Origin of the sequence: uncultured Fibrobacter sp. (assembly GCF_947166265.1) — a bacterium.
Taxonomy (GTDB): domain Bacteria; phylum Fibrobacterota; class Fibrobacteria; order Fibrobacterales; family Fibrobacteraceae; genus Fibrobacter.
Map to the genome: position 1 here is coordinate 57,672 of NZ_CAMVDO010000010.1, position 49,882 is coordinate 107,553.

Here is a 49,882-nt window from a genome sequence, read left to right on the forward strand (position 1 = left end):
CCACCGCCAATCACCAGGACCTTGCGGCCCTTGGCGCTGAACTTTTCAGGATTCGTTTCGCCGGGTTTGTTTGCGCCATGCAAGAAATCGAGTGCGAGGAAGATACCTTCGGCTTCGCGGCCCGGGATTTTCAGGTCACGAGCATTCGGCGTACCGATGGCGAGGAAGACTTCGTCAAAATTCTTGTGGATGTATTCGGCCGAGATATCCTTACCGATTTCGGTGCTGCAAACGAACTTGATGCCCGCTTCTTCGAGGAGCTTGACGCGGCGATCGATGACCGACTTGTCGAGTTTCCAGTTCGGAATACCGTAACGCAGGAGGCCGCCCACCTTTTCACGTTTTTCGTAAACGGTAACGGCGTAGCCCTTGCGGCGGAGCGCTTCGGCAGCAAAGAGACCTGCAGGACCCGAGCCGATGACCGCGGCAGTCTTGCCGTTCCATTCGGCAGCGGGGAGCGTTACGCGGCCCTCTTCGAAGGCGGTTTCGATGATATACTTTTCAATCTGACGAACCATGACGGGGTCGTTATGCACATTGCCCGTACAAGCGGATTCACAAAGGGCGGGGCAAACGCGGCCCGTAAATTCGGGGAAGAACGCCGTCTTGCTGATAACGTTGTAGGCGCGTTCCGCATTCCCTGCAGCGACAGCCGCATTGAATTCGGGCACCAGGTTACCGAGCGGACAACCCGCACCGTGACAGAACGGGATTCCACAACTATGGCAGCGTGACCCCTGCTGTACGATTTCTAGTGAAGTCAAGCGACGTTCGACTTCATTATTGTCCTTAATTCGCTCTTCGACAGGGCGGTAAACATCTGCGATTCTTTTAATTTCTTGCATATAAACCTCAGCCCTTCTTTGCCAATGCGTTCCTGTAGTCGACCGGGAAGATCTTCACGAACTTCGGACGTTCGCTGTTCCAATTTTCAAGGATGCGCTTACCCTTTTCGCTACCCGTTGCCTGAACGTGCTGTTCAATAAAGTCAATGAGTTCGCGTTCGCTGTCGGTACCGGCAAGCACGCTTTCAAGGTCCACAGAGCCTACGTTGCAACTCAGGTCGAAGTGACCCGTTTCGTCGTACACGTAAGCAAAGCCACCTGTCATACCTGCGGCGAAGTTCACGCCCACGCGACCGAGCACGACCACGCGGCCACCCGTCATGTATTCGCAACCGTGGTCACCCACGCCTTCGCTGACAAGGAGCATACCGGAGTTACGGATACCGAAGCGTTCGCCGGCAAGACCGTTAATGAACACCTTACCGCTGGTACCACCGTAACCGATCACGTTACCGGCAATGACGTTGTCTTCGGCCTTGAAAGTGGCGTTGTGCGGCGGGCGCACGATAATCTTACCACCCGAGAGACCCTTGCCCATAAAGTCGTTGGCTTCGCCTTCCAAATCGAGCGTGACGCCCGGAGCAAGGAAAGCACCGAAGCTCTGGCCCGCAACACCCTGAAGGTGAATGCGGATGGTATCTTCGGGAAGGCCCTTCACGCCAAAGTGTTCGTCCACTTCGCCGGAAAGTTCCGTACCCACCGTACGGTCGGTGTTGTGCACCACCGTGCAGAGTTCCACGGCAGTACCCTTTTCGAGGGTTTCCTTGACAAACGGCAAGAGTTCGCGGCGGTCGAAGTTGACCAGTTCTTCCTTGACATAGTTCTTGTCGTAAGACTTGACGCCGCCCTTGACGGTTTCGAAAATCTTGGAGAAGTCGAGGTTCTTCGCCTTGTAGAAGGCGATGGCGGAATCCTTTTCGAGGAGGTCGCTACGGCCGCAGGCTTCTTCGAGAGAGCGGAGGCCGAGGCTTGCGAGGATTTCGCGGACTTCGTCGGCGATGAAGAACAAGAAGTTTTCGACGTATTCCGGCTTGCCTGCAAAGCGCTTGCGGAAGTCGGCATCCTGCGTTGCAATACCCATGGGGCACTGGTTCGTATGGCACTTGCGGTCCATCACGCAGCCAAGGCTAACGAGCAGGTTCGTAGCAAAGCCGAATTCTTCGGCACCGAGGAGCGCTGCCACCACAATGTCGCGGCCCGTCTTGAGCTGGCCATCGACCTGGAGCTTGATACGACCGCGCAAGTCGTTGAGCACAAGGGTCTGCTCCGCTTCGGCAATACCGAGTTCCCACGGAAGGCCGGCATGCTTGATAGAAGTCAGCGGAGATGCACCCGTACCGCCATCGTGGCCAGAAATGAGCACCACGTCGGCATGAGCCTTGGCAACACCGGCAGCAACCGTACCCACACCCACTTCGGACACGAGCTTCACAGAAACACGAGCCTTCGGGTTGGAGTTACGTAGGTCGTAAATGAGCTGTGCCAAGTCTTCGATAGAGTAAATATCGTGGTGCGGCGGAGGAGAAATCAGCGACACATTCGGCGTACTGTGACGGATGCGAGCCACAAAGTCGTTCACCTTGTGAGCCGGCAGCTGGCCACCTTCACCGGGCTTTGCACCCTGAGCCATCTTGATCTGCAAATCCTTTGCGTGGCGCAGGTAATCAATCGTGACACCAAAACGGCCAGAAGCAATCTGACGAATAGCAGAGCTACGGATATCACCATTAGGAGCCGGAGTATCACGATCCGGGTCTTCACCACCTTCACCACAGTTGCTCATGGCACCGATGCGGTTCATGGCGATAGCAATGGTTTCGTGAGCTTCGGGACTCAAAGAACCAAGGCTCATAGCGCCTGCCACAAAGTGCTTGACAATGGATTCGCGACTTTCGACTTCGGAAATATCGATCGGAGTTGCATCCTTGAACTTGAAGAGGCCGCGGAGCGTTGCCTGACGTTCAGACTGATCGTTAATGAGCTTGCTGTAAACCTTGAACTTTTCGTAGTCGCCGCCCTGCACAGCCTGACGGAATGCGGCCAAGGACTGCGGAGTCCACAAGTGCTTTTCGCCTTCTTTGCGGTAAGCGTACTGACCACCAGACTGAAGCACCTTGCTTGCGTCGGCAAAGGCAATCTTCTGGCGTTCCCCCACTTCTGCGGCGATTTCTTCGAGGCCGATACCTTCGATGCGACTTGCAGTACCCGGCAGGAACTTTTCAATCAGTTCCTTGTTCAGGCCGACAGCTTCGAAAATCTGTGCGCTGCGGTAGCTACGGAGGGTAGAAATACCCATCTTCGACATAATCTTGAGGAGGCCCTTATCGACAGCCTTCACATAGTTGGCGGCAGCCGTCACCGGGTCCACATCGAGGTCACCGTTGTGGCACATGTTGGTAATGCTCTGGAAGGCAAGATACGGGTTGATGACCGTAGCACCGAAACCGAGCAACAATGCAAAGTGCATGACTTCGCGGACTTCGCCGGACTGCACCACCAAACCGATTTCAGGACGCACACCGGCTTCCACAAGGGCACGGTTCACGCTGGCCGTGGCAAGCAAGCTCGGAATAGGCACGTAACCCCAATCGATGTTCTTGTCGGTCAGAACGATGATGTCGAAACCGTCATTCACGGCACGCACGGCATCGCCAGCGAGGTTCTGCAAGGCAGCTTCGAGGACTTCCCCGTTGCCACCGAGCGGGAACTGCATCTTGAGTTCCTTGGCCTTGAAGGCCTTGTCGCCGATGTTTTCAAAGCGGCGAATTTCATCTTCGGTCACGATCGGGCGCGGAATCTTAATGAGGTGCGCCTGTTCTGGAGTTTCTTCGAGGATGTTACCGTGGTTACCGATGTAAGTCGTAAGGCTCATCACCAATTCTTCACGAATCGGGTCAATCGGCGGGTTCGTCACCTGGGCAAAGAGCTGCTTGAAGTAGTTGAACAGCGGCTGCGGCTTGTCAGAAAGCACGGCGAGAGCGGCGTCGTTACCCATAGAACCGATAGGTTCTGCACCGTTCTTGGCCATGGGCTGCAAAATGATGGAGAGGTCTTCGGCAGAGTAACCGAAACGCTTCTGCTGCACCAGAATATCGTCAGGAACGTCGGCCGGGTTAATTTCGCTAAAGAGTCCACGAACGCTCATCTTGTTTTCGGCAACCCAGCGGCGATACGGCTTGCTACGGGCCACGTAAGCCTTCATTTCGGCGTTCTTCAAGATGTGGTGATTTTCGAGATCGAGGTAGATGATTTCACCGGGCTTGAGGCGGCCCTTTTCTTCGACTTCGTCGTCCTGCAAATCAAGCACACCCGTTTCAGAAGCCATCACGAAAAGACCGTCTTTACACAAAGTGTAACGTGCCGGACGAAGGCCGTTACGGTCAAGGATTGCACCGGCGTTCACACCATCAGAGAAAGCGACGGCGGCAGGGCCATCCCACGGTTCCATGAGCATGGATTCGTATTCAAAGAAACCACGCACGTCGCGGCCCAGGTAATGCTTCTGGCCCCAAGCCTGCGGCAGGAGCATCATCATCGCATGCGGGAGGCTACGGCCCGCTGCGACGAGGAGCTCAAACATATTATCAAGGCTAGCAGAGTCGCTCTGGCCCGGCATAATGAGCGGCAAGAGCTTCGGCAAATCGTCACCGATGACTTCGCTCTTCAGGAGCGGTTCACGGGCACGCAGGCTGTTCAGGTTACCGCGCAGGGTGTTGATTTCACCGTTGTGAGCGAGGTAGCGGAACGGGTGAGCGAGCGGCCAAGTCGGGAACGTGTTGGTAGAATAACGCTGGTGAACGAGAGCGAGCGGGCTTTCGAAATCGAGGTCGTTTAGGTCCTTGTAGAAACCTTCGATTTGGCTTGCAAGCAACAGGCCCTTGTAAACGATGCTCTTGCGGCTGCAGCTGCAAACATACACACCCTTGCAGGTCTTTTCGACCAGGCGGCGCACCACATAAAGCTTGATATCGAATTCTTCGTTGGTCTTGAACTTGGAGCCGTCAAAGAACACCTGACGAATGTGCGGCAAGGTTTCGCGAGCCGTGTGACCGATCGTAGCGGGGTTCACCGGAACTTCGCGGAACTGGATAACATCGACACCTTCAGATTCAGCAACACGCTTGATTTCGGCATCCAGGGCATCGGCGGCAAGCGTATTTTCGACAAAGTACATCGCCACGCCGTAACGGGCCGGAAGCGTCGGGTAAAGCTTGCGGAAAAACTTATGCGGCATAGAAAGCAAAAGGCCAGCGCCGTCACCCGTTTCCGGGTCGCCACCAGCCGCACCGCGATGCATGAGCCTTTTCAAGACCGTAATACCCTGCAGCACTATCTGGTGCGAGGCAACATTATTAATATTGGCAACCAGACCGACACCGCAGGCGTCGTGTTCGTTGGCCGGATCATAAAGTGCTTGAGCGTTCATAAAAAATCCTTGTTATTACTTTTTGCGCTCCGTATTTGCAAAATCCGTGCCAAATGGACAAAACCACCCGTCAATTATTGAAAAAGCGGTCAAAAATGTAAAACAAAAGCTGAATTGCAAAATTCAGCCAAATTTCAAATTTCAAAAAATGTAAAGAATTACGTTTGATTTACAAATTTCGTAAACGATGAAAGGGAGAAGACTCTCCCTCACTCCAGCCACGGCTCAGCCTGCTCCGCACGCAAACATGGCCTCAGCCTTCGGCTGATGAATGTTCGCTTAGCGGCCAGGCAATCGCCGCGTCTGCCGTTACCCTCTCGCCTAGGGGGCCCACCCCCTAAGACCCCGTAAACGAGAGTCACAACCACGCTCGCATGGCAATGAGCGAGCGTCATGGATTTCTGCAAAACTCACAAAGGTCCCTGAGTGGTAACAAACACACCAACCGATAAGGTCCCTGAGCCTGCCGAAGGGCCTTATTCGAACACTTTCTTTTTGCGTTGGTCGCGGCCGATGGCGATAAGCGCGACGACCACTCCGGCGAGGAGTACCACCGAGGTCAAAATCAACGCGACGGAATGTCCGCAGGTCACCTGAAAGAACAACACCGATAAACTCCAGCCGATGACCGTCTGGAGCACCATCATGAGCGTTCCGTAAAAACGCCCAAGTTCGCGAAAGGCGGTTCCCATGGCGGCAAGGCACGGCACATAGAGCAATATAAACAGCAGGTAGGCCAGCACCTGGAAACGCCCCAGGTTGAAATGCGCCTGCATCGTCTTGTACGCGCCTTCGTTTCCGGCACCTTCAGATTCTTCAATCGCAGCTTTGACGCCCAGCGGGTTCGCGATCGAGGTAAAGACTTCTACAAGATTCGTGGGAACACTCACGAGAGCGTCTTTTACCGTCGATTTCAGGCTAAACGACGATTCAGGTCCCTGAGCTTGTCGAAGGGCCGCGTTCTCTTCAGTAACAGCACCGTCCGTCCCCTCAATGGCATACAGCGAATTGAGCGTTCCGACAATAGCCTCCTTCGCAAAGAGTCCCGTAAAGAGCGCCACAGAAGCGGGCCAGTTATCGCGTTCGACGCCAAAGGGTTCGAACACCGGCGTAATCACCGTCCCCACGGCACTCAGCACCGACTTTTCGTTGTTGTCATTGCCGAAACTTCCGTCTGTGCCGACGGAGCCCATAAAGCCAAGGACAGTCACCATGATGAGCACAACCTTGCCCGCACGGAAAACGAATTCCTTGAGGCGGAGCCATGCATGGCGGAAAAGGTTGCGCACCTTGGGCAAATGGTAAGGCGGCAGTTCCATGATAAACGTCGATTCCTTGCCCATGAAAATCGTATGGCGCAAGAGCAGGCCGTAAATCAGGGCAATCACGATGCCCGTCAGGTAAATTCCGAACACGAGCGTCCCCGCGCTTTCGCCGAAGAACGCCGCACCGAAAAGCGCATACACCGGGAGGCGTGCGCCGCAGCTCATGAACGGCACCAGGAACAACGTCAAGAATCTTTCGCGTTTGTTTTCGAGCGTACGCGTACCCATGAGCGCCGGCACCGAGCAACCGAAGCCCACAATCATCGGCACAAACGCCTTGCCCGGGAGCCCGAGGAACCGCATGAAGCGATCCGCCACGAACGCCGCGCGCGACATGTAGCCGGAATCCTCGAGGAACGAAAGGCAAAGGAACATGAAGAAGATGACCGGAATGAACGTTGACACCGTCTGGATACCCGTACCAATGCCGTTCGCCAACAGCGCCACGACAACGCCCGGCGCACCGATTTTTGTCAGGAGTTCCGTCATGCCGTCCACGAAAATTCCGCCAAACAAAATGTCGAAGAAATCGATGAACGCACTGCCGACCTTCACCGCAAACCAGAACACCAGATACATCGCAATAAGGAAAAGCGGAATTCCCAGGATGCGGTTCAGGAAGAGCTTGTCGAGCTTGTCGGTTCGCGTACGCTTGGTAGTGTTGTCGCGGATGACCGTCTTCGCGATGTCGCGGGCGTAGGAATAGCGGGAATCAGCCAGCGCAAATTCCACCTCTTCGCCCAAGTCCTCTTCAATCTTGTCGTGCGGAATTTCGATACCAAGTTCATCGGCAAGTTCCAACACACGCCCGCTATGCTCCAAGTACTGCACCGCCGTCCAGCGCGGGCTTGCGCCGAGTTTTTCGGCTACGGGCTTGAGCGACACCGCAATTTCTTCAATCAGCTTTTCAAGGACTTCGGAATGCTTGACCGCCTTTGGGAGCGGAAGCTCGCGGCTGTTGTGCAGCAACTTATGCAAATCGTTCACGAAGCCTTCGCAACTCTTGGGCGAGACCGCCGTGAGGCCAATCGCCGTCACGCCGAGGATTTCTTCGAGCTTGTGCAGGTCCACATGAATGCCGCGACTCGCCGCGATGTCCATCATGTTCACCGCCAAGACCATCGGCACGCCCTTTTCCATCAGCTGGCTCGTGAGGAACAGGTTGCGTTCCAGGTTCGTCGCATCTAGAATGTTCACGACCAGGTCCGCTTCGCCCTTGAGCAGGTAATCGAGAGCAGCGCGTTCGTCTTCGGAGTTTGCAAACAGCGCGTAGATGCCCGGCAAGTCCACCACGCGAATCGTGTGGTTGTCGAGCTTGAACTGACCTTCTTTCTTTTCGACGGTCACGCCCGGCCAGTTGCCCACAATCTGGTTCGAGCCGGTCAGCGAGTTAAAGAGCGCAGTCTTTCCGCAGTTCGGGTTACCCGCAATCGCAATCGTAAAAATCTCTTTCTCGATAGGCATCAGACTCTCCTCAACTTAAGCACATTGGCTTCTTGTTTGCGGAGCGAAAGCCTATACGAAAGCACGCTGACCTCAACCGGGTCGCCGAGCGGGGCCACCTGCAAAACTTCAAGCACCACACCACGCACAAGCCCCATCGACAAAAGTTTGGACTTGTATTGAGAATCACCCGTGTTGTATCCAATAATTTCGGCCTTGTCGCCTTTCTTGAGTTCCGAAAACTTCGGTTCGTTATTCATACACCAACGATTTACTTTTTCGTAGATTTAGCGGCAGTCTTTGACTTTTTCGCCGATTCATTGGGCGTGTTCACAAATTCCTCGATTTTCTCGAGAGTCTCCGCCGAAAGAATGTGTTCCATGCAGCAGGCATCCTTGTCGGCAATCGCCTCGGACACGCCGAGCTTGATCAAGAAACTCTTCAGCAGAATGTGACGGTTCAGAATCTGAGACGCCACAAGCGCACCTTCCGAAGTGAGCTCAATGCCGCTATACGGTTCCTGCGTCACCAGGCCCAGCTTCTTGAGTTCAATCACCGCCTTCGCCACCGACGGCATCTTGACCTTGAGCGCCGCCGCAATGTCGCGGACACGGGCAATCCCGTTCGCAAGGCGCAGCATGTGCACCATTTCCAAGTAGTCTTCAAGGCTCTGACTTAACTTTACTTGTTCCATAGGACAGCTCCGATTAGACAAAAAACACACCTTATATATTAGTCATAGCTAAATTTAGAAAGCCTTGGCTAATTAGTAAAGGCTAAACTGCGAAAAATGGGGGCCCAAAGGGGCGTTCCCCGGCTCGTCAGCTCGTAGGGGCAACTATCTCAAACGCATTTGTCAATTCATCCCACCTCAAATCCGTCCAAAATCTTGTACAGCAACTTATACAGCGTTTTGGCTTCGGTTTCGGAGAGGTTGACGCAGCTGGCCATGGACTTGGGAACACTTGCGGCTTTGCGCTTGAGCACTTCGCCTTCGGGGGTAAGGCTTACGGAAAGGCAACGTTCGTCGGTTTCTTCACGGGTGCGCTGGATGTAGCCCTTGGCTTCGAGCTTTTTCAGGAGCGGGGTGAGCGTGCCCGAATCAAGGAACAGCTTTTTTCCGAGTTCAGAGACGTTGCACTTCTTCTCTTCCCAGAGCACGAGCATCACAATGTACTGCGTGTACGTGAGGTCGAGCGGTTCCAGGTACGGGGCGTAGCGGCGCGTAATTTCCTTGGACGCGGCATACAGCGGAAAGCACAGCTGGTTTTCGAGTTTTAGCTGGGGGCAATTCATGGGAACTCCTAGAGCAACTTTTCCACACAGGCACGCACATCGTCCATGTCGGCGGTAGGTTCAAATCGCGCGACTACGTTGCCTTCGCGATCGACCACGAACTTAGTGAAGTTCCACTTGATGTCGGGATTTTTCTTGTAATCCTTGTCGATACTCTTGAGCAGGAGCGCCATGGCGGCGGCCTTTACGCCAAAACCGAATCCTTCAAAACCCTTCTGCGATTTCAGATAGGTGTAGAGCGGGAGTTCATCGGGGCCGTTCACGTCGGACTTTTTCATTTGCGGGAATTCGGTGCCGTAGTTGAGCGTGCAGAATTCGTGGATCTCGTCGTCGGTGCCGGGGGTCTGCCCCTTGAACTGGTTGCAGGGAATATCGATGACTTCAAAGCCCCTGTCGTGAAAGTCGGAATACATCTGTTCGATGGGCTTGTAATGCGGGGTAAAGCCGCAACCGGTCGCCGTGTTCACGATAAGCATCACCTTGCCTTTGAAGTTTGCGAGCGGGACTTCGTTCCCTTTTCCGTCGGTGAGCGTGTAATCGTAGATGGTTGCCATAATGAGCCTCCGTTTTTTGTAGGTGTCGGCGCTTAGTCGCACCTTATTTAATTGTACACAATTCAATTTTATAAAATTAAATTAGAAAAAGCAATAGCAGAAAGCAAAAAATAAGCTTATGGTCGATTCTACAAGTCGAATTCGGTCAATTTATCGAATTTTTTAGCCGTACCAGTCGGTTCCGGAAGAATCTTTTTCAGGCAAGCAAAGAATTTCGTCTTGTTATTCTTTTCATAGTTATGCGCGAGGGTAAAAGCATTACCGGACGCATCTACACTGTCCGTAAGATCCTTGATGTACTTGGCATTTTCTTCTGAGCACAGGAACTTGGGAATTTCTTTGGTACGTTCGTCATAATAGGTACAAGTCGTACTATCCGATGTCACCTGCAGTTCAGCAAATAGGCTAGATTCATAGTCCCCGCCATCCAAATACTCCGCTCTAGTAATTTCTACAGAATACGTTTTTCCGCCAATTTTGAACGTTTCTCCGGTATCCGTAATCGAAAGGCTTTCTATACCAAGGGCTTCTAGCAGTTCATCAGTATACTCAGGAATCGCTCTTTGATCATCAGTTATATAAGGAGACACAATTTCACTTGCAGCATAGAATTCGACAACTTTCCCGGTATAAAGCGATTTATACAGATAGGTTCGAACACCATTTTTCCCGTACCGTAGATTAACACGCTTGAGTTCCAATACATCTGAAGAATCCAACACATTAGGCACACCACCAGGAGCCATAAACGAGAAGGTGTTCTTCGCAATTCTTATATCAATGCCTATCCGGCTATCTCCATCGCGACACACCGTCTCTTTTTCATATTCTCTGTATGTACAAGACGTAGGAGTCCACGTACCTTCAATTTTTCCAGCAGATCCTCCGACATACATGAGGCCCGAACTTTCAAAAGATTCGCCGGATCTCCCATAAAACAGAACCAAGGAATCTCCTACAAACAGGTATTTATAGGGATCCATCTTAAAAGATTCATCTACTATGCCCCACTGAAACTTTTCATTTTCAACAAGACACATCCAAGAAGGCATAACTTTTTCTTTGAAAGAAATCACCTGTTTTTTCTTGTCAACGGTATCGTCGAAAGACATTACCAGTTTGTCATCTTCAACTGTAATCGAATAGACATCCATCAAGCTGTCTATCACAGACCGAGTATCTTCGCCAGAGCTAGACGAGGCCGAGCTGCTAGACAAAGCCGGGTCATCCGCGCTAGATGAGGCCGAGTCATTACCGCAAGCAATGAACATCGTCGAAGACAGGGCGCAAATTACGCTACATGCGAAAAACTTTTCTATCTGCAACATTTTACGTTTCCTCCTAAGCGGCTAAACAACATAAATATATACAATTATGGGTGAAAGAGACAACTCTTTTCTACATTTGCGGCCATGAAGTCAATCGAAGTCGTTGCAGGCATTATTTGCGACGGGGCGCCACATTCAGCGGGAGCCCGGTTCTTTGCCACGCAGCGCGGCTACGGCGAACAAAAAGACGGCTGGGAATTCCCGGGTGGCAAAATGGAGCCCGGCGAATCCCCGCAACAGGCACTCGCCCGCGAACTCAAGGAAGAACTCGCCATCGACGTGAACGTAGGCGAATTCCTCTGCACCGTGGAACACGACTATCCCACTTTCCACCTGACCATGCACTGCTACTTCTGCACGCTCGCAGACGGGAGCACACCGACGCTTCTCGAACACGAGGCATCACGCTGGCTCACCCCCGCAGAGCTACATTCGGTAAACTGGCTCCCCGCCGACGTTAAGGTCGTCAAGGCGTTGGAAAATCACTTGAGCAACGCATCGCCAAACACCCTATAATTAAGATCGTCTTCCGGCCTGCAATAAACCGCGAATTCAATATTCCTAAAGGCATAGCGATAATCGGCAATCGTCTCTACGGTCGCTTCCGCCACAATTCTAGGGTCATTCCGGAAAGCGCCACAGCCAAAGGCCCCCAGCACGACACTTTCGACCTTGTTCATAACGGCAAGGTCCAGAATACGCCGAAGCCTTTGCTTATGTAACTGCTTGAGTTCCGCATCGGATACGGTGATTTCGCTAAAGTTATCCACATAGCGATCCCCGCTACGACTACAGTAGCGCAAGTTGGGAGCCGCACAGGTGATTACGTCGACATCGAACCATTCCGATTCATCGCGCAGTTCCGGGAAAACCGTATCCGTCTTGAAAACCGTGACACCCGGCGTATAGATGCAATCATCGTTATGCAGCGGAGTCCTGTTACGGCGATGCGGCTTATAGAAAAGTTCCGCCATTTTCTTAGTCGAAAGGCAATCGAATAGCGTGGAACAGCGGCAAAGCGATTCCTCCTGGGCACCCGCCCCTTCCTCGACGCCGCCACCGGGGCTAGAGGCACTTGCAAAATTGAGTACGGCCACCTTAGTCCCCGCATACGCTTCGGCCGCCTCAAAGGTCCGCTTTTTCGAGACACGAATGCAGGCCGGATCCGCAAACACATTCAGGTTTCCCGCATCGACACATTCACCTGCGCCCGTAAACCGTTCAAGCTTCATAGAATTTGCAATCGAACGGGACAGGCGGGCATTTTCGTGGCAACGCCTCGCGGTATCTTCAAAGATTTCAACGTTTCTTTCCCTAAAATTTTTATTTGACATAAATGGTCCTTATTAACGATACTTTATAAAGATATATCGACTGCGGCTCTGTTTTTGTCAAAGCACTTCTAAAGCGCCATTTTTCCAAACGCCCCAAATCATTTGACATTTTTCATTTTCAAGTCGATATAGTAAGAAAAGAAGGAAACGACATGAACAATACGACACAGAACAACGCCGTCAAAAACGTCCCGTCCAACGAAAACCCGCAAATCGCCGAAAACATCCGCCAGGCAACTTCCGAGGCTTACTTCGACCTGATGGAACTCAACGAGCTCGACCTCCAGAACCTCATCACCGTTTCGCAGGTAGGCGACAAGACCATCATCCGCCACACCGTCAACATTCCGGGAATTCCGACCGACACCTCGATCCGCTTCGAAATCGACAACGGAAAACAGGGAAGGCGCTACAACGTTTTCGGGCACCACAACAAGTTGAATTACTCAAGCCGCACCGACAAACAGGATGTCGCCTTGCAGCATTACACAAGGACCGTCTCCGAAATCGTCAAGTACTGTTTCGAGCCGCCCGCCTCGCTCAGCGCTCTTTGGCCGTAACGGGCTGATGCTGCCGACGGGACGCCCGCTTCAGCATTCCGACAAGGAACTTGTAGAAACCTTCGATGTGCGAATTGTCCTGCTTTACGCGGCGAAGCGTAATCACGATATCGCGCTTGAATTCGGCATCGGTGATTTTTAGCAGGCGAATCTTGCGGTTGTTGACTTTTCCCCACGAGAATTCCGGCCAGAATCCAACTCCAAGGCCACTTGCAATGGCATCTTTCACCACAAGCGCGTTGTCGCTTTCGAATACCACGTGCGAATTAAACCCGATTCGTTCGCAGTAATCGTCGCATATCTTGTGTAACTGCTTGGAGCCATAAAGTCCGATAAAGTTCGTATCACCCAGTTCGTGCAGCGAAATGCTGTCACGTTTTTTGTATTGCGCCGTATTCGGAACGGCGAGGTAGATATTTTCGCTACATACAAAAGTTTCTTCGTCCGGATTTTCTTGCGGACGGTAGTTCGAATAGGTCTGCACGCAAATGTCGTACAGCGATGATTCCTCTTTCTGAACCAGGTAAAAGCGGAGAGCCGGAGACTGTTTCTTGTAAAGGATAATCGCGTTCGCCACGAACGAAGACGCCGCAAGCACCTTCACGCTCACCGTAATCGCCTGCTTGTCTGACTTGGCACGCAGTCTTGCCGGCAACGCCTCGATATCTTCGTACAGGGGCTTCACCTTCTTGTAAAAATAATCGCCCGCTTCCGTCAACTTGACGTTACGGCCACTCGTCTTGAAAAGCTTTACGCCGAGCTCGTCTTCGAGCCTGTGGATGGCATGGGTAAGCGCGGGCTGCACAATGCAAAGGTTCTTGGCACTTTGCGTGACATGCTCGGTACGCGCGACTTCCAAAAAATATTTGATATGAGTCAGCTCCATAAAACTTTCCTTTTTATTTCAATTTAGCCACCTGCGTGGCAATTCATCAAAAATATTGATGAATAGAATATAAATTATTTATTAGTCAATATCAAAAAGAAATTTTAATTTTGCGACCGAAAACAAGAAAGACCGACTGAAACGGCAACAAAAAAAGGAATATTTATGAAACAGCTTTTCAATAAAGTCGCAATCGCAGCACTTCCCCTGACCGCAGCAATCGCCCTTAACGCCTGCGGAGACAACCGTGAATGCACCTACAACGAAAGCGAACACACGCTCGTCTGCCCCGAAAAAACTTACAAGACCGTAAACCTAGGCGAAAAGGTCTGGATGGCCGAAAACCTGGACGTTTTCACTCCTGATTCCAGCATCTGCTACGGTAACAACCACGACAACTGCAATTCGGACGGACGCCTTTACACTTACGCCTCGGCCACGGGCGCTGTATGCCCCACCGGATGGGCTCTTCCCTCCCTTGACGACTACAAGGCGGCCTTTGCCGACAAGGACCCCTCCACCCTCAAGGACGCCGCAGGTTTCAACGCCATTTTCGCCGGATTCAAGTACTACGACGGAAAATTCGCCGACAAGGGCGCAAGCGCAAGCTTCTGGACAAACAACAGCTACGACGATTCCAGGGCATATCTCGTGCGCATCACCGACACCCGAATCACCTACGAACACTACAATAAGAATATCTTCGCCTCTGTCCGTTGCATAAAAAAATAATTCGGATTTCGGAATTATTACCTTTATCTTTGCCCCGCATGCGTTTTTCATTTTTAATTCTTAATTACTAACCAGATTAAACTATGACTTGGCTAATCGAATTATTCACAAAGCCCTCGGTGGGGCAACAGGTTGTGGCGATTGCGCTTACGGCTGCAGTCGGCCTCATGGTCGGTAAAATCAAGGTCAAGGGAATCAGCCTTGGCGGGGCGGGAGCGCTTTTCGTGGGCATCCTGCTCGGACACCTCGGTCTCCGTGTCGAAGGAAACGTCCTGCATTTCATACAGGAATTCGGCCTGATCCTTTTCGTCTACACCATCGGCATGCAGGTGGGGCCCGGCTTTATGGACTCTATTCGCCGCCACGGACTTGTACTGAACATTCTTTCGACAAGCATCGTGCTGCTCGGCGTCATCGTCACGCTTTGTCTGTACTTTCTTACCGATATGCATAACAACGTACCCGTGCTCATAGGAATGCTCTGTGGCGCCGTCACGAATACGCCCTCCCTAGGAGCCGCTAACTCAGCCTTTGCCGCGGCCGGGGTGGACACATCCCTTACGGGCATCGGGTACGCTGTTGCATATCCGTTCGGCGTCATCGGAATCATCCTGGTAATGATCCTTGTTCGCATCATCTTTAGGCAAGATCCGAACAAGGCGGCAGAAAAATACACGGCAGAAATCGCCGCCACAAGCAAAGAAATAGAATCCTGCAGCCTCACGGTCGACAACCAGAACCTCTTCGGAGTCATGCTGAAAGACATTCCCGACCTGATTTCGAGCGGAGTCGTGGTGACACGCCTCTTGCGCGGCGAAAGCATCTTCACGCCGAACGGAAAGACGGTTATCGAAAAAGGGGACAAGCTTCACATCGTAGGAATGCCCGAAGCAGTCACCGCCATGGAAAAGATTATCGGAAAGCGCCTCGAAACGCCCATCACGACATTCGCCTCGGATACCGCAAAACCGATTCAGGTTAAAAGCATTCTCGTAACGAACAAGAAGATTCTCGGAAGGACCATCGGATCGCTCGCGCTCGCCGAACGCTACGGCGTAAACGTGAGTCGCGTGACCCGCAGCGGTTTCAAGTTCACGGGACGCCTCGACCTCCGCATCAAATTTGCAGATAAGCTAAAAATCGTCGGCCCTGCCGAAGGCATCGAAGCCGCGGCAAAGGAACTGGGCAATTCCCTCACCGCACTCGACCACCCCGAAATATTGCCCGCGTTCCTGGGCATCTTCTTAGGAGTCATTGTCGGAAGCATTCCCATCGCCCTCCCAGGGATGCCGACCCCGCTTAAGCTGGGTCTTGCCGGCGGCCCGCTGATTGTATCTATCCTTCTCAGCCGCAAACGAAAAATCGGCCCGCTGAACTTCTTCATGGCAAACAGCGCAAACCTCATGCTCCGCGAATTCGGCCTCACGCTCTTCCTCAGCTGCGTAGGACTCAACGCAGGCATCAAGTTCTTCGACGTCCTCCTGCACGGCGACGGGCTCTACTACATGGGACTTGCAGCCCTTATCACCTTTATCCCGCTTGCCATTGTCGCGACAGTCGGACACCTGGTATTCAAGGTAAACTACCTCTCGCTCTGCGGTGTACTCGCAGGCGCCACCACCGACCCGCCCGCACTCGCCTTCGCAAACGGCCAGGCCAACAGCGAAGCCGTCAACATCGGCTACGCCTCGGTCTACCCGCTCACCATGCTGCTACGAATCCTGAGCGGACAAGTGCTCGCGATATTCCTGCTGCAGGCGATGTAAACAAAACGAATAGCCCGAACGGGCTTTGTGAGCAGCAAGCGACTCGTATTGACGAGTCGTGGCTGCGAGAGTGAGGCGATATCACATTGTCTAGGTTCATTTGAGCCGAACGGTCTTTAAAGTACTCCACCCTAGAAACAGCAAAGGCTCCCCGCAAGGGGAGCCTTTTAAGCGCATTAGCGAGACGCGTCGCTCACATTAAAAAAACTGAGGGGGCCAACGCGGGTTCTTGGAGGACATATCGATCTTGTAGAAGTCCTTCTCGAAGCGACCGTCATCCAAGCCGTACATCTGCATCACGTGGCGAGCAATCCACTTACCGAGCTTCATCACGGTGAGCTTCTTGCGGAGACGGCCCTGGCAGTCACGGTTCATGATATCCGGGAGAGTCGAGGTCGTGAGGATTTCGTCGATAGCGTGGCTGTTGAGCTTTTCACGGGCTTCGGGGCTCGTGTGGAAGTGCGTCACGCCGAAGCAAACGCGGTTCGGGTTACCCTTCTTGATGTGTTCGCAGCACTGCACAATCGTCGTACCAGTACGAACCATGTCGTCGAACACGATCACGTCCTTGCCCTCGATTTCCTCGATGCTGATGTCGGAAAGTTCCGGGTTGAAAGTCATGCTGATTTCGCGTTCGCCAGTACGCACCTTGTCCATCACCACACGCTTGCATTCGGGCAGGTCGAGCGCTTCGTAAACGGCGTTCATGAACGGGCGTGCGCCCTTGTCCGGGGAAACGATCACGAGGTTGTTGCCGTCCTTGCCAGTCTGAACAAAGTTGCTGTTCTTGATGTAGTGGGCGTAGACGTCCGTCGGAATCAGGTTATGGAAATTGTCCTTGCCGAAGATTTCAGCAAACAGGTTCTGCACCTTGATGCTGTGGTTGTGAACGGTAACCACGGCGTCGACGCCGGAAGTCTTGAGGAGCTGGGCGTAAAGAAGGCTAGTGAAAGCCTGGCCGTCGAACTTCTTCAAGTCGATGTCCGGGCGGTCCTTCTCGAGTTCGCCGATGCGGTGCGGACCGCGGTCCTGGGCACTGTAGAAAAGATCCGGTTCAACCAAGACGACCTGTTCGGCACCATTGTCCTTGGCGGCGCGCGCCAGAATGCAGTTACGCATGGCGTAGTCGTTACGGCTGCGTTCATGGTTAGAGACCGAGCAAATCAGAACAATCTTGCCTTCCAAGCGGCGGCCAATATGTTCCATGTCATCCACGTCCAGCATATAGCGGGGGCAGAATTCGGAGTTAGCGAAGGTCTTCAGAGAGACCATGTCGGAAATGTCTTCACGGAGTCCGATGTACTGGGCCATGTCGATGGCGAACGGATCATCGGTGAAGTTGCCGGTCACGATAAAACGATCTGACATTTTGTTGCCTTGATTTAAGGGTTGAACCAATTGGGTTGGCACAAATATAGATAGAATCTAGAGCAGTTTCAACTTATAATAGTCTTCTAAAAGGGGTTTGCCTATTTTTCCTCATCCATCACACAGCGGACGGAAACAAGGGAATCATTTGAAATCCTGATATTGGAAGAATGAGTGGAAAAGGTGGTAATATATCCTTTCTCTTCGGCAAAAATTGTTTCGGTATAGAGGTTTCCGGCAGGAAGCGCTGAAAATCCGAATTCGTCGCTCGTTTCGATGGAATCCGGATAAAGCTTGTACCATGCATCCTTCGCAAAAAGACGGGACTCATAAGCTTTACCATCAATCTTGGTAAGCGTCATTACCGCATACCATTCCTCGCTGGTAGGGATATGCCATCCGGCCGGGCACACGTCTTCAGAGTGCACGAGTTCCCTAGTATAAAGACGACCGAACTTTTCGCAGGATGCGTCTTCGTCGTTGAAGCAGGTGCTTTGCCCATCGCCGGTATTGTAGTTCAGGTTCTGGGCCATCCATGTATCTTCGCCCATCATCACGGTCTTGTAAACCTGGCCGTCACGAGAATCTTCCATTGTTCCGTATTCTATTGTCGGATTCAAGTAGTCCCATGCCTTGGTACGCGTTTCCGTTTCTGCTACCATTTGGCTGGTTGTTCCGGTTTCTCCATCCTTGTTCCGCAGACAGCGTACATTGAACCCGAGAGGTATAAAGTAATCGTAACCGCCAATGATACTCCCCATGGCATCTTGGTCGATAGAGCGGTAGCCAAGCATATCTTCATAACCATCTGGCGAATTATACTCGTATGCCAGTACCAAGAACTCTTGCCGCGAGTATAAGTCCTGCTTGGGAGACGGTGCCAAGCCAAATCCGTAAGCGTCATGATAAGAAAATTCATCCCCCCATGCGCTATCCTTAAAAAGGAGCTTTATGCCTTTTTTCCCGCCTACTGCGCGGAAAAGACTTTTCCATTCTTCCAATGAAGGAACATGCCAGCCCGAAGGGCATACGCCCTGAATAGGCGTTTCGACATCGCAGAGCTTTTCGTATACGCAGTGGGTAGAACTGGTGTCGTAAACGGCGCCGAAGGAATAGAGACGGCCGTTCTCCTTGCAATTATCCTTTTGAATACAAAAGCTGTTGTGGGCGGCAAAATTCAGGTTTTCGGCCATCCATTCCTGGTTCCCGATGGTTATGGTTCTGTAGACCTTGCCGTCACGGGCATCTTCTAGCGTTCCATATACACAGTTGTTGACACCATTGTCATTACATGGTTTTGCCAAAGTGCTTCCCGGTTCGTCGCCTTGGTTGACGCTAGCTTCGTTAGGGGAGGATTCACTTGAATCGTTGCCGCAGGCAACAAAGACGAATGGAATTAGACAAAATAAAACTTTCAAAACAACGTTTTTCATGTTTGCAAATTTAAATAAAAAACCGACAAATCAAATTGCCGGTTTTGAAATTCTTCAATGCCTTATTCACTAAGGATTGATTTTATGTTATTGAATTAGAAATCGATAATCCTGTCGTTTTGCATCAACTGCTCAAAAGTCTGGCGTTCGCGCACGACCTTCAGTTCACCGTTGGTGTACATGGTCTCGGCGGCGTAGCGGCGGCTATTGTAGTTGCTGCTCATGGCAGCCCCGTAGGCGCCTGCGTCATGGAGAATCAGCAAGTCGCCGACTTTCGCCTTCGGGAGCTTGCGGGTCACCACAAAGCCACCTTCTTCCTGCGTGAACACGTCACCGGATTCGCAGAGCGGGCCTGCCACAACGGCGTCCACCGTTTCGTTCAGTTCGCGACCGTCGCGGGCGATGATGGAAATGCCGTGATAGCTGCCGTAGAAGCTCGGGCGAACGAGATCGGTAAAGCCAGCATCCACCAAGTAGAACAGGTTGTCGCCCTGCTTCTTGACGGCGCGGATTTCAGCCATCAGGTAACCGCTCTCGGCCACCAGGTAGCGACCCGGTTCCACTTCAAGGTGAACCTCGTGGCCAATGCTCTGCTGGATGCGCTTGCGGGCATCGTCCCACAGCTTGTAGTAGGCCTTCACGTCGATGCGGTTGCCCTTGTCTTCTTCGTGATACGGAATCGGGAGGCCGCCCCCTGCACTGATGGTGCGCAAATGAGAACCCAGGCGACGGCTAGCATCGACCATGGCGTCGCACACCTGAGCGAGGTGTTCAAAGTCCGTGCCGGAACCGATATGCATGTGGAGTCCTGTAATCCACATGCCGTTGGCCTGCGCGAGCTTGATGCAGTCCTTGATCTGTTCGTGCCAAATACCGTGCTTCGAAAGGTCGCCACCGGTGTTGGTCTTGCGGGAGTGTCCGTGGCCAAAGCCCGGGTTCACGCGGATAGTGAGTTCCGACTTCACGCCGAAATCGGCGAGCTGCTGGATCATGTCCGGCGAGCCCACGTTCACGGCGATGTTGTGTTCCTTGACGAGTTCAAGAGCGTCACGGTCGAAAATGTCTGCGGTGTAGACGATTTCGGGAGCCTTGCCCTTCTGAACTCCACCCTTGAAGCCGGCCTTGAGGGCGCGCACGATTTCGCCAGCCGAAACAGCATCGACCACGCAGCCGAGCTTACGGATGAGCGAAACCACGGAAAGGTTCGGACATGCCTTCTGGGCAAAACGAACGGTGTCAAATACCTGGACATCCTTCACGCACTTTTCAATCGTAGCGCGGTCATAAATCCAGAGGGGGGTGCCGTACTGTTCGGCTGCCTTCACAAAAACTTCTTGAGGAATAGAATAATTCATACGGGCGAAATGTAGAAAAAGGCAGAGGCCGCGCGAACACCCCATACACCCCAAATTAGCCAACATCGGGCTGCAATAAGCCCATGAGCGGCATGGTTTTACAAAAAATGAAAAGATAATGGACTTTTCGGGCCATTACATAGGGGAAATATGTGTTGTCACCCCAAAACGCCCGTTGACACCTTTTCGTAAGAAATATATATTCAGCGAGCATAAACTATAAAGAACAAACTTGTCACAAAAAATTGGAGCAACCTAATGAGACCCCAAAAAACCTCACCTTTCTCATGGACAGCACTATTGCTGCTCCTGACACTGCTAGCCACGGCCTCATCTTGGGGCGCGTCTATCGTTAATCTCGGCGGCTACAGCTTCACGTACGATAACGGTTACTACCTGATTCAAAACGCGACCGACCTGAACAATCTGGCCGCATACGTGAACGGCAAGGGATCGACATCAGGTAAGTCTTTCAAACAGACCACAAACATTACCTTGAGTGGCAATTTCACCCCCATTGGGTTTGAGCAAGGCTCTGCCAACAACACTATAAAGTTTGCCGGAAAATACTACGGCGGAAACTACAAAATCAGCGGTCTCACAATCAATGTGCAAGATCGAGCCTGGCCCGTCGGTCTCTTTGGTCAAGTTTCTAGTTCGGCCATAATCGAAGATGTCTATCTAGACGCTCCCAGCATTTCTGCAAACGGTTCCGCTGGTGGCATTGCCGGTATAAATGACGGTACGATTCAAGATTCCAAGATAATAGGAGGCTCCGTAAAGGGACTTTCTGTGGGTGGCGTCGCGGAAGCGAATACCGGCACCATTTCCTCGGTCAAGGTTGAAAATGTTACCGTAACATCTACTGCATCATCATCTTCATCATATACCACCTACGCCGGTGGCATCGTTGGACTCAACACAACTAATTCATCCGCCAAGATAACCAATTGCGAAGCCTATCTTGTTACAATTAAGGGCGCTCAGTACACTTCCTACACCGGAGGCATTGTCGGAAAAGCCACCGTTGGCACGGTTCAATACAACTTTTCCATTAGAAACAATGTAAGCGGCTATTCTAATTACGGTGCGATTGCCGGAATCGATCAGACAAGCGGAACATTCACCGGCAACTACTACAATTCTATGAAGTTCAACAATGTTGAGAAGACTAGCAATGTCGCTTTTGGTAGTAGTAGCAACAGTTTCAAAGATGTATCTGGAAAGGGCGAAGCCGTTTTTAGGGTGATACTCAATGTAAGCAATGTCACTACATCAGGACACGCCGTCATGTCGCATAACCCGGAAGGCTCTCAAGATAATGTACCATACGCAGCCGTCGGAGCTACAGTATACCTTAATTACACAAATCTTCCTTCAGGCTACACAGCCACTTATACCGTAAGCGGCGCAACAGTCACTTATTCGAGTGGCAAGGCCTATTTTACGATGCCAAGCAAAAACGTGACCGTTTCCAACGTAACAACGTCGCTTCCTAGTTACACCATTACCTACAAACTCAATGGCGGCACAAACCCTTCTAGTGCACCGACATCCTACACGCCAAACAGCGGAACCGTCGACCTTCCAACACCAACAAAAAGCTACTACTCTTTCGGAGGCTGGTACACAAATTCAAGCTTTAGCGGCAGTTCGGTCTCTTCTTTCAACGCAGCTTCCACAACAGGCAACAAGACCTACTACGCCAAGTGGACTCCAACAGCCTATTCCATTACCTATTACCTGAACAGTGGCACAAATCCCTCCAACGCGCCGACTTCGTACACCTATGAATCTTCTACAATCACACTCCCTACCCCAACCAGAACCGGCTATAACTTTGGCGGATGGTTCACAAATTCTAGTTTAACAGGCTCTTCAGTGAATTCGATTCCGGCAAATTCTTCCGGCAACAAATACTTTTATGCCAAGTGGAATCTAAACACCTATTATGTTAAATTCTACGCCAATGACGGCTCCAGCAACACGAAAACCCAGTTGCTCAAGTATAATGAATCCAGTAACCTCCTCTCCAATACGTTTACACCGGCTACAGGTTACGGCAGCTTTATCAAATGGACTACGAATGCCGATGGCAGCGGAACTTCCTATACAGACGGCCAGAGGGTTTCTAATCTTACCAACGTGAACAACGCAACAGTCAATCTCTACGCACAATGGAAAATCGACCTCGCCACAAACAGCAACATCACCGTGAACGAGATTCCCGACCAGGCCTATACGGGAAATGCTATCACTCCTAGCATTACGGTGAAGGACGGAACAACCGACATTACCAGTTCTTGCAACATTTCTTATTCAAACAACACTGCCGCAGGAATTGCAACAGTAACGATTTCTGCAAAAACCGGCACCAAGTACGAAGGCACAAAGACAGTCTCTTTCACTATTCTCGGCGAGAAAAAGAATATTGCCAACAATCCCGATATCACCATCACAATTGATGATTTGGAATACACGGGCGACGTCCTCGAACCCGCAGTCACGGTGATGGACGGTTCGACAGATGTCACAAGCCATTTCAACTTTACCTATTCCGATAACATCAATATCGGTGTAGCGACCGTAACCATCTCGGCAAAATCTACCAGCACCCTTTACAAGGGCTCCACCACAAAAACGTTCAATATTGTCGCCCCGAAAAAGAACATCGCCACAAACGCTGACATCACCATTAACGAGATTGCAGACCAAGCATGGAAAAATGGCAACCCGGTCACCCCCAAAATCACAGTATTGGACGGAGAAACCGATATTACAAGCCATTTCGATATTACCTATTCCAACAACACCGCAATTGGCGAAGCGACCGTGACCATCTCGGCAAAATCTACCAGCACCCTTTACAAGGGCTCCACCACAAGGACGTTCAACATTATCGAAGTGCAGTTCGTCGCCCCAGAAGCCAAAGATCTTACTTACAATGGCAAAGAGCAGGAACTTGTAACAGCAGGAACATCCGCAAACGGCATACTCTATAGTACCAATGGCGCTAACTTTACATCATCAATTCCCACCGGTTATAGTGCAGGAACATACTCCGTCTACTATAAAGAAATGAATGGAAACGCCATACTCGGCGCAATTACGGTAGAAATCAAAAAAGCCGTCCCGAATGTCATTCTACCCGTAGCAAAGACACTTTCCTACACCGGAGAAAAACAGGAACTCTTAATAGCAGGTTCAACTGACGTAGGCATGTTGCAATACGAATATAAATGGAGTGGTGTAAATTACAAACAGTACTTCGGCGAAAATATACCTAACGCAAGAAATTCGGGAACATATACCATTCACTATTACATTGAAGAAACAAGTAACTACTACGGTTTCGATGGTGGAGAAATTGAGGTTACAATTCCTGGAAAATGCACTCAAACCGCATTTCTTTCAATAAACGAGGTTGACGGCAAAAAATACGCGATTATTGAAAGTTCTGGCAACGGAGACGCATTCGACCTAAACGCAGACATTGATGTTGATGGCGTCAAAATAAGCCGAGGCTTCCCCGTTACTGAAGGAAACAATTACTCAACAATAATGTTCCCCTTCGAAGTAAGCACAGAAAATTTGTCCGGTGTTGCCAACATTATGGAATTCGCCCGCGTCGGTAAGAACCAGACAACTGGCGTCGCACAGGTTGAAGTTTACCAAGTATGGGCTGACACAGATAAAGAACATGTCACGCTCACAGCCAACATGCCTTATATGATCCAGATGAAAAGCTCCAAGTTGGAAGTCTCAGGTCCCGTCACAATCACGTCAGAAAAACACAATGTCGTAACTAAAGGCAAATGGTCCTTTGTCGGCACATTCAAATTCAAGGAATGGGGAGGAAGCAACTGCGATGAATGCGGACGTGTTTACGGTTTTGCAGGATACGGCGTTCCCTCATCAGGTATCTCCACAGGACAGTTTGTCAAGTTCGGAGAATGGGTCTATATCGATCCCCTGCGCGCATACTTGCGTTATGATGGCTCACAGCAGAAAAATGCTCCGGAACCGAGCGTTTACGCTGCTCCCATCGCCTCTATCGAAGAGGATCTTCCCGAAAGCATGGACGTGGTCATCGTCAGCCGTGAAGACGAAGAGAAGACAACCGTCATCGGCACTCTCGACACCCGCACCGGCGAAATTCGCATGAACCGCGGCACCCGCACCTTCGACCTCAAGGGCCGCGGCATCAGCGGCAAACCCAAGGCCAAGGGCGTCTACCTAAAAAAGTAATTAACCTCTAACCAAATACAATTATGAAGAACGAACAAATCAAAAAAGAATACTCCGCTCCAGATATGGAAATTGTCGAACTCAAGCATCAGACAAACCTGATGTCAGTCAGCTGCATCCCTGGTGTAAACTGTCCCGATCCAACAGAATACAAGGGAGGATTTGCGAACTAACCCCCATCTCCACCTTATTCACGAGGGTGCGCTCAAGCGCACCCCTTTTTTATTCAATGTTACACACGTTTGTTTTACACAAAACGAAAACAACCTGTAAAAGGATCGCTCTCGCGAGTGTTCGCCAAATTGCCACGTTGATTTGACAGCATAATATACGATTTTTATATTCATTCCGCATAAACTACCCCCAAAAACGCGTTTGTTCGCAACAACAGGAGCCACCCATGAGAACCTCCCCCAAAACACCTCGCCCTGTCCGCCTAGGACTTTCAATACTTATCCTACTACTCGCCACGGCTACCTCGTGGGGAACAAAGATTGGCGACTATGATTTCGAACAAGTTGTCATAGACCATAGTCCAGTATTCCTTATTCAAAACGTAACTGACCTGAAAGCACTTGCATCCGTCACGAACAACGGCGATTTAGGCAGGCAAACTTTCAAGCTCACAGCAGACCTTGACCTCAGCAATCAAACGTTTACAAGTATTGGAAATACTTCTTCCAAACCTTTTAACGGAACATTTGATGGGGACAACCATACCATCACAGGTCTCAAGCTCAATTGTTATGATGATGTAAGCGTCAATCAATTTTGCGGACTTTTCGGTTACAATACAGGAACGATCGAAAAAGTCCATCTTAAAAATGTCACGATTAACGAACTTGCCAACAATGTGCTATCGACTACAAAGCATCTTTACATGGGTGGCATCGCCGGCCATAACTTCGGAACCATTTCGAACTGCAAGGTCGAAACGATCTCTATTACCAACAGCATCGAAGGAAACGTGAGTTCGAGCGCAAGTTCTTTCGCCGGAGGTATTGCAGGCGAAAACTCTGGAACCATAGATAGTTGCCAAGTGACCGGCGCCAAAATTTTGGGCAACATTCTCCACAACAGGGGTGCCATCACCGGAGGATTTGCGGCAACGGGATCTCCTAAGGTGACTAATTGCGAAGTCAGGTCCAGTACCGTAACCGGCAATAGTTCCGTGGGCGGAATCATCGGTAACTTCGGGAATTCATCTGGAACTATAGGAAACAATATCGTCATAGGAACAACCGTTAGCGGCTCTACCAATTACGGACAAATCTACGGTAGCATTTGTACAAATTGTAGCGTTTCAAACAATTACTACTACAACTCCTCCAGTTCGAACATTTTCAGATTAAAACTGACAAACAGTTCTTCTAACGTTTGCAAAACGGCCATTTCAGCATCGTCGGGATTCACCTTTGACAACGAAGGCTATTACCAAAACGGAACCAACGTAAGCATCAAGTTTACCACCGACAACGGTTACTATTGCAAATTCGCTCTTGCGTCAAGCACCCCAGCGGTCTACACCTCGGGCAACAAGGCCACTATCAAAATGACACGTGACACGGTCGCCACCGTGTCTGATTCGCTGCGTAATTACAACATCGAATATAACCTGAACGGTCACGGAACAATTCCTCAGAACACTCCCCTAACCTATACGGTCAAAGACGAAATTACGCTCCCCACCCCAACGGAAGATGGTTACATTTTCTACGGATGGAGCTCCAGTTCAGAATATGTTACATCCATCCCTAAAGGTTCCACCGGAAACAAAAGCTTCGAAGCCTTCTGGCAAAAAGATATCGCCACCTATCCAGGGATCAGCTTCAGCGAAATCCCCGACCAAATCTTTACGGGTAGCCAGATAAAGCCCGCGGTTACCGTCATGGACGGCACGACAGATATCACAAATAAATTCAGCCTTTCCTACACGAACAACACCAAGGTGGGCAAAGCTTCGATATAATATAACAAAACAGGCGAATACGGTGGTAGTATCACCCTAAATTTCAATATTATAAAGAAGACTCCGACGGTGACAGCACCTAAAGCAAGGGACCTTGAATACAACACCCGTTCTCAAAATCTCGTAATAGCGGGTTCAACAAGCAACGGTAAAATGCTCTACAGTCTTGACGGCGAAAGCTACAGCCAAAGCGTACCTACCGCCATAAACGCAGGAACTTACACCGTCTACTACAAGGTCGAAGAAACAGACAACTACAGCGGCGTCAGCGGATCCGTCGAAACGACCATCAAAAAGATCGCCCCGACCGTAAGCGCCCCCACACCAATAGAAAACCTTGAATTTAACGGTTCTCCGCAAGAACTCGTAGTCGCAGGTGAGGCCAACTCAGGCCCAATGCTTTACCGCTTATGCAAGTCACTATCCGGAAGCAACTGCTCTGAATTTAGCGAAGAAATACCTACCGCAACAAACGCACAACAATATCTCATCAACGTGTGGGTGAAAGCAACCGACAACTACGAAGCATACCATGGAACCTATTCGGTAACTATCGCAAAGGCCAAAGCAAAGATTACTACCGAAGCCGAGGCCAAGAACCTTACCTATAGCGGAAAATCGCAGGAACTCGTTACAGCAGCCTCAACCAACAACAGCATTTGCTCCGTAGTTTACAGCACCGACGAAACAAACTACAGCGAAAAAATTTCCACCGCCGTAAACGCAGGCACCTACACAGTCTGGTACAAGCTGAATCCCAACTGCTACTCCGATGAAGAAATAAGACAAATCGAGGTGACTATCGGCAAAGCCAAGCCGACGGTCACAATGGCTACGGGAATAAAGGGCCTCGTATATAACGGCAAAGCACAGAAACTTGTGGTAGCAGGTTCGGCCAATTCAGGCCCGACGCTCTATAGTTTAGACGGCAAGAACTTCAGCGAAGAAATTCCCACCGCCACAGATGCAGGGGCATATTACATATACCAACAGGTAAAAGAAACCAAGAACTACGCAGAATTCACTGCAAAAGTAGAACCGTTCCCCATCGAAATCAAGCCGCTAGAAGTTACGCCGTACACTCTAACCGGAAGGATTCTTGAATACAACGGCAAGGCTCAGGAACTTGTAACACCAGGTCCGGCCGGCGTTTGCCTGCTTTACTACCTGGGCGAAAATCCGACCAGTCTCGACGATTTTAGCAGGAAAATTCCCACGGCAGTTGAAATCGGGCAATACGTTATTTTCTATGAGCTAGACCGTAAAAATTGCGTTAGCGACAAATTCAACGGAGATTTCCGTTCGACAATCGAAAAGGGAATCGCGCCAGAGCCTCAGGGAATAACGCTTACGTATAACGGCGAACCGCAAGAACTCACTGATGCAGAACCCAACGCCTGCATAAGCTACAGTCTTGACAAGGAGCATTTCAGCACCGAAATTCCTAAAGCCGTAAATGCCGATCAATATTACGTTACCTACAAGGTGGACCTTGAACATTGCGTGAGCAAGAATTCTAGAGAATACGGGGATTTCAAGTCACTTATTGAAAGGGCGACCGTAACCGAACCCAGGGCTAAGTTGCTTGCATACAGCGGTAAGGAGCAGGAACTCATCATACCGGGAGAACCGAGTGCCTGTCTGGGATACTCTTTAGGAAAAGAATACAGCACTCAAATTCCCACCGGAAAAGAACCCAAGGATTACAAAATCAATTACAAGGTGATAGACTCCAAGAATTGTTACGAAACCTCTGGAAACGTCACTGCAATTATCGACAAGAACATGAAGCTAACGCCACCCCAGGCAATAGCAAAGGTGCTTAATTTTACTGGTGAAAAGCAGAAACTCATCATACCCGGTTCAAGCGAATACGGTACGATGCTTTACAGCCTAGACGGGATTAACTACGAAAAGGATGTTCCCGTAGCAATAGATCCAGGATTCTACACCATTCATTTCAAGGTCGACTACTCCGAGAACTTCTACATCAGCGAAGGAACGGTTTCTACAATCATTGCAGAAAAACCGGCCAATTTCGCATTTGTAGACGTCTTCATGATGAACAAGAAAACATACGCAACATTAGACGGAGACTATATCGAAAAAGAGGCTTTCAAGCCTGAAGAAATTTCCATCGATACCGTCATATTTAACCGCAAGTTCCCCATTACCAACGGAAATAACTATTCAACGCTAATGTTGCCTTTTGACGCCGAACTAGACCAATTGGAAGGAGTTTCCGAATCCAATGTCTTTGAATTTGTAGGAGTCCGTCGTAACGAAACGACAAAAGCCTTGCAGGTCGAAATAGCAAGTGTTTCAAGAATCAAAGCCTATACACCCTATATCGTACAAATGAACAAGCAAACCCTTCAAATCAATGGTCCCGTTGTACTAAGGAAACTCACCGACAAGCCTATTACCACAGTAGAAGATTGGACCTTGATTGGCACCATCGATTATACCGAATGGAATAAAGAAAGTAAAGACCTTGGACGCATCTACGGATTTTCCGCATACCCCTTCGATTCAAAGGCCGGAAAACATTATGATGCAGGGCAGTTCATCAAGTTCTCTCCGGGGTCATTCATCAAGCCGATGCGAGCCTACCTGTTCTACGGAGGAAAAGTTACGAACAACGCCCCGGTACCCAAGGGCGAAGAATCTTCGATCGCATCTATCGACGAAGAACTCCCCGACAGAATGGACGTAGTCATCGTTGACCGCAGGGGTGAAGAAGAACACACAACCGTCATTGGCTCCTTCAGCCCGCGCACAGGCGAATTCCGTATCAACCGAAACTACGGCAACCGCACCTTCGACCTCAAGGGTAGAAACATCGGCAAGCCAAGGGCAAAAGGAATTTACCTGAAAAAATAGCAACCATCATCACATTTAAACCCAAACCCCAACTACCTATGAAAAACGAACAAATCAAAAAAGAATACTCCGCTCCAGAAATGGAAATCGTTGAACTCAAGCACCAGGCAAACCTGATGCAAGTCAGTTGCTATAATGGCATTGGCAAGGGTTGCGAAGGAGGCTAACCCCCATTTCACCTTATTCACGAGGGTGCGCCTAGGCGCGCCCTTTTTTGTATCGGATTTGGAACAAATTTTTATTTTCTTTCCATCAAAAATTTACGAAATACTATCTTTTGTACAAAACAAACTTTATGGAGAAGATAATCATGAAAAAATCCCTACACCTTATGCTGGCAGGAACTGCAGCCCTGTTCTGCGCTTGCAGCGACGACAGCAGCAGCGGTTCTGACAACTACACCTACGAAGAGTCCGGCACCTTTGTCGCCGACACCCAGAACAAGACCATTACGACCACCGTCCAGACCAAGGTGGACCTGTGCGTCAACGAAAACAACACCTACTCATGGAAAGAAATGAATCTCGGAGATGAAAAGGCCTACATGAAATACAAATTCTTAGGCGACACCCTGATCATATTCAGAAATTGCAGCAGCAGCTTCAGCTACTGCTCCGACAGAGGCTTAATGTTTGTCGGCGGCAAGGCCGGTAACCTGGACGGCACCTGGAAATCCGTAACGTGCGAATACGACGCCGACGAAGAAACGAGCTGGTGCTACACACTCTGCAGCAACGTCCCTGGCGGAAAGCTCACCGATGAAGAAGCCATGAAGCTGTACGAATCCGGCAAAATCAAGAGCTGGGATGATATTGAAGAAAACCCGACCCTGGCGGCCCGTTTGAGCTGCATTGATGACGAGTACATGAACGACTACACAGAGGTGACAGTCAAAATTTCGGGATCCTCGTTCACAACCACAACCAAATACTCTGCCAGTACCGAAGAAACTTTCACCGATTACACGAACTCGAGGTTCATGACTAGCCTTCTCGAAGATCTCCGCAGGGGCCGTATCGATGTTCCGAACATCAGCCGACTCTTCAGTGAAGATTCCTCCGACATGGAAGACCTCATCGAGGCCCTCAAGTCGTATGACATCGTCCTCACCAGCCAGACAAGGAACAGCCTCACGTTCAAGTACAAAGACGAAATGCTCTCGATCAATATCGGCAACGTTTCCATCGAAGATGAATCCGGTTCACTTTCCATGACCATTTCTTCTAGCAAGAAAACCTGCTCCCTGGAAGAAGAATCGGGCGTCGTCACCGAAAGCACCTGTAAGGCCGAATACGGTGAATTCTTCAGCAAGGAAAGGGAAGAAGACGCTCTCGGCAACGAATTTACCTACGCCGATTACTACGAAAAATCCAACGAAAATGATTTTGAAAAATGCGCCGAAGCCCTGCTGGATTCGCTGTTCTCCAAGGGCAAGTCCACTTCCAATAGCGGTGACTGCAGCGAACTCGAAAGCGAATACACCGATTGCCTTTACAGGGGCGGCACCTGCACCGACATCGCATCGGAATACTCGGAATGCCTCATGAACAATTCCAGCTATTACGATTACGATAGCGGCTATAACTACGAGTTCTTCAAGAAGTTCGGCGAAAAGTCCAACGCACTTGAAGCCAAGAAGGCTTTCGTCAAGAACCTGCGCAGTTTCGCACGCGAAATGAATCGCGCCGCCAAGTAACTAAGCTTACAGATACTAAAATGCCACCCGCTTTACTAGCGGGTGGTTTTTGTTATAAAAAAAATCCGGCCGAATTCTCGGTCGGATCTTTATAAAAGGCAGAACAATTAGACGTGCTTGACCTTGTTGTCGCCTTCGTCCCAATACTGGCCGTCGCATACAAACTTGTATTCGTAGTCGCCAGCGTCGAGAGTCACCTTGCCAGTCCAGAGACCAGTCTTCTTGTCCTTCTTGAGCATGTCCTTGTCGACAGCCCAGTTGTTGAAGGAACCAGCAACAGACACGGTCGTTGCGAGCGGGCAGTTGGCTTCGAACACAACCGTCACCTTCTTGGGAGCCTTGGAAGCTGCGGCCTTCTTGGCAGGAGCCTTCACGGCGGCTTTCTTTTCGGCAGCGGGCTTAGCTGCCTTAGCAGAAGCCTTTTCAGCTTTCGGAGCAACCTTTGCTGCAGACTTCTTTTCAGCAGCCGGCTTTGCAACCTTAGCAGCCTTTTCAGCCTTCACTGCAACCTTCTTTTCGGCAGCGGGCTTCGCTGCAGCCTTGGAAGCGCAAGCCTTAGAAGCGCACTTCTTGGCAGCGGGCTTTGCAACTACAGTCTTTGTACCTTTGGACATATTCATCTCCTTGCTTTGTTTTGACGCCAAAGATAGTAAAAAAAAAAGAAACCGTCTAGTTTTTCTATATTTGCACTATGCTCAAGCAAATCATCGCCCCAAGCGTTCTAAACGCAAACTTTCTCGAACTCGGTAACGGCCTCAAGGCCATCGAAAACGGAGGCGCAGGCCTCGTTCACCTCGACATCATGGACGGACACTTTGTCCCAAACATCAGTTTTGGCCCGGGCATTTCGGCCTGCGTCAAGAAAGGCACCAAGCTTCCGCTCGATTGCCACCTGATGATTGAACATCCTGAAAATTACGTGGGCGAATTTGCAAAGGCTGGAGCCTCCATTATCAGTGTGCACGCCGAAACCACGAACCATCTCGACCGCCTGCTGCACCAGATTGCAGAACTCGGCGTAAAGCCCGCCGTGGCCATCAACCCGGCAACCCCGCTCGAAAGCATCAAGTACGTACTCGACATCGTGGACATGGTCTTGATTATGTCGGTGAACCCGGGATTTGGCGGCCAGAGCCTGATTCCTTATTGCCTTGACAAGATTCGTGAACTTCGCCAGATGAAGCCGGAACTCGATATTCAGATTGACGGTGGCGTGAAACTCGACAACATCCTCGCCTGCAAGAAAGCGGGCGCAAACGTGTTCGTCGTCGGCTCGGCCATCTTTGGCAAGAGCGATCCCGAAGCCGTCTGCCGCGAATTCGTGACGCTCGTTAACGGCTAGTCACACCGTTTACACGGTAGCGTTTGTCGCCATCGCGAATAATCGCATTATGTCGCTCCCTCTGAACGAAGGGAGCGTTTTTCTTTTGGGCATCCACGCCAAATGAACCCGCCGAAAGATCGCGAACCGTAAGGCCCGTCGTCTTCACACTTTCATCGACATAGATCTTGCCCAAATAAACGGCAGGCTGTTCTTCGCCGCAGGACCCTATACCAGAAGGTACGCGGTTAGCGAACTCAATACCACCGATTTTCAGGTACACCTGGTAGCGTTTCTTGGACGCTTGCTTCACCTTAGCCTTTATCTCGATTTCATTATTCCCGTCGAACGTCATCACGGTATCGCCACCCGCAATCGAAATGGTTCGGCTATGAATGTTACGGGAATCGATATCATCCAAGTCATAATAAGTCGGCATGGGGCACATGTCCAAATCGCTACCTTCCAGGTCTTCCAAAACAGCAAGCCTTACCGGAGCCTTCCACGTCAAGTTACCGAAGCCCACATTCTGTATACGGAGCTTCGCACGCAGCATATTATCGTCGCCCACCGTATCACTCAGCCACGATTCTCGCAACACAAAGCGGTAACCCAAGTGGTCGTTGATGTACTTGAAGCCCGTAAGCGAATCGACCCGCGCCGGGTCGTAGTCGAAATCCTTCTGCTTAAAAAGCGTCGCCTTCCAGCTGTTAATCAGGTTGTAATTCCACTGGACATTCAGATAACTTGTATGCGTTCTGAATCCTTCGTACGCCAAGAACTCCGGCGTATTGATAACCTGGTAGCCGCTCGCCGTCGTAAGCGCCTCGCCGCCGTAAGGCGTATTGATGCCGTACTTTTCGAGCCATGCCACACCCTCTTCGCGACAAATCGAAGTATTGCAGTCCGCGCCCCAGGTGCCGTAATCGTACTGCGTTCCCAGATACCCGTCGTTGAACATTCCCACGCGGTACATGGTATCGCCCTTCGCCGCAGCGATTTCTTTGAATTTATCGCCGTCGATATTAAAATCCACACCCCAATTGTCGAAGCCCAAAACCTTCGCGGAATAGTTTCCCGTACGCGTCAGGATTTTCAACTCGGGCGGAGTATTTCGCAGCATCAGGTTCACAGCCTCAGCTACGCGGTCGTAAGTGATGTTCGTGTCGGAATGCATCTCGCCGTAGGCGCCGTGCATGCCCATCTCGAGCGCCACGATTACGTCGGTATTCTTCGAGAGCACGGGAGCGAGCTGTTCTACATGGCGCATTACCCACTTGTGTTCGGGTGTCACGTTGCTGCGCCCATTGTACCACGGGTCGTAACAGATACGCACAATCGCAAAGCCATGGTTCGCACGGATATTGTCAAACGTTGCCTGCAATACATTCAGGGCGTCTTCAGTGAGGTCCTGGTTCTTACCCCAGGTGGTATCCTTCTTGCCACCGGTCGTGTCGATTCCTAGCCAGGCATGACTGCTGAATTCCGAAATTTCAGCCCGCAGGTGCAGCAATTTACTAGACGGATTTTCAATCGGCTTACTGCCCGAGGGCTTGAGGTGCAACACCTGAGGCGTATAGAAACCACGGTCATAATTACCGAGCGTCGTCATCGCGTCGGTCGTATCGACATTCTGCCTTACAAGCCCCGCCGCAAAAAGCGGTACATGCAAAAGAGCAACAGCTATCGCCCAAGCAACAAATTTCTTCATGGAACCCCCATCATAAAAAAACGGACACAGCCTAAGCCATATCCGTAATATATATTTATTTAGAAGCCAGGGGGCAGGTTCAGACTTCAGGAATGGGAAAATACCTGTTACCTGAGACCTGTAACCTACTTACTGTAAATCGCTTCGAGCGCTGCGGCAAGGTACGCAAGAGGCGCATTCCAGTTAATGGCCACTTCGTTGGTCGCATAGCTGCAGCGGTTGTCGATATAGGCGAGGGCCGGCTTGTCGGCGGCGGCATAGTTCGGGCATTTCCAATTTTCCGTCCCGTCCAGGTTAATGTCCTGCTTTCCCAGGTGCGGGCCACCCACGAGCATTCCAGGCACCGGATCGTCCACCATATCCGATTCGCTCGGGCGGTGGTGCGGGTTACGCGGGCTACGGTAGCCAAAGCCCGTCACATAAGTCATATCCTGCGGGTTCTTGCCGAGCAAGTAATCGAGGCACTGCTGCGCTCCATCCACGTAGCTCTTGTCACCGGTAAGCAGGTAGGCATGCACCAGCACCATACCGTTATTCGCCATGGCACTATTGCTGCCCCAGTTCCAGCTCCACGGGAAAGCGGGCAGGCGATAGGCACTCGTATCCCCCACGGCCCTAAGGTTGTTCGCCTCGTCGAGCACCACCTTCTTCGCGGAGGCCACCAGATCCTTGTCAAAATCAGCAGAATCCAGCGCCACGCGGAAAGCGGCGAGCATGTTCACGTTTCCCCACCAGGCACCATCGGGCGTAAACGGATTATCCTTCAGGTCCTTCAGATAAGTTGCAGTCGTCTTTTCGGCTTTTGCACCCGCAGCAATCTTTGCACGGTAAAGTTCAGCCGCGGCCCAGCGGAATTCATCCTTGCCGTCTTCGCCATCGTGCATGTAATTGCCCGTCTGCACATCGGCAGGCTGCTTGTAGAACGCCTTCGGATTCTTCTTTGCCCAGCCATACGCCTTCTCGGATGCCTTGAGCATCTTGTCCGCATAAGCCTTGTCCACGTTACGGTACACGACACTCGCCTGCGCCATCACGGCCGCAAAGTCAAGCGTCGCCGTCACGTTCTTGAGAATCGCGTAACGCGGTGCATCATCCTTTTCAGGGAGTACGCTACCGCCAAACTTGAGCGTCGTCACCTTATGGTAAACGCCGCCGTCCTTGTCCTGCATCGTAAGCATCCAGTCAAGGTTATAGCGCACTTCTTCAAGAATCTCGGGATACTTCGCAAATTCGCGCGGAATGTTCCAGCGAAGCGAATCCAGGTACTTCGGGAAATTCTCGTAGGCCTGCAACAGCGTAAACACGGTAATGCCGGAATTCACGATATACTTGCCGTAGTCACCCGCATCGTACCAGCCGCGATCGGACTTGATCGTCTTACCGGCACCCTTGCCACCCGTCACCTTGTCGGAACCGTAGACAATCACGTGATCGTCCTTGTGGCCCATCGCACGCGCCCACTTGCCTGCATACTGCGGCGCAAGCGCCATGCTTGAACGCTGATAGTAGAACCACTTGAGGCTTGCCTTCACCAGATCGTCATAGACATTCTTTCCAACCACAATCGGGGTACCCACGTATTCGCCCCCACGGAACAGGCGGTACGTTCCCGGAGCCTTCACGGCCGAAATATCGAACGTCTGTACCTCTTCGCCACTGTAGTCCCAGTCGTAGACCATCGGAGCATCGAGCTTCAGCACGGTCTTTCCGTTCAAGTCGCGGACTTCGAGTCCGTTCGCATCACTACCGGGGTAAACGACAATCTTTTCGGCATCGGGCGCAAAACCCAGCTGGTTCACCAAAGGCCCTGCCACGGCGCTCACAGCCGTCAGGGAAGCCGCGGCAGAGGCTACCGCGCAAATTCTAGAAAAAACACTTTTTTGAATATTCATATCATGAATATACTTTAAAAAAAACGAGGGCGGAACCCGTCCGCCCCTTTTTTCCGTTTTCAGCAGGAAACAGCCCTATTCCTTGTCGCCAACGGAAAGTTTCGTGTCTCCCTTCGAAATGGAGAATCCCTTCTTGAGGGCAATCGCCGTAAGCGCAATAATCAGCACAATCAGCACCGCACAGCCGCTCGGCGATGTCAGCGCCACAATCGGGGACTCCTTTGCCTGTGCGTCCTGCACTTCGGCAATCAGGGAATCCTTCGACACTTCAAGCTTCTTAATCGTCGACTGATAATTCGCCACCTGCACCCGAAGCGACTCGTTATCCTTTTTCAGCACCTCGAGGTCCTTCGAAAAAGTCAGCGAATCCTTCTGCAGATTGGCAATCACCTTCTGGATGCTATCCTTATGTTCCTTGTACTTCTTGAACATTTCGGCTTTGGACATCTTGATATTAATGTCACTTGTCGAACTATCCGCCACCGCGTTTTGTATTTCCGGCATATTCACCTTCCAATTTTTGTTGATGTTGAAACTCTAAATCGTACCGTGCATTACTTCTTCTTTCCCCCCAGCAGCTGCGCAAGGAGCGAAAGAACAATGTCCAAAAGCGAAGTCGCCTTTTTCGAAGAAGACGGCGCGGGCTTTTTCACCTGGGTTTTCCGCTCCGGCTCCTTGGGCACGGCCGTTTCCGCAGGCTTTTCCTCGATTACAGTTTTTTCCTCAACCGTTTTCTCTTCCACCTTGGGAACTTCCGCCACATCCAGTTCCGGCGCCACGGCATCCACCTTCGACACATCGGAACTCGCCGCGGTCACATCTGCAGCGACCTCTTCCTTTTGCGGAAGCTCGTTGGAACATTTCGCGATTACCGCCTTGAGCGACGGCGTAAACGGCCAATCGAACTTGTCCTTGCGCACATTGGTATGGTAGAAAACGCCCCTAAACGATGTCGCCTCAGCGTTGCTTGCAAACGGCGCGTCATCGCTCTTGAAGTTCATCGGGATATCGTGTACCCGACCAAGGTACTTGATCAGCGCCGACACCGCCGCAACCTGGCTATCGGTCATCGAGGCATAATAGTCGTAGCCCCTATAATTCTGCTTGGAATAGAATTCCTCTTCGGACACCTTGCAGTAAATGTTGCCGTAGGCATCTACCAGGTTTTCGCCCGAAAGCTTTAACGGTCCGTAATTCGAAATCTCGATTCCAATAGACTGTTTCGACATGACGCCGTTTCCACCGATGGCGCTACTCCCCAGGTGGTAGCTCCATTCGCTATCGGGAAACATCTCGTAAATTCGGCCCGAACGGTCTACCACGTACGAAACCGAAACGCAGTTGTCCTTTGTCGAAAGGGACGCCACATCGGACTTGATGTAGCCCACCGTAAAGTGGAGACAAATGCTCTTCTTTACAGTCTTCGTCTTGTAGTAGTAAGTATTAAAATCAGGACGAATGGAATAAATCTTGATACCGCCACCGATATCCGTTGTCGCTGTAAGTTTGTACTTGACCCCTGCCGAATTCGTCAGATCCTTAAAGAACTCGTCCTCTTTTTTCTTAATGGATTCCGGTCTCATACTTTGTTCTCCTTCTTATGAATAAAATACAATATAGATATTTTATCTTATTTTCAATACCTTCATAACAAAGTTTTACATACAAAAAAAATAAAAACCGCAGTTCAGACTCGCTGCGGCTTTTCATTTTAAAGGCTGTAAGCTATTAGCCCTTTTTGCTTCTGTGGCTATTCTTAATCCATTCGGTCTTGTGGACTTCCGGGATATCGTCAAGCAAGCGAAGCGTGTGCGGTTCGTTCGTGTTGTCGAGCACTTCAGCAGGAGTACCCTGGTTCACGATCTTACCGTCGTGCATAATGAAGATACGGTCAGAAACGTAGTTTGCAAGACCGATATCGTGGGTCACGAACACCACGGTCATCTTCAGCTCGTCTTTCAACTTGCGGAGGTAATCGAGGATGTTTGCACGCACGCAGGCGTCCACCATGGAGGTAGCTTCGTCAGCGATCAGCACCTTCGGACGGAGCGCGAAGATACGGGCGAGGAGCATACGCTGCATCTGGCCACCGGAAAGTTCGAACGGATACTTGCCTTCGATATCGGCAGGAGTCACGTTCACAGCCATCAGGCCTTCGTCCACGCGGCGGCGGACTTCTTCCTTGCTGGGCTTGTCCTTCAAGATGTTCAGGGCGTCTTCGAGCTGGCTACGAATAGTAAAGAACTGGTTGAAGCAGCCGAACGGGTCCTGGAACACGGACTGCACTTCGTTCCAGTGGTCCTTCAGGTTCTTGATAGGCTTGTCGCGGTACAGGAACTGGCCACGAGTCGGCTTGTAGAGGCCGAGCATGATCTTTGCGAGTACGGACTTGCCGCAACCCGAGCCACCCACGATAGAGATGAATTCTTCATCGTAGATATCGAAGGACACGTCCTTCACTGCGGTTTTCAGGCTCTTGCCCGCACCAAAGTCCTTGCTGATGCGATTGGCGGAAAAAACAACGGGTTTATCAGACAGCATAATCGCACCTCACTTGACGGTCGCCTACAATGCGGATGTTCTGGGTATTCTTCTTGCAGTCGGGGCATGCCTTCTTGCAACGGGGTGCAAAGCGGCAACCCACGATCTTGTTCTTGAGGCTCGGAGGAGCACCTTCGATAGCCACCGGATGACGGGTACGCTGAGAAGCTTCGGTAGAAAGCATAGCGCCCATCAGAGCCTGCGTGTAGGGGTGACGCGGATCCTTCACCACCTGCTCCGCCGTACCGTATTCCACGATTTCGCCGGCGTACATAATGGCGATGTTGTCGGCCACGTGGTACAGGAGCGGAAGTTCGTGGGTAATGAAGATCATCGTCGAGAAGATGCCCTTGTCAAGAAGATCGAAAATCATCTTGATCACTTCCTTCTGGGTAGAAACGTCCAGAGCGGAAGTCGGTTCGTCGGCAATCACCATCTGCGGGTTCAGAAGCGTAGAAATACCGATCACGGAACGCTGGCGTTCGCCGGCGGTCAGCTGAATCGGGTAGGAGTTCAGCACGCGCTTGGTGTCCATTCCGAACAGGTCGAAACGTTCGCAAAGGCGGTCGTAGATTTCCTTGTGGTCAAGCTTCTTGCCGGGTTCCTGGTGAGCGGCAATCACGTCGGCTGCGATATCCTTGATCTTACGCACTGGGTTCAGCGCATTGAACGCACCCTGCGGAATCATGGACACCTTCTGAGCGAGGACGTTTGCACGCACATCTTCAATCTTGCGGTTCATCAGCGATTCCATCTTGTCACCCACGCGCACACGCACGTCACCCTTTTCAGGGAAAAGCGGCGGAATGCACATACCCATAAGGCCAGACACCAAGGTAGACTTACCGCAACCGGATTCACCTGCAATACCGAGGATTTCGCCCTGCTTCATGGAGAAGGACACGTCCGTCACGGCATGAGTCTTGTCGCCGAAACGGCCAAGGTAATAGAGGCCGAGATTTTCTACTTCAAATACATTTTCAGACATTTCGTTACCTCTTATTTGCGCAGACGCGGGTTGAAGACGCCTTCCATAGACGTGTTGATGAGGTAAAGGGCAAACACCGTAAGGGTCACCACGAGGGTCGCCGGAATAAAGGCAATCCAGATGGAGTCGGCCAGAGCGCCGTTGTCCTTCGCCTGGTTCAGGATGATACCGAGGCTAGTCGTATCGACAGGGCCAAGGCCGATCATGGAGATGGAAGCTTCGGAAAGAATGCCCGAACCCACCTGCATGATGAACACCATGAACACGTAAGAAAGCAAGTACGGAAGCACATGCTTCAAGACAATCGTGAGAGTCGATGCACCGTTGATACGTGCAAGGGCGATATGGTCGCGGCTACGCAGCGAAGACGCCTGGGCACGCACGGCACGGGCAGACCAGCTCCATGCGGTAAGGCCAATGATAAGGCCAATCAGCGTAAGAGAACGGCCATCCTTCACAGCAGAGCTGATAAGCACGAGAATCACGAACTGCGGAATCACGATGAAGAGGTTCGTGAACATGTTCAGCACTTCGTCGATCCAGCCGCCACGGAAACCGCCGAACAGACCGATAAGCACACCGATCGTCGTTGCGATGATACCGGCCACAAAGCCCACGTACAGGGAGCTACGGAGGCCAGCGATCAAGAGCGACACGTAGTCACGGCCGAGGTGGTCGGTACCGAGCAGGTGTTCGCCACTGGAACCGGCATACGGGCCAGCGAGAATATCACGGGCGTGAGTATCGACGCTGTAGAAGAGAGGTCCAAAAATCGCGATCAAGAGCGTAAGCACAAAGATCGAGATACCGATCACAAACATCGGGGACTTGAGAAGGTTTCTTAAAAGCTTAATCATAATTACTTACCTCCCATTTGGAGACCGGCCTTCACGCGCGGATCGAACACGGCGATGAGCACGTCAACGGCATAGTTGGCGACGAGTACGCAGGTCGAAATCATGAGCGTACAACCCTGAATCGTTGCGTAGTCGTTCTTCTGGATGGCGTTGAGCATAGCCATACCGAGACCCGGATAAGAGAAGATCATTTCGGTAATGAGTGCGCCACCCACCATGGCGCCCAGGGACTGGGCAAGACCGGTGAGCTGCGGAAGCATAGCGTTACGGAACACGTAGCTGATGATCTTTCCTTCACGGAGACCGAGCCACTTGGCGTACTTCATGTAATCAGTACCGAGTTCATAAATCGACATGGAGCGCATACCCGTTGCCTGACCCGACAAAAGAATCGGGAAGCAGCTGAAGAACGGGAGGATGTAGTACCAAGCAACGCTCTTGATGCAGGTCCAGGAGAAGGTGAGTTCCGGAATGTCGGAGCTATAAGCACCCATGGCCGGGAACCAACCGAGAGTGATAGAGAACATAGCCACCAGGAGCATACCGAACACGAAGTAAGGCACACCGTTCAGGAACATGGCACAGGGGAAGAACACCTTGTCGAAAATGCCGCGCTTGTAGGCAGCGAAAGCACCGAGCAGGTTACCGATAATCCAGCCGAGCAAAATCGTCGGAGCCTGGATAAGGAGCGTCCACGGGAGAGACTTCTTGATGACGTTCGTCACCGGTTCGTTGTTCTGGTAGGAAAGACCGAGGTCACCCTTGAACACGTTGCCGATGTAGCGCAGGAACTGGGAGAAAGCGGAAGAAAGCTTCGGGTCGGTCTTGAACACCGGTTCTTCAACCATCACGGTGTCCTGGCGTTCGGCCTGAACCTTTTCCATAACGGCCACACGTTCGACCTTAGCAGTCTTCTTCTTGCCCTTGCCGACCATCACGGGATTGCCCTTCTTGTCAAGCACAGGCTTTTCTTCGAACACGGGCTTACCGTCGGCGTCCACCTTCTGGCGTTCCACCATCTTCGGAGTACCGTCTTCGTTGACTTCCTTCACGGTCGTCAACACCGGATTACCGGCGTCGTCAAGCTTCACGACCTTATGGGTCACCATTTTGCCGTTTTCGTCGACTTCCGGTTCATAAATCACGTTGCCCTGGTCATCAAGTTCGGCCATACCGAAGGACACCAGGAGTTCGGCTTTCTTCTTCTGAGCTTCAGTCGGAGAAAGGCCCTTACCGGCCTGACCCATAATAATGTCGACCGGGTTGTTGTCGCCAAGACGCGGCAAGGCGAAGTTCAATGCCACTGCAAAAACGAAGGTCAGGAGATACCAGAACCCCTTCTGCAGGACATAGCGTAGCATAGGATATTGTTTAAGCATTTGTATTCCTTTAACCTTTATTTAGCAAGCTTTAAGTTCCAGAGGATCTTGGTGCCCGAAGCCACCCACGGAAGCTGAGCCGGAGCGTACGGATTTTCGGCGGTGGGCCAGTTCGTCCACACGCGGTCGCTAAATTCGTAGAACTGTTCAGGCAGGTAAACCAGCGGAATAGAGGGCTGGTCTTCCATGAAGATCTTGTTGAGTTCGCGGTAGGCCTTCGCGATTTCCACGGAGTCCGTCATCAGAGGAATTGCAGACAAAAGCTGATCCACTTCGGGGCGGAAACCTTCGGAACCCGGCTGGTTGTAACGGCCGATGTTCACGCCGGCCCAGGCACCAAGCGGCTGCCAGTCGCGGCTAGCCATGATTTCGTTGAAACGGCTCCACGGAAGCGACGGAGTCACGTCTGCAACGGGCTTGTGCATCACGAGGTCAAAGTTACCGAGGCCCATGGCCGGCCAGTAGGAACCGCCATCCACGAAACCTTCGCGGATATCGATACCGGCCTTGCGCATCCCTTCGACAGCGATCGTCACCATGGCTTCCCAGTCGGTCCAGCCGTTCGGGCTAGTGATGTAGAGAGTCGGGAGACGTTCGCCCTTGGCATTTTCCATGTGGTCTAGGGTACCGTCGTCGTTGAACACGGACTTGAAGCCCGCTTCGGAAAGAATCTGCTTGACCGCGGCAAGACGTTCAGCCTCGTCGTTAATGCCGAGATTCACGCCATACTTGTCGAGATCTTCGTCGACAATGTACTTGCCCTCGAGGTCCGTCGGCATGATAAGACCAGCCTTCAAGGTCGAAGTATAGTTGGAAACGGCGAACTGGCGGAGCGCGTTGTAGTCGATGGCAGTAGCCAGAGCGCGACGGAAACGCTTGTCGTTCAGGGGTTCCTTAAGAGTGTTGATCACGAGCATGGGCATTGCACCCGGACGGAAGTAAGGCGGTTCGTTCCACCAGGTGTGGACGCCGGCCTTAGCCTTACGGGCAATACGCGGAATGAAGCTCTGGGAGGCATCGAGGTTGCCTTCACGCATAGCGATCGTATTGTGTTCGTTGTTCTTGTAAATCGGGTGAACAATGAACTTCGGAGCGGGGAGCTGACCGTCGTGGAGAGCGGCGTTGCCCCAGTAGTCGTCGCGGCGTTCCAGAATAATCTTGTTCGGGTCGGCACTGCGCAGATTGTACGGGCCGGACACCACCGGGTTCTGATCCATCGGGAGCTTCTTCGTTTCGTCGAGGCCCTTTTCCTTGATCAGCGGTTCAAACACATGAGACGGAGCGATACGGGTCGCCTGCAACATGTCGCGCACCGTAAGCGGGTTGTTACGCTTGTCCTTTGCGACCATGAACGAAAGACGTTCGGTTGCAACCCCGTCGCCCTTCTTGAGGGTGTCGATATGGATTGCCGAAATCTGTTCGGTAGAGTTGATGGAGCCACGCAGGAACATGAAGGTCACGTCGGTAGAAGTCACCGGCTTGCCGTCGCTCCACTTGGCTGCGGGGTTCAAGTCCACAACGATACTGTCGTTGTTGGAAAGTTCCTCAACCAAAGTACCCAGAAGGGGTTCGATCTTACCGTTCAGGGAGTTATAGGTAATGAGCGGTTCGTACATCAGGTTGAAGCGTCCGCCCACCGGCCAGGAAGCCATCCAGCTTTCCGCCAAGGGGTTGAAAGAACCCGGGGCGTCGTTCTGCTGGCCCGACAAGTATAGCGTCTGTTGACGGGGAAGCGCACCACCCTGTGCCGAGTCCGAAGATGCGTCGCCACATCCGGACAGGAGCGCACCGGATGCCGAGAGCGCAAGCGCCGTCCTGGCAATCGATTTCAATCCAATCATTTGTGTCCTCTTTTTATAGCTATAAAAAGCTTAATGTGAAAAAATTCTCTCGTAATATAGATTTAAATAAAAAAATTGTTCGACGCTTTTCAGAAAAATGTGTTTACAAACGTGAATCTTTCTCAAGCGTAAATAAAAATAAACGAAGACGTAAATTCTAGAAAACATTTGTACTAAATCAAGGCATGAGAAAACCCCGGTTCAAGGAACCGGGGACAAATTGCAAGCCCTGTTTACATCGACTAGAACGTAAAGAAGATACCCGCACGCGGTGTAATGTTGATACCCGTGAACTGGTAGCTGATCACCCAGCTATCATCGTCGTCGTAGCCGTATTCAATGGAGAATGCTCCCAAGCCAACCATATTGGTGGTAACATCGACGCCCGCCGTGACACCGAAATTACTCGTTACCTGATAGGCAAGAACAACATTTCCGCCAAGCAGCAAGTCGATGTAATTTGCGGACGCCTCGTATGCATACGTGGACCGGCTATAGGAATAGCTGCGACTGTACACGTCATAGTCCTCTTCTTCTTCAACATCGAATCTTGAATGACCTTCTTCTTCAAGAATCTTGACGTCGAAACCCAAGATAATATGCATCGCCAAGATAAAATCTCCAGCCACCGGAGCAAAGCCCCAGCCCGCCTTGAGATTGAAATCGAAACCGCTAATATCCCACTGGTCTTCAACACTCACGTTATTGTAACCGAAACCCAGTCCGAAAGTAGACGAATAACCGTTCTGAGCAACCTTTATGCGGTTCCACAGGAATTCAAAACCGTACGAAGACATGTCCGCGCGACCGTGTCCAATCTTCCATTCCTCGCTTTCGATCGGAAGAGCAAAGTTCAGAGTCTGCAGGACCTTCACATCCTTAGCAGCTACAGGATTGTACGTCCCCTGCGGCGGAGGATTGTTATACCCCTGACTATACACACTACCCTGATAGCCCTGCTGCGGGCCATTGTTGTAGCCGTTGTTCTGGTAACCCTGTTGCGGGCCGTTGTTGTAGCCCTGGTTATAACCGTTATTCTGGTAACCCTGCTGAGGACCGTTGTTGTAGCCCTGGTTATAGCCGTTGTTCTGGTAACCCTGCTGAGGACCGTTATTATAGCCCTGATTATAGCCGTTATCCTGATACCCCTGTTGCGGGCCATTATTGTAGCCCTGACTGTAACCGTTGTTCTGATAACCCTGCTGAGGACCGTTATTGTAACCCTGGCTATAAGCGTTATCTACATATCCAGAATTATCGTACTGCGCATAAGAAATTCCCGCTGCAATCAATGTCGCAAACAAGAACTTTGCACCAGCCATTTTAAAAGCGTTCTTCATTTTAATTCTCCCGCAAAATTGCGAAACCTATTTTATAGACAAATTTAATAATTTTTTCTTGTAACTAAAGACCGAACTGCACAAACAAGCCACCGCCGGGTTCCCGCAGGTTTATCGCCGGAGTCACGCGAAGTTTATACCGCTCCGCCTTATCTAGGTAGCGCTGACCTTGTTCCTTTTGCTCTGACGAGCCAGAAAAATCAGAAACACCCCACATAAAAGTAACAGGGACAAGAGTGACTAGTGTTCCTATGCCAAAAATTCGTCCCGCTATAGCCGTTCCCAAATGGTCATAATCGACAACGAATGTCAGCGTCACTCCCAAAGCAGCAAACACCGCTGATAAACCAACAAGTTGCCATCCTTCACGGAATCTTCTTGATGAGTATTCCTGGCAGCTATTGCTCCAGCCGCGATATATATCCGCACTATCCGGGCTAGGAACGTTTCCGTATACCAATGACAGAAGTGAGTCTTGCGGAAGATTCTTGTCGATCAGGGAATCCTGCTTAATCCACTCGGACCGGCATCCACGAGAGATAACTATAGCTGAATGCGGATGTTCAATGCCCATGTTTATCACTTGAACCGTATCCGAGGTCGCCATTCCATAAGAAACAGGAATCGCAAACGACCACCCGCAAAGCAGCACTATAAACAGCAGAATATGTTTCAAGCAGAACATTACTGACAAAATATAAAATTCGTGCAAGCGTTCTGTACCGAACGCATGAAGGAAGGGAGATCCCCGCCTTCGCGGGGATGACGATTCGGGCGAGCGGTATATAAAAAAAGCCCCTTCCACTGTTTACAGTGAAAGGGGCGTGAATCCAGCGGCGACCTACTCTCCCGGGCCCGTGGGCCAGGTACCATCGGCGATGAGGGGCTTGACTTCCGTGTTCGGAAAGGGAACGGGTATGACCCCCTCTCGGTAACCGCTGAAACAATATCGAGGGCGACAACTGTCTGCCGAAAAAGTCTTGGCTTGCACAGGTCCTGAAGCCTGGCGGGTCCGGGCTGCTCACGCAACTGTCGAACCAAATCGTTGAAAAGAAGGAAAAAGCTCTACCGGGCTATTAGTACCGCTCGGCTCAACGTGTCGCCACGCTCACACCTGCGGCCTATCGACGTCGTAGTCTACGACGGCCCTACATGGGGTTGCCCCCGCGAGACCTGATCTTGGGAACGGCTTCACGCTTAGATGCCTTCAGCGTTTCTCCGATCCGAACACGGCTACCCGGCAATGCCACTGGCGTGACAGCCGGTACACCGGAGGTACGTCCGTCCCGGTCCTCTCGTACTAAGGACAGCTTCCCTCAAGTCTCGAACGCCCACACCGGATAGGGACCGAACTGTCTCACGACGTTCTGAACCCAGCTCGCGTGCCGCTTTAATTGGCGAACAGCCAAACCCTTGGGACCTTCTCCAGCCCCAGGATGCGACGAGCCGACATCGAGGTGCCAAACCTCCCCGTCGCTATGAACGCTTGGGGGAGATCAGCCTGTTATCCCCAGAGTACCTTTTATCCATTGAGCAACGGCCTTTCCACGCTGTACCGCGGGATCACTAAGCCCTACTTTCGTACCTGCCCGGCGTGTCCGCCTCGCAGTCAAGCTCCCTTATGCCTTTATGCTCTTCGCGCGATTGCCGACCGCGCTGAGGGAACCGTTGGATGCCTCCGTTACCTTTTAGGAGGCGACCGCCCCAGTCAAACTGACCATCAGACACGGTCCCTGTCCCGGATGACGGGACGAGGTTAGATCTCAAAGCGCGCAAGGGTGGTATTTCAAGGGCGGCTCCGCGACGACTGGCGTCGCCGTTTCAAAGCCTCCCACCTATCCTACACATGCCAGTCCTAAAACCAGTGTCAAAATACAGTGAAGGTTCATGGGGTCTTTCCGTCCAGGTGCGGGTTGCCGGCATCTTCACCGGCACTGCAATTTCGCCGAGTCCCGGGAGGAGACAGTGCAGAAGTCGTTACACGATTCGTGCAGGTCGGAACTTACCCGACAAGGAATTTCGCTACCTTAGGACCGTTATAGTTACGGCCGCCGTTTACCGGGGCTTCGATTCAGGGCTTCGCTTGCGCTGACCCCTCCTGTTAACCTTCCGGCACCGGGCACGTGTCAGACCATATACGTCCACTTGCGTGTTAGCATGGCCCTGTGTTTTTGGTAAACAGTCGCTTCTGCCGTTTCCCTGCGACCTCCAGAAGCTCCGCGCTGTTCACGCTCACCACCGGAGGCTCCCCTTATCCCGAAGTTACGGGGTTAATTTGCCGAGTTCCTTCTCCCGAGTTGTCTCGAGCACCTTAGGCTATTCGCCTCGTCCACCTGTGTCGGTTTACGGTACGGGCCCACATTCGCTCCCTTAGGGGGTTTTCCTGGCACGGGCCCACGCGACTCCCACTCCGGCCGAAGCCTTCGTAGGGTCCGGTACCTGGGGCATGTATCGGGGGGATTTGCCGCCCCGAAGCCTTGCATACCATCCGCGGCATCCGTCAGCCGCTACGCGCTGTCCCATGCGTCGCCCCGTCGGTAGTGACGCTTACTGTGGGGTTCCGGAATGTTGACCGGATTGTCATCGGCTACGCCTCTCGGCCTCGTCTTAGATCCCGACTGACCCCGGGAGGATTATCCTTGCCCGGGAACCCTTGGACTTACGGTGTGCGGGTTTTTCACCCGCATTTTCGCATACTCATGCCAGCATTCTCGTTTCCGGTACCTCCAGCGGGCATCGCCACCCGCCTTCCCAGGCCTGCGGAACGCTCTCCTACCACTCCATTGCTGGAGTCCATGACTTCGGTGATGTGCTTAGTCCCGATCATTTTCGGCGCGGGGTCGCTTGACCAGTGAGCTATTACGCTTTCTTTAAAGGATAGCTGCTTCTAAGCTAACCTCCTGGCTGTCTGTGCAACCCCACATCCTTTTCCACTCAGCACGTACTTGGGGACGCTTAGTCGATGGTCCGGGTTGTTTCCCTTTCGTCCGCTGATCTTATCACCCGCGGGCTGTCTGCCATGCATCACGTTCACGGTATTCGGAGTTTGATAGGGTTTGGTAAGCGGGTGTGCCCCCTAGTCCTTCCAGTGCTCTACCCCCGTGAAGCTATTCATGACGCCATACCTAAATATGTTTCGGAGAGAACAAGCTATCGCCCAGTTTGATTGGCCTTTCACCCCTACCCACAGCTCATCCGGACACGTTTCAATGTATATCGGTTCGGCCCTCCACGGAATGTTACTTCCGCTTCAGCCTGGCCATGGGTAGATCACTAAGGCTTCGTGTCTGCCGTGTACGACTGGTCGCCCAGTTGAGACTCGCTTTCGCTTCGGCTCCGCGCCTGAGGCGCTTAACCTCGCCGTACGCGAGCAACTCGCTGGCTCATTAAACAAAAGGCACGCCGTCAGGAGGATGAATCCTCCCTCCGACAGAATGTATGCACGCGGTTTCAGGCGCTCTTTCACTCCCCTCTCGGGGTGCTTTTCACCTTTCCCTCACGGTACTGTGCACTATCGGTCATCCGCTCGTATTTAGCCTTGGAGGGTGGTCCCCCCGTCTTCAGGCAGGATTTCACGTGTCCCGCCCTACTCTTCGACGGACATCAGATTCCAGATGGCTACAGGCCTGTCACCTGCTGTGGGGGGGCTTTCCATCCCGCTTCGCTCTCCGTCCAAAGTGCGCTGGTCATCTGGGCTCCTCCCCTTTCGCTCACCACTACTGAGGGAATCTCGGTTGATTTCTTTTCCTCCGGGTACTGAGATGTTTCAGTTCCCCGGGTTAGCCTCCGCTCGACTATGTATTCATCGAGAGGATACGCAAATGCGTGGGTTTCCCCATTCGGATCCGCGGTAGTCAAAGGCCCTTTGCGCCTCGTACCGCACTTTCGGGGCTTGGCCCGTCCTTCGTCGCCGGCTGATGCCAAGGCATCCCCCGCGTGCATTCCTTCGCTTAAATCCTGTTTTCCAGCGATTCAGCTCGATCTATTGCTGCATGAGCAGCTCGAATCCACCATTTGATTCTTGGTGCTTCAAGTCACTCTGTGCTTGTTGCTTTTTCGTATGTTGTCGCCAAAGTTTTCAATCTGCCATCCATCTCTCGAATGGACTTTCCTGCGCCCGGGGGCGCCTTCCTGGAGCTAAGGAGACTCGAACTCCTAACATCCAGCTTGCAAAGCTGGCGCTCTACCAGTTGAGCTATAACCCCGACAGGTATGGGCCTGAATGGACTTGAACCATTGACCCCCGCCTTATCAGAGCGGTGCTCTAACCAGCTGAGCTACAGACCCGGGCCCTAAAGGAACCGGAGATGTGCTTCATGTGACGGTCTCGTCTTGAACGTAAGTAACAGGTGGTCGAACATTCCGTTCGATGTTTACTCCTTAAAGGAGGTAATCCAGCCGCACCTTCCGGTACGGCTACCTTGTTACGACTTAGCCCCAGTCAGAGGTCTCGCTTTAGGCGCTGGCCCCCCTTGCGGGTCGGCATCGCGACTTTGAGCGCTCCCTCCTTCCATGGCTTGACGGGCGGTGTGTACAAGGCCCGGGAACGTATTCACCGTGGTGTG

General features: G+C 51.6%; 36 protein-coding genes, 2 tRNA genes and 3 rRNA genes (1 of these 41 running past the window's edge). 11 read left to right on the forward strand and 30 right to left on the reverse strand.

The window, feature by feature from the left end:
- The 8 genes from Q0W37_RS07100 to Q0W37_RS07135 form a co-directional block, all read right to left on the reverse strand.
- Positions 1 to 845: the 5' portion of a glutamate synthase subunit beta gene (locus Q0W37_RS07100; protein WP_297700128.1), read on the reverse strand. It extends 517 nt beyond the left edge of the window; 845 of the gene's 1,362 nt are visible here — the first part of the coding sequence; the start codon lies at positions 843 to 845; its stop codon lies off the left edge, out of view.
- 7 nt (positions 846 to 852) lie between these two features.
- A complete protein-coding gene (gene gltB, locus Q0W37_RS07105) occupies positions 853 to 5,271 on the reverse strand; it encodes a glutamate synthase large subunit (protein ID WP_297700131.1) in 4,419 nt (1,472 codons plus the stop codon).
- 476 nt (positions 5,272 to 5,747) lie between these two features.
- On the reverse strand, positions 5,748 to 8,060 hold the full coding sequence (feoB, locus tag Q0W37_RS07110) for a Fe(2+) transporter permease subunit FeoB (RefSeq protein WP_297700133.1): 2,313 nt from the start codon (positions 8,058 to 8,060) through the stop codon (positions 5,748 to 5,750).
- Entirely contained in the window at positions 8,060 to 8,299 is a 240-nt protein-coding gene (locus Q0W37_RS07115; protein ID WP_297700135.1) for a FeoA family protein, read from the reverse strand. The genes feoB and Q0W37_RS07115 overlap by 1 nt, the downstream gene beginning before the upstream one ends.
- Positions 8,300 to 8,310: 11 nt before the next feature.
- Positions 8,311 to 8,733 carry a metal-dependent transcriptional regulator gene (locus tag Q0W37_RS07120; RefSeq protein ID WP_297700137.1) on the reverse strand — a complete coding sequence of 141 codons (423 nt, stop codon included), beginning with the start codon at positions 8,731 to 8,733 and terminating at the stop codon, positions 8,311 to 8,313.
- 167 nt (positions 8,734 to 8,900) lie between these two features.
- Positions 8,901 to 9,335, reverse strand: a complete 435-nt coding sequence (locus Q0W37_RS07125; protein ID WP_297700139.1) for a MarR family winged helix-turn-helix transcriptional regulator — start codon at positions 9,333 to 9,335, stop codon at positions 8,901 to 8,903.
- A gap of 8 nt (positions 9,336 to 9,343) precedes the next feature.
- Positions 9,344 to 9,889 (reverse strand): glutathione peroxidase, encoded by a 546-nt coding sequence (locus tag Q0W37_RS07130; RefSeq protein ID WP_297700141.1) that lies wholly within the window; start codon positions 9,887 to 9,889, stop codon positions 9,344 to 9,346.
- A 128-nt stretch (positions 9,890 to 10,017) separates the two neighbouring features.
- The gene (locus Q0W37_RS07135; protein WP_297700142.1) at positions 10,018 to 11,217 is read right to left on the reverse strand and encodes a hypothetical protein; all 1,200 of its coding nucleotides are present in this window, start codon (positions 11,215 to 11,217) and stop codon (positions 10,018 to 10,020) included.
- 84 nt (positions 11,218 to 11,301) lie between these two features.
- Here Q0W37_RS07135 and Q0W37_RS07140 point away from each other — a divergent pair, with 84 nt between their 5' ends.
- Positions 11,302 to 11,733 (forward strand): (deoxy)nucleoside triphosphate pyrophosphohydrolase, encoded by a 432-nt coding sequence (locus Q0W37_RS07140; RefSeq protein WP_297700144.1) that lies wholly within the window; start codon positions 11,302 to 11,304, stop codon positions 11,731 to 11,733.
- Here the strand turns inward: Q0W37_RS07140 and Q0W37_RS07145 are convergent.
- Positions 11,700 to 12,551: a TIGR02452 family protein gene (locus tag Q0W37_RS07145; protein WP_297700146.1), complete on the reverse strand. Its 852-nt coding sequence runs from the start codon at positions 12,549 to 12,551 to the stop codon at positions 11,700 to 11,702. The two genes, Q0W37_RS07140 and Q0W37_RS07145, sit on opposite strands and share 34 nt — an antisense overlap.
- Positions 12,552 to 12,703: 152 nt before the next feature.
- Here Q0W37_RS07145 and Q0W37_RS07150 point away from each other — a divergent pair, with 152 nt between their 5' ends.
- Positions 12,704 to 13,111 (forward strand): hypothetical protein, encoded by a 408-nt coding sequence (locus Q0W37_RS07150; RefSeq protein WP_297700148.1) that lies wholly within the window; start codon positions 12,704 to 12,706, stop codon positions 13,109 to 13,111.
- Here Q0W37_RS07150 and Q0W37_RS07155 read toward each other — a convergent pair.
- On the reverse strand, positions 13,092 to 13,997 hold the full coding sequence (locus tag Q0W37_RS07155; RefSeq protein WP_297700150.1) for a LysR family transcriptional regulator: 906 nt from the start codon (positions 13,995 to 13,997) through the stop codon (positions 13,092 to 13,094). The two genes, Q0W37_RS07150 and Q0W37_RS07155, sit on opposite strands and share 20 nt — an antisense overlap.
- Before the next feature lie 165 nt (positions 13,998 to 14,162).
- Here Q0W37_RS07155 and Q0W37_RS07160 point away from each other — a divergent pair, with 165 nt between their 5' ends.
- Both Q0W37_RS07160 and Q0W37_RS07165 read left to right on the forward strand, forming a co-directional pair.
- Positions 14,163 to 14,729, forward strand: a complete 567-nt coding sequence (locus Q0W37_RS07160) for an FISUMP domain-containing protein (RefSeq protein ID WP_297700151.1) — start codon at positions 14,163 to 14,165, stop codon at positions 14,727 to 14,729.
- 83 nt (positions 14,730 to 14,812) lie between these two features.
- Positions 14,813 to 16,495: a putative transporter gene (locus Q0W37_RS07165; protein ID WP_297700153.1), complete on the forward strand. Its 1,683-nt coding sequence runs from the start codon at positions 14,813 to 14,815 to the stop codon at positions 16,493 to 16,495.
- Positions 16,496 to 16,693: 198 nt separating this feature from the next.
- Here the strand turns inward: Q0W37_RS07165 and Q0W37_RS07170 are convergent, their stop codons facing one another.
- The 3 genes from Q0W37_RS07170 to lysA form a co-directional block, all read right to left on the reverse strand.
- Positions 16,694 to 17,863, reverse strand: coding sequence for a ribose-phosphate pyrophosphokinase (locus tag Q0W37_RS07170; RefSeq protein WP_297700154.1), 1,170 nt, complete (start codon positions 17,861 to 17,863; stop codon positions 16,694 to 16,696).
- A 101-nt stretch (positions 17,864 to 17,964) separates the two neighbouring features.
- Positions 17,965 to 19,296, reverse strand: coding sequence for an FISUMP domain-containing protein (locus tag Q0W37_RS07175; protein WP_297700156.1), 1,332 nt, complete (start codon positions 19,294 to 19,296; stop codon positions 17,965 to 17,967).
- A gap of 95 nt (positions 19,297 to 19,391) precedes the next feature.
- Entirely contained in the window at positions 19,392 to 20,651 is a 1,260-nt protein-coding gene (gene lysA / locus Q0W37_RS07180; protein WP_297700158.1) for a diaminopimelate decarboxylase, read from the reverse strand.
- Between the two features lie 300 nt (positions 20,652 to 20,951).
- Here lysA and Q0W37_RS07185 point away from each other — a divergent pair, with 300 nt between their 5' ends.
- The 6 genes from Q0W37_RS07185 (at position 20,952) to Q0W37_RS07210 (ending at position 31,447) form a co-directional block, all read left to right on the forward strand.
- Complete coding sequence (locus Q0W37_RS07185) at positions 20,952 to 24,899, forward strand: InlB B-repeat-containing protein (RefSeq protein ID WP_297700160.1); 3,948 nt, start codon at positions 20,952 to 20,954, stop codon at positions 24,897 to 24,899.
- 23 nt (positions 24,900 to 24,922) lie between these two features.
- Positions 24,923 to 25,072, forward strand: a complete 150-nt coding sequence (locus tag Q0W37_RS07190) for a hypothetical protein (RefSeq protein WP_297700162.1) — start codon at positions 24,923 to 24,925, stop codon at positions 25,070 to 25,072.
- 227 nt (positions 25,073 to 25,299) lie between these two features.
- Positions 25,300 to 26,868 carry an InlB B-repeat-containing protein gene (locus Q0W37_RS07195; protein WP_297700164.1) on the forward strand — a complete coding sequence of 523 codons (1,569 nt, stop codon included), beginning with the start codon at positions 25,300 to 25,302 and terminating at the stop codon, positions 26,866 to 26,868.
- A 69-nt stretch (positions 26,869 to 26,937) separates the two neighbouring features.
- Entirely contained in the window at positions 26,938 to 29,751 is a 2,814-nt protein-coding gene (locus Q0W37_RS07200) for a hypothetical protein (protein ID WP_297700166.1), read from the forward strand.
- Positions 29,752 to 29,789: 38 nt separating this feature from the next.
- Entirely contained in the window at positions 29,790 to 29,918 is a 129-nt protein-coding gene (locus tag Q0W37_RS07205; protein WP_297700168.1) for a hypothetical protein, read from the forward strand.
- A gap of 143 nt (positions 29,919 to 30,061) precedes the next feature.
- Entirely contained in the window at positions 30,062 to 31,447 is a 1,386-nt protein-coding gene (locus Q0W37_RS07210; protein WP_297700170.1) for a hypothetical protein, read from the forward strand.
- 107 nt (positions 31,448 to 31,554) lie between these two features.
- Here the strand turns inward: Q0W37_RS07210 and Q0W37_RS07215 are convergent, their stop codons facing one another.
- Positions 31,555 to 32,061 (reverse strand): glycogen-binding domain-containing protein, encoded by a 507-nt coding sequence (locus Q0W37_RS07215; RefSeq protein ID WP_297700171.1) that lies wholly within the window; start codon positions 32,059 to 32,061, stop codon positions 31,555 to 31,557.
- Positions 32,062 to 32,138: 77 nt separating this feature from the next.
- On the opposite strand from Q0W37_RS07215, the gene rpe reads away from it, so the two are divergent.
- Positions 32,139 to 32,789, forward strand: coding sequence for a ribulose-phosphate 3-epimerase (gene rpe, locus Q0W37_RS07220; protein ID WP_297700173.1), 651 nt, complete (start codon positions 32,139 to 32,141; stop codon positions 32,787 to 32,789).
- On the opposite strand, the gene Q0W37_RS07225 is transcribed toward rpe, so the two are convergent.
- The 16 genes from Q0W37_RS07225 to Q0W37_RS07300 form a co-directional block, all read right to left on the reverse strand.
- The gene (locus Q0W37_RS07225; protein ID WP_297700175.1) at positions 32,779 to 34,479 is read right to left on the reverse strand and encodes a DUF4832 domain-containing protein; all 1,701 of its coding nucleotides are present in this window, start codon (positions 34,477 to 34,479) and stop codon (positions 32,779 to 32,781) included. The genes rpe and Q0W37_RS07225 overlap by 11 nt on opposite strands.
- A gap of 125 nt (positions 34,480 to 34,604) precedes the next feature.
- On the reverse strand, positions 34,605 to 36,371 hold the full coding sequence (locus Q0W37_RS07230; RefSeq protein WP_297700177.1) for a glycoside hydrolase family 9 protein: 1,767 nt from the start codon (positions 36,369 to 36,371) through the stop codon (positions 34,605 to 34,607).
- 75 nt (positions 36,372 to 36,446) lie between these two features.
- Entirely contained in the window at positions 36,447 to 36,875 is a 429-nt protein-coding gene (locus Q0W37_RS07235) for a hypothetical protein (RefSeq protein WP_297700179.1), read from the reverse strand.
- 50 nt (positions 36,876 to 36,925) lie between these two features.
- Complete coding sequence (locus Q0W37_RS07240) at positions 36,926 to 37,954, reverse strand: N-acetylmuramoyl-L-alanine amidase (RefSeq protein ID WP_297700181.1); 1,029 nt, start codon at positions 37,952 to 37,954, stop codon at positions 36,926 to 36,928.
- A gap of 145 nt (positions 37,955 to 38,099) precedes the next feature.
- A complete protein-coding gene (locus tag Q0W37_RS07245; protein ID WP_297700183.1) occupies positions 38,100 to 38,912 on the reverse strand; it encodes a dipeptide/oligopeptide/nickel ABC transporter ATP-binding protein in 813 nt (270 codons plus the stop codon).
- Entirely contained in the window at positions 38,902 to 39,900 is a 999-nt protein-coding gene (locus Q0W37_RS07250) for an ABC transporter ATP-binding protein (protein ID WP_297700185.1), read from the reverse strand. Before Q0W37_RS07250 ends, Q0W37_RS07245 begins: the two co-directional genes overlap by 11 nt.
- Before the next feature lie 11 nt (positions 39,901 to 39,911).
- Complete coding sequence (locus Q0W37_RS07255) at positions 39,912 to 40,757, reverse strand: ABC transporter permease (RefSeq protein WP_297700187.1); 846 nt, start codon at positions 40,755 to 40,757, stop codon at positions 39,912 to 39,914.
- A gap of 2 nt (positions 40,758 to 40,759) precedes the next feature.
- Positions 40,760 to 42,136, reverse strand: coding sequence for an ABC transporter permease (locus tag Q0W37_RS07260; protein ID WP_297700189.1), 1,377 nt, complete (start codon positions 42,134 to 42,136; stop codon positions 40,760 to 40,762).
- A gap of 17 nt (positions 42,137 to 42,153) precedes the next feature.
- On the reverse strand, positions 42,154 to 43,977 hold the full coding sequence (locus Q0W37_RS07265; protein WP_297700191.1) for an ABC transporter substrate-binding protein: 1,824 nt from the start codon (positions 43,975 to 43,977) through the stop codon (positions 42,154 to 42,156).
- A gap of 242 nt (positions 43,978 to 44,219) precedes the next feature.
- Positions 44,220 to 45,317 (reverse strand): hypothetical protein, encoded by a 1,098-nt coding sequence (locus Q0W37_RS07270; RefSeq protein WP_297700193.1) that lies wholly within the window; start codon positions 45,315 to 45,317, stop codon positions 44,220 to 44,222.
- A gap of 64 nt (positions 45,318 to 45,381) precedes the next feature.
- A complete protein-coding gene (locus Q0W37_RS07275) occupies positions 45,382 to 45,993 on the reverse strand; it encodes a hypothetical protein (RefSeq protein ID WP_297700195.1) in 612 nt (203 codons plus the stop codon).
- 152 nt (positions 45,994 to 46,145) lie between these two features.
- Positions 46,146 to 46,260: ribosomal RNA gene (gene rrf, locus Q0W37_RS07280) — 5S ribosomal RNA — on the reverse strand.
- Between the two features lie 111 nt (positions 46,261 to 46,371).
- A 23S ribosomal RNA gene (locus Q0W37_RS07285) occupies positions 46,372 to 49,273 on the reverse strand.
- 176 nt (positions 49,274 to 49,449) lie between these two features.
- A tRNA-Ala gene (locus Q0W37_RS07290) sits at positions 49,450 to 49,522 on the reverse strand.
- 8 nt (positions 49,523 to 49,530) lie between these two features.
- Positions 49,531 to 49,604, reverse strand: a tRNA-Ile gene (locus tag Q0W37_RS07295).
- A 95-nt stretch (positions 49,605 to 49,699) separates the two neighbouring features.
- Positions 49,700 to 49,882: ribosomal RNA gene (locus Q0W37_RS07300) — 16S ribosomal RNA — on the reverse strand; the annotation flags it as partial.

What these genes read in the sequence shown, in the direction of transcription:
- gltB (WP_297700131.1), bottom strand. Translation starts at nt 5,271, where the DNA reads ATGAACGCTCAAGCACTTTATGATCCGGCCAACGAACACGACGCCTGC.
- feoB (WP_297700133.1), bottom strand. Translation starts at nt 8,060, where the DNA reads ATGCCTATCGAGAAAGAGATTTTTACGATTGCGATTGCGGGTAACCCG.
- Q0W37_RS07115 (WP_297700135.1), bottom strand. Translation starts at nt 8,299, where the DNA reads ATGAATAACGAACCGAAGTTTTCGGAACTCAAGAAAGGCGACAAGGCC.
- Q0W37_RS07120 (WP_297700137.1), bottom strand. Translation starts at nt 8,733, where the DNA reads ATGGAACAAGTAAAGTTAAGTCAGAGCCTTGAAGACTACTTGGAAATG.
- Q0W37_RS07125 (WP_297700139.1), bottom strand. Translation starts at nt 9,335, where the DNA reads ATGAATTGCCCCCAGCTAAAACTCGAAAACCAGCTGTGCTTTCCGCTG.
- Q0W37_RS07130 (WP_297700141.1), bottom strand. Translation starts at nt 9,889, where the DNA reads ATGGCAACCATCTACGATTACACGCTCACCGACGGAAAAGGGAACGAA.
- Q0W37_RS07135 (WP_297700142.1), bottom strand. Translation starts at nt 11,217, where the DNA reads ATGTTGCAGATAGAAAAGTTTTTCGCATGTAGCGTAATTTGCGCCCTG.
- Q0W37_RS07140 (WP_297700144.1), top strand. Translation starts at nt 11,302, where the DNA reads ATGAAGTCAATCGAAGTCGTTGCAGGCATTATTTGCGACGGGGCGCCA.
- Q0W37_RS07145 (WP_297700146.1), bottom strand. Translation starts at nt 12,551, where the DNA reads ATGTCAAATAAAAATTTTAGGGAAAGAAACGTTGAAATCTTTGAAGAT.
- Q0W37_RS07150 (WP_297700148.1), top strand. Translation starts at nt 12,704, where the DNA reads ATGAACAATACGACACAGAACAACGCCGTCAAAAACGTCCCGTCCAAC.
- Q0W37_RS07155 (WP_297700150.1), bottom strand. Translation starts at nt 13,997, where the DNA reads ATGGAGCTGACTCATATCAAATATTTTTTGGAAGTCGCGCGTACCGAG.
- Q0W37_RS07160 (WP_297700151.1), top strand. Translation starts at nt 14,163, where the DNA reads ATGAAACAGCTTTTCAATAAAGTCGCAATCGCAGCACTTCCCCTGACC.
- Q0W37_RS07165 (WP_297700153.1), top strand. Translation starts at nt 14,813, where the DNA reads ATGACTTGGCTAATCGAATTATTCACAAAGCCCTCGGTGGGGCAACAG.
- Q0W37_RS07170 (WP_297700154.1), bottom strand. Translation starts at nt 17,863, where the DNA reads ATGTCAGATCGTTTTATCGTGACCGGCAACTTCACCGATGATCCGTTC.
- Q0W37_RS07175 (WP_297700156.1), bottom strand. Translation starts at nt 19,296, where the DNA reads ATGAAAAACGTTGTTTTGAAAGTTTTATTTTGTCTAATTCCATTCGTC.
- lysA (WP_297700158.1), bottom strand. Translation starts at nt 20,651, where the DNA reads ATGAATTATTCTATTCCTCAAGAAGTTTTTGTGAAGGCAGCCGAACAG.
- Q0W37_RS07190 (WP_297700162.1), top strand. Translation starts at nt 24,923, where the DNA reads ATGAAGAACGAACAAATCAAAAAAGAATACTCCGCTCCAGATATGGAA.
- Q0W37_RS07195 (WP_297700164.1), top strand. Translation starts at nt 25,300, where the DNA reads ATGAGAACCTCCCCCAAAACACCTCGCCCTGTCCGCCTAGGACTTTCA.
- Q0W37_RS07205 (WP_297700168.1), top strand. Translation starts at nt 29,790, where the DNA reads ATGAAAAACGAACAAATCAAAAAAGAATACTCCGCTCCAGAAATGGAA.
- Q0W37_RS07210 (WP_297700170.1), top strand. Translation starts at nt 30,062, where the DNA reads ATGAAAAAATCCCTACACCTTATGCTGGCAGGAACTGCAGCCCTGTTC.
- Q0W37_RS07215 (WP_297700171.1), bottom strand. Translation starts at nt 32,061, where the DNA reads ATGTCCAAAGGTACAAAGACTGTAGTTGCAAAGCCCGCTGCCAAGAAG.
- rpe (WP_297700173.1), top strand. Translation starts at nt 32,139, where the DNA reads ATGCTCAAGCAAATCATCGCCCCAAGCGTTCTAAACGCAAACTTTCTC.
- Q0W37_RS07225 (WP_297700175.1), bottom strand. Translation starts at nt 34,479, where the DNA reads ATGAAGAAATTTGTTGCTTGGGCGATAGCTGTTGCTCTTTTGCATGTA.
- Q0W37_RS07230 (WP_297700177.1), bottom strand. Translation starts at nt 36,371, where the DNA reads ATGAATATTCAAAAAAGTGTTTTTTCTAGAATTTGCGCGGTAGCCTCT.
- Q0W37_RS07235 (WP_297700179.1), bottom strand. Translation starts at nt 36,875, where the DNA reads ATGCCGGAAATACAAAACGCGGTGGCGGATAGTTCGACAAGTGACATT.
- Q0W37_RS07240 (WP_297700181.1), bottom strand. Translation starts at nt 37,954, where the DNA reads ATGAGACCGGAATCCATTAAGAAAAAAGAGGACGAGTTCTTTAAGGAT.
- Q0W37_RS07245 (WP_297700183.1), bottom strand. Translation starts at nt 38,912, where the DNA reads ATGCTGTCTGATAAACCCGTTGTTTTTTCCGCCAATCGCATCAGCAAG.
- Q0W37_RS07250 (WP_297700185.1), bottom strand. Translation starts at nt 39,900, where the DNA reads ATGTCTGAAAATGTATTTGAAGTAGAAAATCTCGGCCTCTATTACCTT.
- Q0W37_RS07255 (WP_297700187.1), bottom strand. Translation starts at nt 40,757, where the DNA reads ATGATTAAGCTTTTAAGAAACCTTCTCAAGTCCCCGATGTTTGTGATC.
- Q0W37_RS07260 (WP_297700189.1), bottom strand. Translation starts at nt 42,136, where the DNA reads ATGCTTAAACAATATCCTATGCTACGCTATGTCCTGCAGAAGGGGTTC.
- Q0W37_RS07265 (WP_297700191.1), bottom strand. Translation starts at nt 43,977, where the DNA reads ATGATTGGATTGAAATCGATTGCCAGGACGGCGCTTGCGCTCTCGGCA.
- Q0W37_RS07270 (WP_297700193.1), bottom strand. Translation starts at nt 45,317, where the DNA reads ATGAAGAACGCTTTTAAAATGGCTGGTGCAAAGTTCTTGTTTGCGACA.